General features: G+C 61.1%; 53 protein-coding genes (2 of these 53 only partly in view). 25 read left to right on the top strand and 28 right to left on the bottom strand.

The features are described from left to right. The 3 genes from CXQ82_RS25170 to CXQ82_RS25160 all read right to left on the bottom strand — a co-directional run. Positions 1 to 1,134 carry the 5' portion of a proline--tRNA ligase gene (locus CXQ82_RS25170; protein ID WP_101272792.1) on the bottom strand. 582 nt of this gene lie to the left of the window's left edge, so only the first 1,134 of its 1,716 coding nucleotides appear in the window; the start codon lies at positions 1,132 to 1,134; the stop codon falls past the left edge of the window. Positions 1,135 to 1,339: 205 nt separating this feature from the next. Next, positions 1,340 to 2,872, bottom strand: a complete 1,533-nt coding sequence (locus tag CXQ82_RS25165) for an AmpG family muropeptide MFS transporter (RefSeq protein WP_101272791.1) — start codon at positions 2,870 to 2,872, stop codon at positions 1,340 to 1,342. Positions 2,873 to 2,915: 43 nt separating this feature from the next. Next, positions 2,916 to 3,278 carry an MGMT family protein gene (locus CXQ82_RS25160; protein ID WP_101272790.1) on the bottom strand — a complete coding sequence of 121 codons (363 nt, stop codon included), beginning with the start codon at positions 3,276 to 3,278 and terminating at the stop codon, positions 2,916 to 2,918. 126 nt (positions 3,279 to 3,404) lie between these two features. Between CXQ82_RS25160 and CXQ82_RS25155 the strand changes: the two genes are divergently transcribed. The 10 genes from CXQ82_RS25155 (at position 3,405) to CXQ82_RS25110 (ending at position 12,068) form a co-directional block, all read left to right on the top strand. Continuing rightward, positions 3,405 to 4,412: a DUF481 domain-containing protein gene (locus CXQ82_RS25155; RefSeq protein WP_101272789.1), complete on the top strand. Its 1,008-nt coding sequence runs from the start codon at positions 3,405 to 3,407 to the stop codon at positions 4,410 to 4,412. A 105-nt stretch (positions 4,413 to 4,517) separates the two neighbouring features. Further along, complete coding sequence (locus CXQ82_RS25150) at positions 4,518 to 5,249, top strand: HugZ family protein (RefSeq protein WP_101272788.1); 732 nt, start codon at positions 4,518 to 4,520, stop codon at positions 5,247 to 5,249. Positions 5,250 to 5,315: 66 nt separating this feature from the next. Further along, positions 5,316 to 5,792: an FxsA family protein gene (locus CXQ82_RS25145; protein ID WP_101272787.1), complete on the top strand. Its 477-nt coding sequence runs from the start codon at positions 5,316 to 5,318 to the stop codon at positions 5,790 to 5,792. Between the two features lie 246 nt (positions 5,793 to 6,038). Then, a complete protein-coding gene (gene groES / locus CXQ82_RS25140) occupies positions 6,039 to 6,335 on the top strand; it encodes a co-chaperone GroES (protein ID WP_017846112.1) in 297 nt (98 codons plus the stop codon). 50 nt (positions 6,336 to 6,385) lie between these two features. Next, entirely contained in the window at positions 6,386 to 8,032 is a 1,647-nt protein-coding gene (groL, locus tag CXQ82_RS25135; RefSeq protein WP_101272786.1) for a chaperonin GroEL, read from the top strand. Between the two features lie 267 nt (positions 8,033 to 8,299). Beyond that, positions 8,300 to 8,983 carry a two-component system response regulator ColR gene (gene colR / locus CXQ82_RS25130; RefSeq protein ID WP_003175870.1) on the top strand — a complete coding sequence of 228 codons (684 nt, stop codon included), beginning with the start codon at positions 8,300 to 8,302 and terminating at the stop codon, positions 8,981 to 8,983. Further along, positions 8,973 to 10,253: a HAMP domain-containing sensor histidine kinase gene (locus CXQ82_RS25125; RefSeq protein ID WP_101272785.1), complete on the top strand. Its 1,281-nt coding sequence runs from the start codon at positions 8,973 to 8,975 to the stop codon at positions 10,251 to 10,253. Before colR ends, CXQ82_RS25125 begins: the two co-directional genes overlap by 11 nt. Positions 10,254 to 10,439: 186 nt before the next feature. Next, positions 10,440 to 11,120, top strand: a complete 681-nt coding sequence (locus CXQ82_RS25120) for a class I SAM-dependent methyltransferase (protein WP_101272784.1) — start codon at positions 10,440 to 10,442, stop codon at positions 11,118 to 11,120. 4 nt (positions 11,121 to 11,124) lie between these two features. Next, a complete protein-coding gene (locus CXQ82_RS25115; protein WP_101272783.1) occupies positions 11,125 to 11,844 on the top strand; it encodes a lipopolysaccharide kinase InaA family protein in 720 nt (239 codons plus the stop codon). Beyond that, positions 11,841 to 12,068 (top strand): hypothetical protein, encoded by a 228-nt coding sequence (locus CXQ82_RS25110; protein WP_101272782.1) that lies wholly within the window; start codon positions 11,841 to 11,843, stop codon positions 12,066 to 12,068. Before CXQ82_RS25115 ends, CXQ82_RS25110 begins: the two co-directional genes overlap by 4 nt. 54 nt (positions 12,069 to 12,122) lie before the next feature. Here the strand turns inward: CXQ82_RS25110 and CXQ82_RS25105 are convergent, their stop codons facing one another. Genes CXQ82_RS25105 through CXQ82_RS25095 form a run of 3 tightly spaced genes read right to left on the bottom strand, consistent with a single transcriptional unit; the run spans position 12,123 to position 15,746 of the window. After that, positions 12,123 to 13,220, bottom strand: a complete 1,098-nt coding sequence (locus tag CXQ82_RS25105) for a DUF1513 domain-containing protein (RefSeq protein WP_101272781.1) — start codon at positions 13,218 to 13,220, stop codon at positions 12,123 to 12,125. A 2-nt stretch (positions 13,221 to 13,222) separates the two neighbouring features. Further along, entirely contained in the window at positions 13,223 to 14,287 is a 1,065-nt protein-coding gene (locus tag CXQ82_RS25100; protein ID WP_101272780.1) for an imelysin family protein, read from the bottom strand. A 31-nt stretch (positions 14,288 to 14,318) separates the two neighbouring features. After that, positions 14,319 to 15,746 (bottom strand): di-heme oxidoredictase family protein, encoded by a 1,428-nt coding sequence (locus tag CXQ82_RS25095; protein ID WP_101272779.1) that lies wholly within the window; start codon positions 15,744 to 15,746, stop codon positions 14,319 to 14,321. A gap of 140 nt (positions 15,747 to 15,886) precedes the next feature. Here CXQ82_RS25095 and CXQ82_RS25090 point away from each other — a divergent pair, with 140 nt between their 5' ends. After that, complete coding sequence (locus CXQ82_RS25090; RefSeq protein ID WP_101272778.1) at positions 15,887 to 16,450, top strand: NAD(P)H nitroreductase; 564 nt, start codon at positions 15,887 to 15,889, stop codon at positions 16,448 to 16,450. 138 nt (positions 16,451 to 16,588) lie between these two features. Here the strand turns inward: CXQ82_RS25090 and CXQ82_RS25085 are convergent, their stop codons facing one another. The 7 genes from CXQ82_RS25085 to gap all read right to left on the bottom strand — a co-directional run bounded on the left by CXQ82_RS25085 (position 16,589) and on the right by gap (position 25,555). Then, complete coding sequence (locus tag CXQ82_RS25085) at positions 16,589 to 18,727, bottom strand: methyl-accepting chemotaxis protein (RefSeq protein ID WP_101272777.1); 2,139 nt, start codon at positions 18,725 to 18,727, stop codon at positions 16,589 to 16,591. Positions 18,728 to 18,867: 140 nt separating this feature from the next. Continuing rightward, positions 18,868 to 19,269 carry a YbaN family protein gene (locus CXQ82_RS25080; RefSeq protein ID WP_101272776.1) on the bottom strand — a complete coding sequence of 134 codons (402 nt, stop codon included), beginning with the start codon at positions 19,267 to 19,269 and terminating at the stop codon, positions 18,868 to 18,870. Between the two features lie 91 nt (positions 19,270 to 19,360). Then, entirely contained in the window at positions 19,361 to 19,969 is a 609-nt protein-coding gene (locus CXQ82_RS25075) for a biliverdin-producing heme oxygenase (protein ID WP_101272775.1), read from the bottom strand. 134 nt (positions 19,970 to 20,103) lie between these two features. Beyond that, positions 20,104 to 22,674 (bottom strand): TonB-dependent receptor, encoded by a 2,571-nt coding sequence (locus tag CXQ82_RS25070; protein WP_101272774.1) that lies wholly within the window; start codon positions 22,672 to 22,674, stop codon positions 20,104 to 20,106. 115 nt (positions 22,675 to 22,789) lie between these two features. Then, a complete protein-coding gene (locus CXQ82_RS25065) occupies positions 22,790 to 23,758 on the bottom strand; it encodes a FecR domain-containing protein (RefSeq protein ID WP_101272773.1) in 969 nt (322 codons plus the stop codon). 74 nt (positions 23,759 to 23,832) lie between these two features. Then, positions 23,833 to 24,351, bottom strand: a complete 519-nt coding sequence (locus CXQ82_RS25060) for an RNA polymerase sigma factor (protein WP_101272772.1) — start codon at positions 24,349 to 24,351, stop codon at positions 23,833 to 23,835. A 202-nt stretch (positions 24,352 to 24,553) separates the two neighbouring features. Continuing rightward, a complete protein-coding gene (gene gap, locus CXQ82_RS25055; protein ID WP_101272771.1) occupies positions 24,554 to 25,555 on the bottom strand; it encodes a type I glyceraldehyde-3-phosphate dehydrogenase in 1,002 nt (333 codons plus the stop codon). A gap of 221 nt (positions 25,556 to 25,776) precedes the next feature. On the opposite strand from gap, the gene edd reads away from it, so the two are divergent. The 4 genes from edd to CXQ82_RS25035 all read left to right on the top strand — a co-directional run bounded on the left by edd (position 25,777) and on the right by CXQ82_RS25035 (position 30,884). After that, on the top strand, positions 25,777 to 27,603 hold the full coding sequence (gene edd, locus CXQ82_RS25050; RefSeq protein WP_101272770.1) for a phosphogluconate dehydratase: 1,827 nt from the start codon (positions 25,777 to 25,779) through the stop codon (positions 27,601 to 27,603). Beyond that, positions 27,600 to 28,556 carry a glucokinase gene (locus CXQ82_RS25045; RefSeq protein ID WP_101272769.1) on the top strand — a complete coding sequence of 319 codons (957 nt, stop codon included), beginning with the start codon at positions 27,600 to 27,602 and terminating at the stop codon, positions 28,554 to 28,556. Before edd ends, CXQ82_RS25045 begins: the two co-directional genes overlap by 4 nt. A 134-nt stretch (positions 28,557 to 28,690) precedes the next feature. Further along, positions 28,691 to 29,425: a response regulator gene (locus CXQ82_RS25040; protein WP_101272768.1), complete on the top strand. Its 735-nt coding sequence runs from the start codon at positions 28,691 to 28,693 to the stop codon at positions 29,423 to 29,425. Then, entirely contained in the window at positions 29,415 to 30,884 is a 1,470-nt protein-coding gene (locus CXQ82_RS25035; RefSeq protein ID WP_101272767.1) for an ATP-binding protein, read from the top strand. Before CXQ82_RS25040 ends, CXQ82_RS25035 begins: the two co-directional genes overlap by 11 nt. A gap of 123 nt (positions 30,885 to 31,007) precedes the next feature. Here the strand turns inward: CXQ82_RS25035 and CXQ82_RS25030 are convergent, their stop codons facing one another. After that, positions 31,008 to 31,937 (bottom strand): AraC family transcriptional regulator, encoded by a 930-nt coding sequence (locus tag CXQ82_RS25030; RefSeq protein ID WP_101272766.1) that lies wholly within the window; start codon positions 31,935 to 31,937, stop codon positions 31,008 to 31,010. A gap of 328 nt (positions 31,938 to 32,265) precedes the next feature. Between CXQ82_RS25030 and CXQ82_RS25025 the strand changes: the two genes are divergently transcribed. Next, positions 32,266 to 32,607 carry an antibiotic biosynthesis monooxygenase family protein gene (locus CXQ82_RS25025; RefSeq protein WP_016975490.1) on the top strand — a complete coding sequence of 114 codons (342 nt, stop codon included), beginning with the start codon at positions 32,266 to 32,268 and terminating at the stop codon, positions 32,605 to 32,607. Positions 32,608 to 32,649: 42 nt separating this feature from the next. After that, on the top strand, positions 32,650 to 32,895 hold the full coding sequence (locus CXQ82_RS25020) for a hypothetical protein (RefSeq protein ID WP_101272765.1): 246 nt from the start codon (positions 32,650 to 32,652) through the stop codon (positions 32,893 to 32,895). A gap of 41 nt (positions 32,896 to 32,936) precedes the next feature. Here CXQ82_RS25020 and CXQ82_RS25015 read toward each other — a convergent pair whose 3' ends face one another. Beyond that, positions 32,937 to 33,569: a flavin reductase family protein gene (locus tag CXQ82_RS25015; protein ID WP_101272764.1), complete on the bottom strand. Its 633-nt coding sequence runs from the start codon at positions 33,567 to 33,569 to the stop codon at positions 32,937 to 32,939. A 188-nt stretch (positions 33,570 to 33,757) separates the two neighbouring features. Between CXQ82_RS25015 and CXQ82_RS25010 the strand changes: the two genes are divergently transcribed. Further along, the gene (locus CXQ82_RS25010; RefSeq protein ID WP_101272763.1) at positions 33,758 to 34,510 is read left to right on the top strand and encodes a hypothetical protein; all 753 of its coding nucleotides are present in this window, start codon (positions 33,758 to 33,760) and stop codon (positions 34,508 to 34,510) included. 139 nt (positions 34,511 to 34,649) lie between these two features. Here the strand turns inward: CXQ82_RS25010 and CXQ82_RS25005 are convergent, their stop codons facing one another. From CXQ82_RS25005 to CXQ82_RS24990, 4 genes are all read right to left on the bottom strand, one after another. Further along, a complete protein-coding gene (locus tag CXQ82_RS25005) occupies positions 34,650 to 35,969 on the bottom strand; it encodes an MFS transporter (protein WP_101272762.1) in 1,320 nt (439 codons plus the stop codon). 271 nt (positions 35,970 to 36,240) lie between these two features. Further along, positions 36,241 to 37,572, bottom strand: a complete 1,332-nt coding sequence (locus CXQ82_RS25000; protein WP_101272761.1) for a sigma-54 dependent transcriptional regulator — start codon at positions 37,570 to 37,572, stop codon at positions 36,241 to 36,243. Next, positions 37,566 to 39,332: an ATP-binding protein gene (locus CXQ82_RS24995; protein ID WP_101272760.1), complete on the bottom strand. Its 1,767-nt coding sequence runs from the start codon at positions 39,330 to 39,332 to the stop codon at positions 37,566 to 37,568. Before CXQ82_RS24995 ends, CXQ82_RS25000 begins: the two co-directional genes overlap by 7 nt. Before the next feature lie 238 nt (positions 39,333 to 39,570). After that, the gene (locus tag CXQ82_RS24990) at positions 39,571 to 41,094 is read right to left on the bottom strand and encodes a fumarate hydratase (protein WP_010208051.1); all 1,524 of its coding nucleotides are present in this window, start codon (positions 41,092 to 41,094) and stop codon (positions 39,571 to 39,573) included. A gap of 348 nt (positions 41,095 to 41,442) precedes the next feature. On the opposite strand from CXQ82_RS24990, the gene CXQ82_RS24985 reads away from it, so the two are divergent. Together CXQ82_RS24985 and CXQ82_RS24980 are read left to right on the top strand one after the other, a co-directional pair. Next, positions 41,443 to 42,375, top strand: a complete 933-nt coding sequence (locus CXQ82_RS24985) for an iron-sulfur-binding ferredoxin reductase (protein ID WP_101272759.1) — start codon at positions 41,443 to 41,445, stop codon at positions 42,373 to 42,375. 30 nt (positions 42,376 to 42,405) lie between these two features. Continuing rightward, positions 42,406 to 43,152, top strand: a complete 747-nt coding sequence (locus tag CXQ82_RS24980; RefSeq protein WP_101272758.1) for an enoyl-CoA hydratase-related protein — start codon at positions 42,406 to 42,408, stop codon at positions 43,150 to 43,152. 200 nt (positions 43,153 to 43,352) lie between these two features. Here the strand turns inward: CXQ82_RS24980 and pyk are convergent, their stop codons facing one another. Next, positions 43,353 to 44,804 carry a pyruvate kinase gene (pyk, locus tag CXQ82_RS24975; RefSeq protein WP_101272757.1) on the bottom strand — a complete coding sequence of 484 codons (1,452 nt, stop codon included), beginning with the start codon at positions 44,802 to 44,804 and terminating at the stop codon, positions 43,353 to 43,355. A 175-nt stretch (positions 44,805 to 44,979) separates the two neighbouring features. On the opposite strand from pyk, the gene CXQ82_RS24970 reads away from it, so the two are divergent. Further along, on the top strand, positions 44,980 to 45,354 hold the full coding sequence (locus CXQ82_RS24970; RefSeq protein WP_025854787.1) for a hypothetical protein: 375 nt from the start codon (positions 44,980 to 44,982) through the stop codon (positions 45,352 to 45,354). Positions 45,355 to 45,580: 226 nt separating this feature from the next. Further along, positions 45,581 to 45,940: a PilZ domain-containing protein gene (locus tag CXQ82_RS24965; RefSeq protein WP_101272756.1), complete on the top strand. Its 360-nt coding sequence runs from the start codon at positions 45,581 to 45,583 to the stop codon at positions 45,938 to 45,940. A 78-nt stretch (positions 45,941 to 46,018) separates the two neighbouring features. On the opposite strand, the gene CXQ82_RS24960 is transcribed toward CXQ82_RS24965, so the two are convergent. The 6 genes from CXQ82_RS24960 to CXQ82_RS24935 are packed head-to-tail and all read right to left on the bottom strand — an operon-like array spanning position 46,019 to position 52,701. Further along, positions 46,019 to 47,350: a DUF58 domain-containing protein gene (locus tag CXQ82_RS24960; protein ID WP_101272755.1), complete on the bottom strand. Its 1,332-nt coding sequence runs from the start codon at positions 47,348 to 47,350 to the stop codon at positions 46,019 to 46,021. 7 nt (positions 47,351 to 47,357) lie between these two features. Next, positions 47,358 to 48,353, bottom strand: coding sequence for a MoxR family ATPase (locus CXQ82_RS24955; protein WP_101272754.1), 996 nt, complete (start codon positions 48,351 to 48,353; stop codon positions 47,358 to 47,360). After that, positions 48,350 to 49,519, bottom strand: coding sequence for a DUF4350 domain-containing protein (locus tag CXQ82_RS24950; RefSeq protein ID WP_101272753.1), 1,170 nt, complete (start codon positions 49,517 to 49,519; stop codon positions 48,350 to 48,352). The genes CXQ82_RS24955 and CXQ82_RS24950 overlap by 4 nt, the downstream gene beginning before the upstream one ends. After that, positions 49,516 to 51,045 carry a DUF4129 domain-containing protein gene (locus tag CXQ82_RS24945; protein WP_101272752.1) on the bottom strand — a complete coding sequence of 510 codons (1,530 nt, stop codon included), beginning with the start codon at positions 51,043 to 51,045 and terminating at the stop codon, positions 49,516 to 49,518. The genes CXQ82_RS24950 and CXQ82_RS24945 overlap by 4 nt, the downstream gene beginning before the upstream one ends. Continuing rightward, on the bottom strand, positions 51,032 to 52,012 hold the full coding sequence (locus CXQ82_RS24940) for a stage II sporulation protein M (RefSeq protein WP_101273866.1): 981 nt from the start codon (positions 52,010 to 52,012) through the stop codon (positions 51,032 to 51,034). The genes CXQ82_RS24945 and CXQ82_RS24940 overlap by 14 nt, the downstream gene beginning before the upstream one ends. Beyond that, the gene (locus CXQ82_RS24935) at positions 52,009 to 52,701 is read right to left on the bottom strand and encodes an RDD family protein (RefSeq protein WP_101272751.1); all 693 of its coding nucleotides are present in this window, start codon (positions 52,699 to 52,701) and stop codon (positions 52,009 to 52,011) included. The genes CXQ82_RS24940 and CXQ82_RS24935 overlap by 4 nt, the downstream gene beginning before the upstream one ends. Before the next feature lie 167 nt (positions 52,702 to 52,868). Here CXQ82_RS24935 and sbcB point away from each other — a divergent pair, with 167 nt between their 5' ends. Continuing rightward, positions 52,869 to 54,296 carry an exodeoxyribonuclease I gene (sbcB, locus tag CXQ82_RS24930; RefSeq protein WP_101272750.1) on the top strand — a complete coding sequence of 476 codons (1,428 nt, stop codon included), beginning with the start codon at positions 52,869 to 52,871 and terminating at the stop codon, positions 54,294 to 54,296. A 90-nt stretch (positions 54,297 to 54,386) separates the two neighbouring features. On the opposite strand, the gene mvaT is transcribed toward sbcB, so the two are convergent. After that, positions 54,387 to 54,761, bottom strand: a complete 375-nt coding sequence (mvaT, locus tag CXQ82_RS24925; protein WP_005790963.1) for a histone-like nucleoid-structuring protein MvaT — start codon at positions 54,759 to 54,761, stop codon at positions 54,387 to 54,389. 350 nt (positions 54,762 to 55,111) lie between these two features. Here mvaT and purU point away from each other — a divergent pair, with 350 nt between their 5' ends. Both purU and CXQ82_RS31510 read left to right on the top strand, forming a co-directional pair. Next, the gene (gene purU, locus CXQ82_RS24920; protein ID WP_015885632.1) at positions 55,112 to 55,960 is read left to right on the top strand and encodes a formyltetrahydrofolate deformylase; all 849 of its coding nucleotides are present in this window, start codon (positions 55,112 to 55,114) and stop codon (positions 55,958 to 55,960) included. Positions 55,961 to 56,042: 82 nt separating this feature from the next. After that, positions 56,043 to 56,213, top strand: a complete 171-nt coding sequence (locus tag CXQ82_RS31510) for a hypothetical protein (RefSeq protein WP_164444952.1) — start codon at positions 56,043 to 56,045, stop codon at positions 56,211 to 56,213. On the opposite strand, the gene CXQ82_RS32065 is transcribed toward CXQ82_RS31510, so the two are convergent. After that, positions 56,214 to 56,513, bottom strand: the 3' portion of a protein-coding gene (locus CXQ82_RS32065) for a methyl-accepting chemotaxis protein (RefSeq protein ID WP_371917373.1). Its footprint extends 465 nt past the window's final position; only the last 300 of its 765 coding nucleotides appear in the window; the start codon falls outside the window, past its right edge — the gene reads right to left on this strand; it ends in the stop codon at positions 56,214 to 56,216.

Below are 56,513 nucleotides of genomic sequence, written 5' to 3'. Positions count from 1 at the left end.
CGGCAGGTCACGTTCCCAGTTCACGCCGAAGTAGTGCTTGTCGTCGATGTTTGCGCCGATACCGAAGTCGCTCATCAGCTCGACTGAACGGTCGATGATGATCGGCAGAGGCAGGTTCAGCGGGCCGAGCGAACCGGCACCCGCGCCAATGGCGTCGCGCAGTTCTGCATCGGTGGCCATGACCAGCGGGCTGGCGACGCCAGGTTGCTGAGCGGCCTTGATTTCGTTGAGCTCGTGGTCGCCACGGATGACCAGGGCGATCAGCTTGCCTTCTTCCTCGGCGCGCACGATCAGGGTCTTGATGGTCTTTTCAATCGGCAGATTGAATTTTTCCACCAGGGCCGCGATGGTCTTGGTCTCTGGGGTGTCTACCAGGCGCAGCTCTTCAGCCGGGGCTGGGCGCGAGGTTTCCCGTGGTACGGCTTCGGCTTTCTCGATGTTCGCCGCGTAGTCGGAACCGTTGCTGAACACGATATCGTCTTCGCCGGATTCGGCCAGCACGTGGAATTCGTGGGAGCCGGCGCCGCCGATGGAGCCGTTGTCCGCTTCAACCGGGCGGAATTTCAGGCCCAGGCGCGTGAACACGTTGCAGTAGGCCTGGTGCATGCGGTCGTAGGTGACCTGCAGCGATGCCTGGTCGGCGTGGAACGAATACGCGTCCTTCATGATGAATTCGCGGCCGCGCATCAAACCGAAGCGCGGGCGGATTTCATCACGGAATTTGGTCTGGATCTGATACAGGTTCAGCGGCAGCTGCTTGTAGCTGCTCAGCTCGTTGCGCATCAGGTCGGTGATCACTTCTTCGTGGGTCGGGCCGGCGCAGAAGTCGCGACCGTGGCGATCCTTGAAGCGCAGCAACTCAGGGCCGTACTCTTCCCAGCGCCCGGATTCCTGCCACAACTCAGCCGGTTGGGTGCTCGGCATCAACACTTCCAGAGAGCCGGCGGCGTTCATTTCTTCACGAACGATGGCTTCGACCTTGCGCATCACCTTCAAGCCCATGGGCAGCCAGGTGTACAGGCCGGAGGCCAGTTTGCGGATCATGCCGGCGCGCAGCATCAGCTGATGGCTGATCACGACCGCGTCGGAAGGCGTTTCTTTCTGTGTGGCGAGCAAATATTGACTGGTACGCATGGTAGGCCGTTGTCGGTTGCTTGAACTTGAAATGACTTGGGATTGTACGGGCGCAAACTGCTGGAGTACAGGCATCAGAATGCACAGAGGTGTGTGGGCTAATGTGGGAGGGGGCTTGCCCCCGATAGCGGTGTGTCAGCCATCGATAAGTTGACTGACACCCTGCTATCGGGGGCAAGCCCCCTCCCACATTGACCCAGTGGTGTCAGTCTTCGGCGGGTGGATTCAAGCGAATCCGCCGGTTTTCCTGATACCAATGCAGCGCAATCAGCAGCAACGTCGGCACACCCAGCATGCAGGTGATCAGGAAGAAGTTGTGATAGCCGAACTTCTCCACCATCACCCCCGAGTACCCGCCGATCAAGCGTGGCAGCAACAGCATGATCGAGCTGAGCAGCGCATATTGGGTGGCGGAGAACTTGAGGTTGGTCAGGCTCGACAGGTAAGCCACGAACGCTGACGTGGCCAGGCCCGAGCTGAAGTTGTCCAGGGAGATGGTGAAGATCAGCATCTGCAGGTCCGGGCCCATGTCGGCGAGCATCACGAACAGCAGGTTGGTGCCGGCCGACGCCACGCCGCCGATAAACAGGATCGGCAAGATGCCGAACCGCACAATCAGCAGGCCGCCCATGCCGGCGCCGAGCAGGGTCATGATCAGGCCGAAAATCTTGCTGACTCCGGCGATCTGGTCCTTGGTAAAACCCTGGTCGATGTAGAACACGTTGGCCATTACGCCCATCACCGTGTCGGACATCCGATAGGTCGCGATCAGCCCCAGCAGCAGCAGCGCCTGCCAGCGGTAGCGCAGGATAAAGTCATTGACCGGCGTCAGCACCGGCGCCAGGCCCCGGCGGCCCATGGCCGAGAGGCACAGGGCGGTGAGGGTGATATAGAGGATGGCGCGCAGGAAAGCGCGGTCGTCCATCAACAGGTCCCACAGGCTCACGCCGTGGAATACCACGCTGGCGAAATCGGTGTTGTACAGCTGGGTGAACATCGCCGGTACCGACACCAGCAGCACGATCAGCACAAATACCGACACGAGCTGATGCACAAAGCTGTAGCGCCCGGCCTGCAGTTGGGTGCGCAGCGGTACATTCGGTTCGCGCATGAACAGCGTGGTCAGCAGCGCCGGGATCATCAGCACGCCGAACAGCACGTAGGTGCCGGTCCAGGCCGAGTGTTTATAGTTGAACCCGGTGGAGCCGAAGCCTTCGGCAAAAAACAGCGCGCCTGCGGTCGCCAGCAATGCCGCGATGCGGTAACCGGACATATAGCTGGCGGCCAGGGCAGCCTGGCGGCTGTCGTCGGCGATTTCCAGGCGATAGGCATCTACCGCAATGTCCTGGGTAGCGGAGGCGAATGCGACGATGACGGCAATGGCGATCAGCCAGGACAGGTGTTTCTGAGGGTCGCAGAACCCCATGCCGATCAATCCGAGGATCACCAGCGACTGGGCAAGTACCAGCCAGGAACGACGTCGTCCAAGTTTGCCGAGCAACGGCAGGCGCCATTGGTCGAGCAGCGGCGACCAGACCCACTTGAAGGCGTAAGCCAAGCCGATCAGGCTCGCATAGCCAATGGTCTCGCGGGCCACACCGGCCTCACGCAACCACACCGACAGCGTCGAGAACACCAACATGTAAGGCAGGCCGGCGGCAAAGCCGAGCAACAACAGGACTAACGTCGAGGGGCTGGCATAGGCGGCGAGCGCGGCGCGCCAGGTTTTACGGGGCATGGGCTGGAGTCTGCCTCAGATTCACGGAAACAAAGCGCGCACTCTAACCGCTGTGCTCTACCGGGCGCCAGCCATGGCGCTGAATATCCACGCGATTGTTGCGGACAGTCACCCCCTCATCGCGCAGACGCGCCCGCTGTTCATCGCCCGAGGCACTGCCCACCGGCAGACTTATCCGACCACCGGCACCCAGCACGCGGTGCCAGGGCAATTTGGAGCCTTCGGGAAGTTGGCTCAAGGTGCGCCCCACCCAGCGTGCCGCACGCCCCAGGCCTGCCAACTGCGCCAATTCACCGTAACTCACCACGCAACCGGCGGGCACCTGCGCCAATGTCAGGTACAGCGCGGTGCGACGCATCTCTGCGGGGCTTTGCGGCGTTTCAGCAGGTGGGTCAGATATAGGCATCTTTTTGTAAGAAAAGTCTGTAAGTGTGCTGTTGAGAATTGAACTCAATATAAATCCTTGAGTCAGTCCTAGCTATCTAACACGATAATCGCCCTTTTTCGCCAACCCTGAGCTCACTATCCGCTTATGTTGTCCAGAACCCTGCTGTGCCTCGCTGTTTTCAGTGCCTCCACGCCCTTGCTGGCCGACACCGTCTGGTTAAAGAACGGTGATCGCCTGACCGGCAAGATCAAGGTCTTCGACGGTGGCAAGTTGCTGATCCAGACCGACTACGCAGGCGCCATCCCCGTGGACTGGAAACAGGTCAAAACCCTGGAAAGCGACCAGGAGCTGCTGGTCAAGCAGGATGCCTACACTGGTGAAAAGGCCAAGTCCCTCAAGGCGGCGGACGATGGCAAAGTGGTGCTGGCCAATGGCGAGGCGCCCAAGACCGTCGAACTGGCGAGCATTCAACAGATCATCAAGCCCAAGCCTGTGATCGAAGACCTGGTGTGGAAGGGTAACGTCGACATGGCGCTGGACTACAAGCGCGCCGAAAACGACACCAACGACTACGACATCGACTTCAAGACCACCGCGCGTCACGGTCAATGGCGTCACACCGGGCAGGGCGAGTACAACCGCGAGTTCCAGGACGACGTCACCACCACCGACAACTGGTCGCTGGAATATGACTTGGACCGCTTCCTCACTGAACACTGGTTCTGGCAGGGTCGCCTGACCTACAAGCGCGACAAGGTGGAAGACCTGGCGCGCCAACGCACCGTGGGCACCGGCCCGGGCTACCAGTTCTGGGATGATGAGCTGGGCGCGTTCTCCCTCGGCTCGCTGGTCAACCGTACCGACTACGAATATGCCGAGGGCGGCAAAGACAATTTCTACTCGGTGGCCATGAAGTGGAACTACAACCGCTACCTGGTGGGCAAGACGGTCGAGTTCTTCACCAACGGCGAACTGGGCCGCCCGATTGACGGGCCGGTGGATTACTCCCTGGATGCGGAGATGGGCCTGCGCTACAAAGTCACCGAATGGGCCTCCCTCAACCTGAAGGCCGAGCGCGACGTTATCAGTGGCGACTCGGACAGCAGCCTGAGCAAGACCCGTTACACCGCAGGCTTCGGTGTCGCCTGGTAATCAGGCCTCACAAACCCGCTTGGCAACCTTCGCCGATATTGATTACCTTGTGTTGAGATCCATTCCCATAAGCTATGGGCGGCCGAATTCCCGAGGAGTCATACGTTGAGCGCACACGTTGCCAAGAACGCCCGAGAGCTGTTGCTCAAGGAATACCGTGGGGCTCTCTCCACACAGTCCAAAGCCATGCCCGGCTTTCCTTTCGGTTCGGTCGTGCCGTACTGCCTGGACGAGCAGGGCCGCCCGCTGATCCTCATCAGCCGTATTGCCCAGCACACCCACAACCTGCAAAAAGACCCCAAGTGCTCACTGTTGGTGGGTGAGCGTGAGGCGGACGATGTGCAGGCAGTGGGGCGCCTGACCTACCTGGGCGAAGCCGAAAAACTTCAAGACGCTGACGCCATCGAGGCGGCCGCCGAGCGTTACTACCGCTATTTCCCCGATTCGGCCAACTACCACAAGGCCCACGATTTTGATTTCTGGGTGCTCAAGCCGGTACGCCACCGTTACATCGGCGGGTTTGGCGCGATTCACTGGGTCGACCAATTGACCCTGGCCAACCCATTCTTCGGCAAGGCCGAGCGCAGCATGGTCGAGCACATGAACAGCGACCACACCAAGGCCATCGCCCATTACGTCGACCTCAGCGGTTTGCCGACCTCCGAACCTGCGCAACTGGCCGGTATCGACAGCGAAGGCATGCACCTGCGCATTGGCCAATCGCTGCATTGGTTGCCCTTTGCGGAGTCTTGCAACACGCCGACACAAGTACGCGAGGCCCTGGTTTCATTGGCCCACGCCGAAGTGTGGCCGAAAAAATCAGCCGCTGAAGCTTGAATTCACGAAACGGCGACGTCATCTAAGGTGAACTGGCAAGGCATTCTTGCGTTGAGGAACCATTTGATGCGCCCTTTTTTATTGCTCTTTCTGCTATTCCCGGTGTTGGAGCTGTTCGTATTCGTTCAAGTCAGCAGCGCCATCGGGTTTTTCCCGGCCCTGTTGCTGATCATTCTCGGCTCGATGCTCGGCGTTCTGGTGCTGCGTGTCGCCGGCCTGGCCACGGCGCTGCGTGCGCGTGAAAGCTTGAACCGCGGCGAACTGCCGGCCCAGACCATGCTTGAAGGCCTGATGATGGCTTTGGCCGGTGGCCTGTTGATCCTGCCGGGCTTTATCAGCGATGTGGTTGGTTTGGTGATGTTGCTGCCGGTCACCCGCAAGCTGCTGGCCGGCAAGATGCGCCAGCGCGCCGAAGACGCGGCAATGCGCCAACGCGCGTTTGCCGATGACCTGCAACCCCGTGGCGGCCCGGCTCCGCGCCAACCGCTGGGGCGTGAAGGTGATGTGATTGAAGGCGAGTTCGAGCACCGCGACAGCAAATAACCGCTCCGCCCTCACGGCACCTTCGGGTGCCGTGTTGCTTTTAAGGGCCGCCAGTTGCAAAAAAATTCATCCCCGGCCCCTTGTAATAAGCTTATGCGCCCTTATGTAACGGTCACCGCAAGGTTTCTGGTGGCGACACCAGACAGACTTCCGCGGTTTGCTCAGCGAACCGCGACCGGCACCGCCGGATTAAACCTGCCGGTACAGACACCGGCCGATGAAAAACACAATTAGGAGAGATCGACAATGAGCAAGCTTCGTCCTCTGCACGACCGCGTCGTTATCCGTCGCAGCGAAGAAGAAAAGAAAACCGCTGGCGGTATCGTTCTGCCAGGTTCGGCTGCTGAAAAAGCCAACCACGGTGTGATCGTCGCTGCAGGCCCAGGCAAGACTCTGGAAAACGGTGAAGTGCGTGCGCTGGCCGTTAAAGTCGGTGACAAGGTTGTATTCGGTCCTTACTCCGGCAGCAACACTGTGAAAGTCGACGGCGAAGACCTGCTGGTCATGGCTGAGAACGAGATTCTCGCTGTACTGGAAGGCTGATTTCCCCGCTCATTTTCCCGTTACTACAAAGTATTTAAGGAATATCGATCATGGCTGCTAAAGAAGTTAAATTCGGCGATTCCGCCCGCAAGAAAATGCTCACCGGTGTCAACGTCCTGGCTGACGCAGTAAAAGCGACCCTGGGCCCGAAAGGCCGTAACGTGATCATCGAGAAGAGCTTCGGCGCTCCGACCATCACCAAGGACGGCGTTTCCGTAGCAAAAGAAATCGAACTGGAAGACCGTTTCGAGAACATGGGCGCGCAGCTGGTCAAAGACGTTGCCTCCCGTGCCAACGATGACGCAGGCGACGGCACCACCACCGCTACCGTTCTGGCTCAATCGATCGTCAACGAAGGCCTGAAAGCCGTCGCTGCCGGCATGAACCCGATGGACCTGAAGCGCGGCATCGACAAGGCGACCATCGCCATTGTCAAAGAGCTGAAAAACCTGTCCAAGCCATGCGCTGACACCAAGGCTATCGCTCAGGTAGGTACTATCTCTGCCAACTCCGACAACTCCATCGGCGACATCATTGCCGAAGCCATGGAAAAAGTCGGTAAAGAAGGCGTGATCACCGTTGAAGAAGGCACTGGCCTGGAAAACGAACTGTCGGTTGTAGAAGGCATGCAGTTCGACCGTGGCTACCTGTCCCCGTACTTCGTCAACAAGCCTGAGACCATGGTTGCCGAGCTGGACAGCCCGCTGATCCTGCTGGTCGACAAAAAGATCTCGAACATCCGCGAAATGCTGCCAGTGCTGGAAGCCGTTGCCAAAGCCGGCCGCCCACTGCTGATCGTTTCCGAAGACGTTGAAGGCGAAGCCCTGGCGACTCTGGTTGTGAACAACATGCGTGGCATCGTTAAAGTCGCAGCCGTCAAGGCTCCAGGCTTCGGCGACCGTCGCAAGGCCATGCTGCAGGACATCGCCGTTCTGACCGGCGGTACCGTTATCTCCGAAGAGATCGGCCTGAGCCTGGAAAGCGCCACCCTGGAAAACCTGGGTAGCGCCAAGCGCGTGACCATCTCCAAAGAAAACACCATCATCGTTGACGGTGCTGGCGTAGAGCAGGACATCCAGGCGCGCATCGCTCAGATCCGTGCCCAGGTTGCCGAGACTTCGTCCGACTACGACCGTGAAAAACTGCAAGAGCGTCTGGCCAAGCTGTCCGGCGGCGTTGCAGTGATCAAGGTTGGCGCTGGTTCCGAAGTAGAAATGAAAGAGAAGAAAGCCCGCGTTGAAGACGCCCTGCACGCAACCCGTGCAGCCGTTGAAGAAGGCGTGGTACCTGGCGGTGGCGTAGCGCTGATCCGCGCTCTGGAAGCCATCACCGGCCTGAAAGGCGACAACGCCGATCAAGACGTTGGTATCGCTGTGCTGCGTCGCGCTGTTGAAGCGCCGCTGCGTCAGATCGCTGCCAACTCCGGCGACGAGCCAAGCGTTGTGGTCAACGAAGTCAAGAACGGCAAAGGTAACTTCGGTTACAACGCCGCGACTGGCGAGTACGGCGACATGATCGAAATGGGCATCCTGGACCCTACCAAGGTGACTCGTTCGGCGCTGCAAGCAGCATCCTCCATCGGCGGCCTGATCCTGACCACCGAAGCGGCGATCGCTGATGCACCGAAGAAAGATGGCGGCGCTGGCGGCGGTATGCCAGACATGGGCGGCATGGGTGGCATGGGCGGCATGATGTAAGCCAGCCTTACCCGGCTCCTGAAAAAACCCCGCCTGCAGTGATGCAGGCGGGGTTTTTTAATGCCTGGGTGTTTTACCGGGCGTGACGCTGCATCAGTGTGGCAGCCTTTCTGTAGCGAGCGGGTGAAGCGATAGTGAAAAACTCGTGAAGCGCATCAATAGGTTGAAAATACCTATAGAGTCACTCCGCCGCCCTAGTCGTGGGCCACACTTGGCCTTAAGCTGCGCGAGCCAACACGGCCGTTACCGCGTACGGAGACACTGCCCATGCGAATTTTATTGGTTGAAGACAACCGCGATATTCTGGCCAACCTGGCCGATTACCTGGGGCTCAAAGGCTACACAGTGGACTGTGCGCAGGATGGTCTGTCGGGCCTGCACCTGGCCGCCACCGAACATTACGACTTGATCGTGCTCGACATCATGCTGCCCGGCATCGATGGCTACACCCTGTGCAAACGCCTGCGCGAAGACGCGCGCCGCGATACGCCAGTGATCATGCTCACCGCCCGCGACCAATTGGACGATCGGCTGCAGGGCTTCAAGTCCGGCGCCGATGATTACCTGCTCAAACCCTTTGCCCTGTCGGAATTGGCTGCACGTATCGAAGCCGTGCTGCGCCGCGCCCAGGGTGGGGGCCGCCGTGCGCTGCAAGTGGGCGACCTGAGCTACGACCTCGATACCCTCGAAGTGACCCGCGAAGGGCGCCTGCTCAAGCTCAACCCGGTCGGCCTGAAGCTGCTGGCGGTGCTGATGCAGAAGAGCCCCCACGTGCTGCGTCGGGAAATCCTCGAAGAGGCCCTGTGGGGCGACGACTGCCCCGACAGCGACAGCCTGCGCAGCCACGTGCACCAGCTGCGCCAAGTGATCGATAAACCCTTCGCCAAGCCGCTGCTGCAAACGGTGCACGGCGTCGGTTATCGCTTGGCCGAGGGCCGAGATGGAGTTTAAGCAAAGCCTTGCCCAACGGATCATCATCGCCTTTGCCTTGATGAGTGCGCTGGTGGCGGGCGCCTTCGCCATGGGCATCGTCGCGACCGTGCACCTGGTGGAAGAGAAGTTGATCTCGGCAGGCCTGGGCGGTGACTTGCAACGCCTGCTGCTGATGGACACGGTCGAAGACTGGCGGCACCGCCCCGAGCCGGACCAACTGTTTTATTTCAGCGGTGGCCCCGGCGACTTCGAGTTGCCCAAGGACCTGCGGCACCTGGAACCGGGTTTCCACGAAGTGTTTCGCGAGGCCTTGTCGTACCACGCCATGGTCGAAGTGGTCGACGGTCGGCGCTATGTGCTGCTGCAGGATCAAAGCGATTTCGAAGAGCGCGAGCGCGTGCTGTTTGCCGTGGTGCTGGTGGGCTTTGTGCTCAGCCTGGCGCTGGCGGTATTCCTTGGCTGGGTACTGGCCCGCAAAGTGATGGCGCCGGTGGTGCGCCTGGCGCGCCAGGTGCGTCACCGCGACCAGTTGCTGGGCCTGGCCCCGCCTCTGGCGCCGGACTACGCGGCCGATGAAGTGGGTGAGCTGGCCGTGGCGTTCGACGCCACGTTGGGGCGTTTGCGCCAAGCCTTATCCCGCGAGCAATTGTTTACAAGCGATGTGAGCCATGAATTGCGCACACCCTTGATGGTGCTGGCCAGCTCCTGCGAACTGCTGCTGGAAAACCCGGCCATCGATCAGCGTGGGCGTAACCAGGTGCAGCGCATTGCCCGGGCCTGTGAAGAGATGCGCGAGCTGGTGCAGACCTTCCTGATGCTGGCCCGTGCCCAACACGACGAAGCGGCCATGTCGCCCCAGGTGACCCTTACCCAGGTGGCTGACGATTTACTCGGCATCTGGCGCGAGCCTATCGAGCATAAGGGCCTGCAACTGATCTACGACCCGGGCAACCCCCTGGACACGCGCTACAACACCACCTTCCTGCATGCCGTGATGGGTAACCTGTTGCGCAACGCCCTGCATTACACCGAGCACGGCTTTATCCGCTTGAGCTTGCAGCCGAGCGGCTTTGTGGTGGAGGACTCGGGGGTGGGTATTCCCGAAGACAAGCGCGAAGCGATGTTCGAGCCGTTCGTACGCGGTAGCGAGAAGCGCGGTGAAGGCCTGGGGTTGGGCTTGTCGCTGGTCCAGCGCATCTGCGAGAACCAGGGCTGGAGCGTCAGCCTCAGTACCATGGAGCCCAATGGCTGCCGCTTTCATGTCGAGTTGAACCCGCTCAACACTTGACCCTTCGCCTGCCGCTATCCTGCCGAAGTACCCCGTACTTCGGCGAAGATGGCCCCATGCTATTGCTTGTGTCTGTAAAGTCTTGAAATGTATGGGATTGGACAGGACAAGTTTTTCACAACGGGTTGACCTGTTGATCACAGTTCGGTGCTTAGAGTTGTAGGCATCAGTTACTGGAGATCAGTCATGTCTGGCCCTATCAAGCTCGAATTTTCCGAAAAGTACGACGATCAGCACGCCCACGAATATTTGCTCAAGCATCAGGACAATCTGGCTCGCCGGCTGTCCCACAAACGCGACGAGCAATTGGCCCGAGGTGCGCTGGCGATGGCCGGTGAGCCCGGCCTGGTGCTGGACCTGCCGTGTGGTGCCGGGCGTTTCTGGCCGCTGTTGGCTGAAAAACCCAACCGCGTGATCATCGGTGCCGACAATTCTGCGTCGATGTTGAAGGTGGCGACCGCTGCCCAGCCCGCCGATGTGGTGAAACGGGTACGGCCCTTGCAGACATCTGCTTTTGATATCGACCTGCCGGATAACTCGGTGGACAGCATTTTCTGTATGCGTCTGTTGCACCACATCGGTGATCCGGCGCACCGGATGACGATACTGCGGGAATTTCAGCGTGTTACACGCGACAGCGTGATTCTTTCGCTTTGGGTTGATGGCAACTTCAAGGCGTGGAAGCGCAAGCGCCTGGAAGGCCAGCGTCGCAAAAAAGGTGAGCAGGAAGGTTACCAAAATAGATTTGTGTTACCAGCTGCTACTGTTGAAGCAGAATTTGAGGAGGCCGGTTTCCGCGTTCAGGAATCGCTGGACTTCATCCCGCTCTATGCCATGTGGCGAGTGTATGTATTGCGCAAGAGGTAACAGGATGGCAGTTGAGTGCGTAGCAGGCAGTCACGTAGCTCCCGAAGAACGATTTGATTACTTCTGGCGCCAGCAAGGCGAATGGGTCGAAGAGCCCAATCGTCGGCGTGGCGGTGAAAGTGGTGTGCAGCGGGTAATGAGCGACAATGGCCGCTTGCTCTACAGCAAGCGCCAGACCGGGCATATCTACCGCAGCTGGCTTCACCCGTTTGGGCGCCCCACCGTGTTGCGTGAGCGTGACGCCCTCAAGGGCCTGCGCTTGCTGGATGTACGGGTGCCGGAAATGGTGTTTTGTGAGGCGCGCCGTGACCCTGAGCACCAATGGAAGGCATTGCTGGTTACCGCTGCCCTCGATGGCTTCGATGAAATTGAAAACTGGTACGCCGCCGGTGGGCGTGAACGCTATGGCGAGTTGGTACACGAGCGCGTGCTCAAGGAATTGGCCGGTACCCTGGCGCGCATGCACAGGGGCCGCTGGCAGCATGGTTGCCTGTACATCAAGCATATTTTCGTGCGGGTGACGGGCGAGGGTGACTCGGCCAATGTTGAAGTGGCGCTGCTGGATTTCGAGAAATGCCGCCAGCGCCTGACCGCTTATCGGGCGGCGTCCCATGACATGCTGCAACTGCGCCGCCATTCGTCGTGGAACAGCACTGACTGGGAAAAACTCAGCTACTTTTACGAGACGGCGTTTGGCAGCGCTATCAAGGGTTTAACCAAATGAAGCTAGAAATAGCACGAGGTGTGTTCCTGGTGGGGGCGCTGGGCATTGCAGCCCTGGCCCTGGCCGCATGGGAACAGCCTCGCACACAGGTACTCAGTGCGACGCAGGGCGGTGCGCAATGCCCCTTGCCGCGCGTCGCCAAGGCGAGCGTGGCAGCCAAGCCCGATCATGAGTTACTGCTGTTCATGTTTGGGATGTCTCAAGGGATGAGGCCGCAGAGTTGAAATGATCAAATCACCCTGAAAGGGCCTTGCGATGCGAGGCCCTTTTTTTTGCGGTTAAATCAAATGCAGATGGTTATCCCAGAAGCCGGAAGGCAATTCCAACGGTTTGGCCACCAACTGTTTCTGGCGGCAATCGTAGAAACGGCAACGGCCCTGGCCTGAGGTCACGACAAACCCGTCCGCCACCGCACCGACACCGGCGCAGTCGGGCAGCGGGCCATCCAGGCGCAGCTCGCCGCTGTCCATGTCCCAGATAAAAAAGCGGTTGCCGCGCGGTGCCGTCAACGCCACCAGGCGCAATTCGCTGTGCACCGCGACGCTGGCGGTGTAGTGCCCCATCGCCTGCAACTGCTCGTCCGCCACCGCAAAGGCCACGAACGGCTGCCCTGGGCGCTTGATCGCCAACAGTTCGGAACGCTCCTGGGATGCGCCCATAAACTGCTGCCCGGTGAGGATCGTGCCATCGCTGGCGATCCCCATATGGCGCACGCTGTTCATCTGCTGGCCCAGGGTTTCCTTGCTGATCAGCGTGCCGTCACGGTGCATCAGCACCAGGCTCGGCTCCATGGCGTTGAGGTTCATCTCCACGCGGCTTTCGGCTTCGGTGCGAATACCGCCGTTGGCCACTACCAGGGTTTCGCCATCGGGCATCCAGGACACTTGGTGCGGGCCAATGCCATGGGTGGAAATCTCGCCACTGTGCACCAGCCGCTCGCCTTCGAATTTGTACACGCCGAGCAGGCCACGGCCGGGGTCGGACGTGTCGTTCTCGGTGGCGTACAGCCAGTCGCCGCTCTTATGGATCACGGCGTGACCATAGAAGTGGCGATTGGCATTGGAGGTGATGGTTTGCAGCAGCGCGCCATCACGCAGGTCGATCAGGTAACTCTCGGTGCCCGGGCGACGGGCGACAAACAGTGCAATTGGCAGCGTCGGGTGGTTGATGATGTCGTGGCAGCGGTGGCCGACCTGAGTGGCAAACACCTGCTTGCCGTCCAGGCGGAAGCCCACGGCGTAGTGCTTGCCGTCGGCATCATCGCGTGCCGACAGCAGCAGCGGGCCTTTATCTTTCCCTTTGAACAGCGTCCAGCCACCCAGTGTGAGTGCACTGAGCAGCACGCTCCCCACCGCCAAAGCCTGTCGCCTGAGCATCATCAGTCACCGTCGTTGGCGTTGAAGCCGAGTTGGATGCCCAGCGCCTTGGCCAGCTCACCTTCGTGCAGGCGGTGGACGACGTTGAGGCTGTCGTAGATATCGTTGAGTTGCTGGCGCCCAGCGTCATCGTTCAACAGTTCGTTGAGGGTACGCTGGTTGCTGGCGAACAGTTTCAGCGACGCGGCATAGGCGGCATCGATTTTGTCGGCCAGCGGCTTCTGGTCAGATGGCAGCAGGCCACGCAGGCCTTTGTTGTCGACGCCAACCCACACGGTCTGCGCCGCCGCCAGGCTGGCTTCGAGGCTTTGCAGAGACGACTGGCTACGCCATGCATCGGCCTGGAACGGCTGCGGGATGCCCTTGGTCTGGCGACCCATTGGCGTACCGAGCTTTTTCTTCAAGGTGTCCAGTGCGGTGACTTGCACGCGCAGCAGGTCGGCGATGGCTTCGTGGGAATCGGCGTAGCGCTGATTCGGAAACTTGGTCATCTGCGCGAGCATGCCGTCGGTGCTGTTCCAGCTGGCCAGGATCTCCTCGGCCAGGGCTTTCTGACGGTCGCCGATGGCCACCAGCAGTGGGCAGTAACGGGCTTTCTGGGCCTCGTCGGCGATGTCGGTCTTGGCGTCGTAGAGGATGTATTCGTAAGCCGACAGGCCCTGCACCACGACGCTGGACTTGGCCAGTGCGGCGCCGTCGATCTGCGGCTGGCTGGCGACAAGTTGCTCGACTTGGCGGCCCACCAGGTTTTTCTTGTCCGGCCAGAACTGCACCTGCCACGAACGGTTGCCCTCGGCCAGCGGGCCGATCAGCAGCGGTTGCAACTCGGCCCAAGCCTTTTGTGCGTGGAGGAAGTCGGCACGGGCGGTGTCCAGGCTTTCCTTGCCCTGGCAGTAGGCCAGGGCGCTCACGGCCAGTTGGCGGTCGGCTTCGACCCAGCGGCTGTAGGTTGGCAGGATCACCTGTTTGGCGATCGCGGCCGAGGTCACGGCTTGTGGGTCTTGCGGTGAGCAGGCGCCGAGGGCGAGGGCGGCCAGGCTGGTGAACAACAACTTGGGACGGAACATGTTTAGCTCCCTTCTGTAATTGGGGCGAAGCTTATAAAGAATTCAGGAACGCCAGCAACGCCGCGCGTTGTTCGGCATTAAAGGACAACACATGCTGCTGCGCCGCTTGTGCTTCACCGCCGTGCCATAACACGGCTTCCAGCAGGTTGCGGGCGCGGCCGTCATGCAAAAACTGGGTGTGGCCACTTACGGTTTGTGTCAGGCCGATGCCCCACAACGGCGCGGTACGCCAGTCGCGGCCACCGGCCTTGAATTCGCTGCGGTTGTCGGCCAGGCCTGGGCCCATGTCGTGCAACAGCAGGTCGCTGTAGGGGCGGATCACTTGGTTGGCCAGCTCAGGCTCGGCGGCAGAGGCGGCCGTCGTGAATGTCGGCTTGTGACAACCCTGGCAACCGGCCTGATAGAACAGGTTTTTCCCGGCCAGCACCTGCGGCGTGTCGACGCCACGGCGTGCCGGCACGGCGAGGTTACGCGTGTAGAACAGCACCAGGCGCAGGATGTTGTCGCTGACTTCCGGCTCGCCATCCGGGCCATCGCCGTTAGGTGCCTGTTTGCAGGCGACTTGCGCATCGGTGCAGTCATCAAAGGGTCTCAGGGACGTGGTGAGGCCCATATCACCAGAGAACGCGTGAACATTTTGTTGATTGAGGTTGGGTTGCCCGGCTTTCCAGCCAAACCGCCCGAGTACGCTTTTGTGTTGGGCATCATCCCAGACCCAATTGGCCCGGCCTACGATGGCTTCCGGGTCAGCGGTTTGCGCAGCGGTGTTGCGCAGGATATCGCCATCGCTGATGGCTTCGAGCAAGCCCAGGCCAATCATGGGCGGGGCGACACGCGCTGAAAAAAGTGTGTCTGGATGCATCGGGCCGTAGCCGAGTTGGGTGATCTGCAGGTCCGGCTTGCGTAATTCGACCACGGTGCCGTCCTTGAACGTCACGTTGACCGGCGTGTAGTCGACCCGCACTTTGCCTTCCGGCGCTACGCCCGGCACGGCCATGTCTTGCAGTTGGCCGCCGTAGACCGGTTCGGGCACTACGCCAATTTGCTCGATGAGCCTGGCGTAGGCCGGTGTGCCCGGAATCGACAGCCGCACCAGCATCGACACCGCATTGGGCGCGTCGGGCAGCGGCGGGTGGCCACGGCCGTCCTTGATATGGCAGTTCTGGCAGGCGTTGGTGTTGAACAGCGGGCCCAGGCCATCACGGGCGGTGGTGGTCGACGGCGCGATCACCCAGGGGCTGCGAAAAAAGCTGTTGCCGACGCTGAAGTCCAGGCGGCGCGTGGGCGACAAGTTGGCCGAGGGTAGGGAAAATGCGTTCTGGTCGCGCTTGTTCACCGTCGTCGCGCCACCGGCCCGTGATTCACCCGGCTCTGCCTTGGTGAAACGGGGGGCGTCGTCGCAGGCAGTCAGGCTCAAGGCCAGCACGGCTGCGCACAGGCGAACAAACGGACGAAACATCGAGTTTCCTGAACGAAGGCGGAAAATTAGGCCGCAAAGTCTAACAGGGCCGGGGGGAATGAATAAGAGCAATTATCGTTTGGTGGCTTCCCGATTCATTCCCGCTAGAATGACCGCACATTTTTTTCTGGAGGTGGCCAATGCAGGCTCTCGACGCTTTGCTCAACCGTGTTTCCGTGCCGCGTCTGCTGGAGCCGGCACCGACCCAGGAGCAGCGCGACGTGCTGTTCGCCGCTGCCATGCGCGCGCCCGACCACGGCCAACTGCGCCCTTGGCGTTTCCTCACCGTGGAAGGCGCCGCCCGTGAGCAGATGGGCACGCTGCTGGCCGAAGCCGCCCGCCTGCAAGATGCCGACGCCCCGCAAGCTGCCATCGACAAGGCCCAGAACGGCCCCCTGCGTGCGCCGTTGGTGGTCGTGGTGATTGCGCGCCTGCAGGAGCATTTCAAGGTGCCCAAGTCCGAGCAGTTGCTGGCAGCCGCCTGCGCCGCCCACGGCATTCTGCTGGCGGCCTACGCCCAGGGGATCGGTGCAGTGTGGCGCACCGGCGAATTGTCCTACTCGGCCCACGTGGCTAAAGGCCTGGGGCTGACGGCGGATGAGGAAGTGATTGGCTTCCTCTACCTGGGCACCCCGCAGAACCCTCCGCGGACTGCGGCGAAAGAAGATGTGGCGGCGTTTGTGCAGGCCTGGCCTGGCGTCTAAGCCAGTACGATTCTGCTTTATGTGGGAGCGGGCTTGCTCGCGAATGCGGTTTAACAGTCACTGGATGTGGTGACTGACCCACCCCATTCGCGAGCAAGCCCGCTCCCACATTGGGTCCTCATTGTTCTCAAGGTTTGTTTACACCCTGAACTGATCCATCAACTTCATCTGCTGGCTGGCCAATGCATTGAGTTGGCTGCTGATGGCCGCCGACTCGGTGGCCTGGCCGGTGAGGGTTTCGGTCACGGTGCGGATCGCCGAGACGTTGCGGTTGACCTCTTCGGCCACCGCGCTTTGCTGCTCGGCGGCGCTGGCGATTTGCAGGTTCATGTCGCTGATCACCGTCACCGCATCGCTGATCTTGCCCAGGGCCTGCACCGCCTGATGGATCTGCCCGGCATTGCTCTGGGCCTGGCTCTGGCTCGAATGCATGGTGGCGACCACGCCGCGTGTACCGCTCTGGATGCGCTCGATCACCAGGCGGATTTCCTCCACAGAATCCTGGGTGCGTTTGGCCAGGTTGCGCACTTCGTCGGCCACCACCGCAAAACCGCGCCCGCTTTCCCCGGCGCGTGCCGCTTCGATCGCGGCATTGAGTGCCAGCAGGTTGGTCTGCTCGGCAATGCTGCGAATCACTTCCAGGACTGAGCCGATCTGCTCGCTATTCACCGCCAGGGCTTCGACTTCGCCGACGGCCTTGCTGACTTCTTCGGCCAGGGTGGTGATGTCGCGGGTGCTCTGCTCGATGATCGACATGCCTTCGCGCGCCGACTGGTCGGCCCCGCGTGCCGCGTTGGCGGCGTTTGAGGCGCTATTGGCGACATCGTGGGCGGTGGCGCTCATTTCGTTGGAGGCGGTGGCCACCTGGTCGATCTCGCGGAACTGCACCTGCATGCCTTCGCTGGTCTGGCGCGCGATGGCCGACGACTGATCCGCCGTGCCCCGCGCCTCGGTGATGCTTTGCTTGATCTGCGCGATGGTCGGTTGCAGCTTGTCGAGGAAGCGGTTGAACCAGTTCACCAACTCGCCCAGTTCGTCTTTCTTGGTGTAGGCCAGGCGTTGGGTCAGGTCGCCGTCGCCGCTGGCGATGTCCTTGAGCATGGCGGCCACGCTGTTGATCGGCCGGGTCACGCCGGTGGCGGTCAGCCAGATCAGCAGCAGGCCGAGCAGCCCGGCGGCAGCGCCGACCAGCAGGGCCTTGAGCGTGCCGCTGGCCTGGGCAGTGTCGAGCACGCCTTGAAGCTTCGTGGCATCGGCCAGCATCACGGTTTTGGGCAGTTTGATCACCACGCCCCAGGGTTTTGCATCAGCGATGGGCTTGACCGCGTAGACCGCTCGGATGATATCGCCCTGTTCGCGGTTGACGTGGCTGTCGCTGGCCAGCAGTTGCACGATTTCCTTGCCTTCGGCGCCGAGGGTGTCGATCAGGTTTTTACCTACCTTTGCCGGCTCGCCGCTGTAGGCGGCAATCAGGCCGGTGCTGGAAATGACTTCCAGGTGTGCGGCGCCCTCGAACAATTCCTTTTGCGCTGCATCGGTGAGGGCTTGCAGGCTGTTGAGGGCGATATCGACACCGGCCACGCCGATCACTTTACCGTCCACGATCAGCGGCAGTGAAATGGTGGTCATCAGTACGGGCTTGCCGCCCACGGTGTCTTCATACGGGTCCAACAGACACGTATTGCGGGTGTCCCGTGGGCAGGTGTACCAGATGTTGTAGGGCGTACCGCTGAGGTTGAGGCTGGTCTTGGTCAGGTCTTCTTCGACCATGATGGTGTTCAAGCCTTCGCCGCCGGCACGGCTCCAGTAGCTGGAGAAACGCCCCTTTTCATTGGACACGCGGGCTTTGTCATCGACGAATTCGCTGTCCTTGCCATCCAGGCCGTTGGGCTCGAACGACAGCCAGATACCCAGCACCTTGTTGTTGCGTTCGAACGTGGTTTTCAGGCTCCTGTTGAGTTCTTCACGCAGGGCGCCGGGTTCCAGTGAGCGTTTAGCGGCCAGGTTGCGCAGGTCTTTGACCTGATCGGCGAGGGCGGTCACCACCAGCAGGTTTTCGCCCAGGCTTTTCTGCAGTTGCACCGCCTGTTCGGCAGCTTTGGCCTGCAGCAGGTTCTGTACGCTGTTGGTGAGCATTCGCGAGCTTGAATCGCTGATCAGATGGTCATTCTGGTCTGTCTCGTACAGGTTGATGCTGATGATCAGCGCAATCACCCCCAGCAGGCACAGCCCGGACAACAGCACAATTTTCAAGCGTATGGAGAGGGTGTCGAACATAGGTTCACTCGCGAATGGACGTGTGGAAATGCATGTCATGCAGAGCCAAGTCCATTCGACGCTATGCCTGAAACATCGGCGTCATAAATCAATTCATGAGAGGGAGGTGATGAGCGGTAGGAGAATGCCTACAGGCTTTGTTACGCGGGCTTTGCAAGCCGCTCAGGGCGCGACCAGATCCACAGGTTGCCCAGGCTCATTCCGACAATCGCCAGGTAGATCGGCCAACCGTGGTCGAGCATCACCAGCATCAGGGTGGCGCACAGCAGCATGCTCACAGTGGCGCTGACCTTGGCGCGGCGGGCGATGATCTTGCCATTGCGCCAGTTGAACAGGATCGGCCCGAACAGCCGGTGGTTTTCCAGCCAGGCACTGAGGCGCGGCGAGCTTTTGGTGGCGGCCCAGGCGGCCAGCAGGATGAACTCGGTGGTGGGCAAACCCGGTATGACAATCGCCACCAGCCCGATACCCAGGCTGACATAGGCCAGCAGGCCGAACAGGATCCGCGCGATTTTCGAGGTGGATGGGGTTTTGCCGGTCATAGATTGGGTATCGCAGAAAATCAGTTGGAAATGAGATCTTGTGGGAGGGGCACCGCCCCTCCCACATGTTTATCGCATTCCAATTTGGGGATCAGGCCAGTTCAGGGGCGCTAGCGTACGCCTGTTCCAGCAACACGGTGAAGCGTACAAACGCGTCAACCGCGCCTTTTTCCACGGCGGCCTCTTCTTCGGCGCTGAATGTCAGGCCGTCGAGGGTGCGGGTGAAGCTCTTCCAGCCTTCGGCGCGACCACCGGCCGGCTCGCCGAGGTGGCGGGCGCCGAAGGTTTCGCTCAGGCCCAGGCCCACGGCGCGCTTGATCAGGAATGCGGCGCCGAGCTTGGAGCCTTCGGACACGAACAGCCAGCCCAGCGCTTCGGCTTTGCTCGGATTCTTCACGGCGCCGGCCACCGGTGCCGGTACTTCGGTGTCCAGGTCGGCCAGGTCGAGCTTGGCGGCGTCGGCGCGGCAGCGCGCGGCCAGGTCAGGCACGATCTTGATCAGCTCGGCGTCGGTGTACAGGGCCACCAGTTCCGACTGGAACAGGTACTGGGCCACCACGAAGCGCGCAAAATTGGCTTGAGTCTCAAACGGCGCATGGGCTTTGACCAACGCATCGAGCTTGGTGTGGGGTTCGTTGGTGATCTGGTTCAGGCGCTGGGAGCGCAGGCTTGGGCGTTCTGCGGTAGGGGAAGCGGTCATGAAAAAAGTCCTTGAGAAGGGGAGCGCCTTGTTGCTCTGAAAGAGAGCCGTTATCAAATAGACGAACAAGAAGACGCGGCACAGTAAAAAAACCTCACCCCATCGCTGAAATTTCGACGAGGTGAGGCGCGCGGTCAGATATCCCAGATCACATTGATCGCGAAGTTGCGGCCGGGCTGGGTCAGGCGGTCGATGTTGGCAGGCGCGGTCACGCCGGCTTCGCCGATGCTGTCGAAGCTGCGCACGTCGTCCCAGTTCCAGTATTTCTTGTCGGTGAGGTTGTACACGCCGCCGTTGATGGTCACGTCGTTGGTGACCTTGTAGAAACCGGTCAGGTCGAGGATGCCGAAGCCTGGGGTCTTGAACGGGGCCTTGGTGGTGTCACCGTCGGGCGAGAAGAAGGTATTTTTGTCGACACGGTCCTGCTTCTTGACCAGGGTCCAGCTGACCAGCGCGCCGTAGTTGTCCTGGTCGTAACCCAGGCCGAACACGCCCTTGAGCGGGTTGACGCTGTTGATCGGCTCGCCGGTGTCTTCGTTGCGGCCGTAGGCATAGGCTACCGAACCCTGGGTGTACAGGCCTTGCGGGGCACCGAAGGCGTCCAGGTTGAGGCGGCCTTTGGCTTCCACGCCCTTGATGGTGGCGTGCTTGATGTTGCTGGCCTTGAACGCGGTGCCGGTGGGCGACAGCAAGGCGGCGTCTTCGTTGATGAAGTCGCGGTACTTGTTATAGAACACCGCCACGTCGAAGTTGCCCGCGTCGAAGTTGCCGCGCAGGCCGGTTTCATAGCTCTTGCTGGTTTCCGGCTTGAGGTCCGAGTTGGGCTCTACCACATAGCCTTGCTGGATGTTTTCGAAGCGGCCGTACAGGGCCTTGGCCGACGGCGTGCGGAAGCCTTCGGCGTACTGGCCGAACAGGGTGTAGTTGTCGGTCAGGGCGTAGGTCAGGCCGAATTTCGGCGAGACGCGATGCCAGGTCTTGTCGCTGTCGTCGTGCGCGTAGATACGGTTCGGGTCGGTGGCGTTGAGGAAGTCCTCGGTCAGCTTGGGCTTGAGCTGGGTGTAGTCATAACGCACGCTGGGCAGGAAGGTCCATTTGCCCCAGCTGATCTGGTCCTGGGCGAACAGGGCGTAGGTGTTGATCGTCGGATCGGGGAAGTCGCTGGCCGGTACGACACGGTCCGACGCCAGGATGCTGGGGCCGCCAATGGTCGGGCAGTTGGCGCTGACGGTCAGGCACGTTGCGCTGCCGGTGCGGGAACCGGTGACTTTCGCCTGTTTGAGCGTAGTGCCGTAGGTTACCGCGTGGTCGGTGTCACCGATGGCAAACGCCTTGTCCAGCTGGGCGTCGAACACCCACTGTTTTTCCTGGTAGAGCGTCTGGCGATCGCGCTGCAAATTGCGGGCACCCGACACATAGTGTTCGGTGGTGGTCTGGTCGGTCTTGGCGATCTGGTAGTTGAGGCTGGTCTTGATCCGGTCGGCAATCGGCGATTCCAGGGCGAAGCTGTTTTCAACCGCGAAACGCTCGCGGGTGATGGTGTCGTTACCCGCGCGCGCGCGGTAGAGGTTGCTGTTGAAGCCGGTGTTGTAGGGGCCGCCCACGGCGCTTTTCTGGTTAGTGTCGCGGTCGTCCTTGTACTTCTCGTAGGTCAGGCCCAGGCGGTTGTCGTCGCCATAGTTCCAGCCCAGCTTGGCCAGTACGTTGGTGGTGCGCGCGTCTTCCGGGTTGGCGCCGGTGCGATTCAGGCCGGTGACGTTGTTGCCATCGTAGGATTCGGTCTCGTGGCCGTTGCGCTGGCTCAGGTGCAGCAAGCCATCGAAGTCCTGCACGCGACCGGCGACGGTGCCGGAGGTCAGCCAGCTTTCGTCGGCGGAGCTGTAGCCGGTTTTCAGGCGCGCGCCGACGTCTTTGCCGGGCTTGATGATGTCGTCCGGGTCGAGGGTGAAATAACTCACCGCGCCGCCGATAGCGCTGCTGCCGTAAAGCGCCGAGGCCGGGCCGCGCAGGATCTCGACGCGCTTGACGATTTCCGGGTCGACATAGTTGCGCCGGGTTTGCGCGTAAGGGCCGTTGGAGAAGTGGTCGGGCACTTCAACGCCGTCGACCTGGGTGAGGATGCGGTCGCCATCGATACCACGGATATTGAAACCGGAACTGCCGGCACGGGTACCGGCGCCACCCACGGATACGCCTGGCTCGTAACGCACCAGGTCACGCATGTTGTTGACGTTGTTGCGGTCCAGCTCATCGCGGTCATGCACGCTGACGGTGCTCGGTACGGCGCTCACGTCCTGTTCGTTGCGGGTGGCGCTGATGGTCACCTGTTGCAGGTTGAGGGTGCCGCCCGTTGCGCGTTTTTCCAGCACGATGTTGTTATTGCCCAGTTTGCGATAGCTCAAGTTGGTCCCCACCAACAGCCGGTCCAGGGCTTTTTCCGGCGACAACGGGCCGCGCACGCCAGGCGACGACACACCCTGGCCGAGCTCCGCCGGCAGGCCGACCTGCCAGCCGGTCACGGCGGTAAAGGCGTTAAGTGCCGACACCAGTGGCTGCTGCTCGATCTGGAAGTTGTAGTTGCCGTGGCTGCGCGGTGCAGGCTCGGCTGCGGTGGCGGTCATCACTGGTGCGCCGGCCAGCAGGATGGCGGCGGTCAGCAAGGACAGGACGGGCGAAGAAGACCGGCGGTTGAAACAAGAGGACATCGAGAGCGCTCCGGGGTACGAATCTTATAGTTGCGAACCGAACCGAATAGGAATCAGTTGCATTGGCTAAGACGAGACGTACCGCCGAAGGCTATCGAGTAAAAATAATTCTCATTTAGTTCAAAATCACCAGCGCGGGGTATTCCGACAGCTTGGCCGAGGTGATGTGCGCCAGCGAGCGCACTACGTCCAGGGGCTGGTCGAGGCGGTAGTTGCCGGTGACGGCGACACTGGCGAGTTGCTCGTTGGTGTTGACGATCCAGCCGGGGTAGTAGCGACGCAGCTCGGCGAGCACTTCGCTCATCGGGCAGTTTTCGAAAATCAGCCGACCCTGCACCCAGGCCAGGTCTTTGTTGGCATTGAGCTTGGCCGGTTGGCCAAAGCCCTTGGGCCCGATGCGGATACTTTCACCGGCGCTCAGGCGTACGCGGGCATCGTCGAAGGTGTTGCTCAGGTCGACATCGCCGCGTTGTACCTGCACCTGGGCTTCGCCATTGAGGTAGCGCACGGCGAAGGCGGTGTCGCGCACGCTGGCGCGCACGGGGCCGGCATCGATTTCCAGGGGCAGGCCGTGGCTGGGGGCAATTTCGAAAAACGCCTCGCCCTGGTACAGGCGGGCGATGCGCTGGTGGTCCTTGATGCTGCTGGAAAACGCCGAGTTGGTGTTGAGCAGCACCTTGGAGCCATCGTCCAATTGCAGGCGCTGGCGTTCGCCGACGACGGTGAGGTGGTCGGCTTGCAGGCGCACCGGCAGGTTGCTGAAGCTGAACAGGCCGATCAACAACACGGCGGCGGTGGCCAGCGGTTTCCAATGCGGCTTGATCCGCCGCCAGGCGCTGGGCTTGCGCGGCGCGGCCAAGGCGACGGCGGCGCTGTGCACCGGCGCGCCACCCCAGGCAGCCTGGGCCTTGGCGAAGGCATGCACATGGGTGGGGTCGCTGGCCAGCCAGGCTTCAAACTCGGCCTGCTGCCCAGGCTGCGGGCACTGCAAGGCGATCAGCCAGTCGAGGGCTTGGTCCATAGCCATGTCTTGCAACACCTCATGAGCCAGCTCATGGGGGCGCAGTTTATTCGGGTCCGTCACGGTGTGCCTCGGGTCTTGGCCACGTTCTGTTCATCTTTCCTACAGCTTGATTCGACATATCTGTCGGGTGGAGCTTAAGGCCGATCCAGCCTTTCGGCCACACCTACGCAGATGGCCATGATCAATTTGAGTTCCTTTTGCACGGTGCTCAAGGACACTTCCAGCTGATCGGCAATCTCCTGGTAGCTGCAACCGTGCAGGCGGCTGAGGATGAAAATCTGCTGCTGGCGGGCGCTCAACTGCCCTAGGCTGACACTCAGGTGCTCAAGCAATTGCTCGGCCTGGGTGGCGTCTTCGGGGGTGCTGATGGGGGCGGCGACGCTTTGCAGGATGTCCAGCGGAACATCTTCCTGCAGCGTACGGGCCTGGATCCTGCGCGAACGCAGGTGGTCCAGCGCCAGGTTGCGCGCGGTTTGATAGACGAAGGGCTCGAGGTGGTCGATTGGCCGCTCGCTGAGGGCACGGGTGACGCGCAGGTAGGTTTCCTGCAACAGGTCCTCGGCGGTGCTGTGGTTGTTCACCATCCGCTGCAAGGTACGAAGCAGAATCACCCGTTGGGTGAGAAAGACTTGGTTGAAACGAGATTGGCTCACAGTGCTACCAGACCGATTTGCAGTTAATGATAATGCTTATCATCAACACAAATGGCAAGGAACTATTTCTGCAGGCCTTGCACGGGTCAAATGTGGGAGGGGGCTTGCCCCCGATAGCGATGGGTCAGTTATGAATGTAGTGACTGACACACTGCAATCGGGGGCAAGCCCCCTCCCACATAAAGCTCATCACAAAACGGATTTACTCGGCGTTACACAAAGCCAGGCAGTTATCCAGCATACGGTTGGAGAAGCCCCACTCGTTGTCATACCAAGCCAGCACTTTAAGCAACTTGCCGCTGACCTTGGTGTGATTGGCATCGAAAATCGACGACAGCGGGTTATGGTTGAAGTCACTGGAAACCAGCGGCAGGGTGTTGTAGCCGAGGATCTTCGAGTGCTGGCTGGCTTCCTTGAGCAGCGCGTTGACTTCCTCTGCCGTGGCGTCTTTTTTCAGCTGCACGGTGAGGTCCACCAACGACACGTTGATCACCGGCACGCGCACCGCCATGCCGGTCAGCTTGCCTGCCAGCTCCGGCAGCACCAGGCCGACCGCTTCTGCGGCGCCGGTCTTGCTCGGGATCATGTTCTGGGTGGCCGAACGCGCGCGGTACGGGTCGGTGTGGTAAACGTCGGTCAGGTTCTGGTCGTTGGTGTAGGCATGAATGGTGGTCATCAGGCCGCTTTCGATACCCAGTTCACGGTGCAGCACCTGAGCCACAGGCGCCAGGCAGTTGGTGGTGCACGACGCGTTGGAGATGATCTGGTGGGATTGACGCAGAATGTCATGGTTCACGCCATACACCACGGTGGCGTCTGCGCCTTTGGCCGGTGCCGAGATGATCACCTTGCGCGCGCCGGCGGTAATATGGGCGGCAGCCTTGTCACGGTCGGTGAACAGACCGGTGCATTCGAACACCACGTCGATCTTATGCGCCGCCCACGGCAGGTCGGCGGGGTTGCGAATGGCACTCACGGCAATCCGGTCACCATTAACGGTCAGGCTTTCCTGATCGTGGGCGACCTCTGCGTCGAAAGTGCCATGTACGGTGTCGTATTTGAGCAGGTGGGCGTTGATCGAACTGTCGCCCAGATCGTTGATGGCGACGATCTGCAAATCCTGGCGGTAGCCTTGGGTATACAGTGCGCGCAGGACATTACGGCCAATACGGCCAAAACCATTGATTGCGATACGAAGAGTCATTGGAAAGTGCCTGTCGTCGATTTGTTGTAAGAATTACAAGATTATTCGCATAAAAATAGAAAACAAGCCTTTTTAGTGGCAATATTTTGTTCAATCTACAACGAGTGACCTGAATCAACTGGTCCGATGATTCAAACGACACCCTGCCATCCCATGAGCTGCGGGCGTTTGAACGGCATAGGAACGAGGGTCGCCACATCCGTTAGCCTGGAGTTCTACACATGCATCCCCGCGTTCTTGAGGTCACCGAACGGCTTATCGCCCGCAGCCGCGCCACCCGCGAGGCTTACCTTGCGCTCATTCGCGGCGCAGCCAGCGACGGCCCGATGCGCGGTAAGCTGCAATGCGCCAACTTCGCCCACGGCGTGGCCGGTTGCGGCACTGAAGATAAAAATAGCCTGCGTATGATGAATGCCGCCAACGTGGCAATTGTTTCGTCATATAACGACATGCTCTCGGCGCACCAGCCCTACGAGCACTTCCCGGAACAAATCAAGAAAGCCCTGCGTGAAGTCGGCTCGGTCGGCCAGTTCGCCGGCGGCACCCCGGCCATGTGCGATGGCGTGACCCAAGGCGAGCCGGGCATGGAGCTGAGCCTGCTCAGCCGTGAAGTGATTGCCATGTCGACGGCGGTAGCGCTGTCCCACAATATGTTCGATGCCGCGCTGATGCTGGGTATCTGCGACAAGATCGTGCCGGGCCTGATGATGGGCGCGCTGCGCTACGGCCACCTGCCGATGATCTTCGTACCGGGTGGGCCGATGCCGTCGGGCATCTCCAACAAGCAGAAAGCCGATGTGCGCCAGCGCTACGCCGAAGGCAAGGCCACCCGCGAAGAGCTGCTGGAATCGGAGATGAAGTCCTACCACAGCCCCGGCACCTGCACCTTCTACGGTACCGCCAACACCAACCAGTTGTTGATGGAAGTGATGGGCCTGCACTTGCCGGGCGCCTCGTTCGTCAACCCGTACACCCCGCTGCGGGATGCGCTGACCCGCGAAGCCGCGCACCAGGTCACCCGCCTGACCAAGGCCAATGGCAACTTCACGCCGATCGGCGAGATCGTCGACGAGAAGTCCATCGTCAACTCCATCATCGCCCTCAACGCCACCGGCGGCTCCACCAACCACACCCTGCACATGCCGGCTATTGCCATGTCGGCGGGCATCATCCTGACCTGGGATGACATGGCCGACCTCTCCGAGGTGGTGCCGACCCTGTCTCATGTGTATCCAAACGGCAAGGCGGACATCAACCACTTCCAGGCGGCGGGCGGCATGTCGTTCCTGATCCGCGAACTGCTCGAAGCCGGCCTGCTCCACGAAGACGTCAACACCGTGGCCGGCAAGGGCCTGAGCCGTTACACCCAGGAACCGTTCCTGGTCGACGGCGAGCTGATCTGGCGCGACGGGCCCATCGAGAGCCTCGACGAAACCATCCTGCGCCCGGTGGCCCGTGCGTTCTCCCCGGAAGGCGGCTTGCGCGTAATGGAAGGCAACCTCGGCCGTGGGGTGATGAAAGTCTCGGCGGTAGCCCTTGAACACCAAGTGGTCGAAGCACCGGCGGTGGTGTTCCAGGACCAACAGGACCTGGCCGACGCCTTCAAGGCCGGCCAGCTGGAAAAAGACTTTGTCGCGGTGATGCGCTTCCAGGGCCCGCGCTCCAATGGCATGCCCGAACTGCACAAGATGACGCCGTTCCTCGGTGTGTTGCAGGACCGTGGCTTCAAAGTGGCACTGGTAACGGACGGGCGTATGTCCGGCGCGTCGGGTAAGATCCCCGCCGCGATCCACGTGAACCCCGAAGCCCAGAGCGGCGGGCCGCTGGCGCGCGTGCGCGATGGCGACATCATTCGCGTGGATGGCGTCACGGGCACCTTGGAGCTTAAAGTGGACGCCGAAGAATTTGCAGCGCGCACGCCTGCCACGGGCCTGTTGGGCAATAACGTGGGGGCCGGTCGCGAGCTGTTTGCATTTATGCGCTTGGCCGCAAGCTCCGCAGAGCAGGGCGCCAGCGCCTTTACCTGTGCCTTGGAGACGCTTAAGTGAAACTTGCGCTGGTCGGTGATATCGGGGGTACCAACGCCCGTTTTGCGTTGTGGCAGGATTCGGCACTGCAGTCGATTCGGGTGCATGCCACGGCGGATCACAAAAGCCCGGAGGATGCGATCAAGGTCTATCTCCAGGAAGAAGGGCTTAAAATCGGCGATATCGGCGCGGTGTGCCTGTCAGTTGCCGGGCCGGTGAGTGGCGATGAATTTAAATTCACCAACAACCACTGGCGCCTGAGCAAGACCGCCTTTTGCCAGACCTTGCAGGTGGATGAGCTGCTGCTGGTCAATGACTTCTCAGCCATGGCCCTGGGCATGACCCGCCTGCAACCCGACGAATTTCGTGTGGTCTGCGCAGGCACCCCGGAGCCGTTGCGCCCCGCGGTGGTGATCGGCCCTGGCACTGGCCTGGGCGTCGGTACCTTGCTGGACCTCGGCGCCGGCCGTTATGCGGCGTTGCCGGGGGAGGGCGGGCATGTCGACCTGCCCCTGAGCAGCCCGCGTGAAACCCAGCTGTGGCAGCACATCTACACTGAAATCGGCCACGTCAGCGCCGAAACCGCCTTGAGCGGTGGCGGCTTGCCGCGTCTGTACCGGGCGATCTGTGCCGTGGACGGGCATGTGCCGGTGTTGGACACGCCCGAAGCCATTACGGCGGCAGGCCTGGCCGGTGACCCGATCGCCATGGAAGTATTGGACCAGTTCAGCATCTGGCTGGGCCGGGTAGCCGGCAATAACGTGCTGACCACCGGTGGACGCGGTGGTGTGTATATCGTGGGCGGGGTGATTCCGAGGTTTGCCGACTTCTTTATCAACAGCGGCTTTGCCAAGAGCTTCAGTGACAAGGGCTGCATGAGCGACTACTTCAAGGGTATTCCGGTGTGGTTGGTGACCGCGCCGTATTCCGGGCTGACCGGGGCTGGCGTTGCGCTCGAGCAGGCTTTTGCGTAAGGGCTGAGGGCCCCTTCGCGAGCAAGCCCGCTCCCACATTGGAATGCATTTCAAATTGTGGGAGGGGCGGTGCGACGATTCGACTTGCCCCGATAGGGCCCTCAAGAACCCCCCATAACAACAAGGAGGACCCCGTGAGCGTAATCAGTAAATCGATTCTCCTCGTCGATGACGACCAGGAAATCCGCGAATTGCTGCAAACCTACCTCAGTCGCGCCGGTTTCCAGGTGCGTGGCGTGCCGGATGGCGCGGGGTTCCGCCAGGCGATGAACGAGGCGCCGTGCGACCTGGTTATCCTGGATGTGATGTTGCCGGACGAAGACGGTTTCAGCCTTTGCCGCTGGATCCGCCAGCACCCGCGCCAGGCGCAGGTGCCGATCATCATGCTCACCGCCAGTTCCGACGAGGCCGACCGTGTGATCGGCCTGGAGCTGGGGGCCGACGACTATATCGGCAAGCCGTTCAGCCCGCGCGAGCTGCAGGCGCGGATCAAGGCCCTGTTGCGTCGCTGCCAGTTTGGCCAGGAGCGCAGCGGCGGTGGCGACGTGTTGGTGTTCGGTGAATGGCGCCTGGACATGATCAGCCACCGGCTGTTTCACGTGGACGGTGAAGAGGTGATCCTTTCCGGTGCCGACTTTGCGCTGCTCAAGTTGTTTCTCGACCACCCCCAACAGATTCTCGACCGCGACACTATCGGCAACGCCACCCGTGGCCGTGACCTGATGCCGCTGGACCGTATCGTCGACATGGCCGTGAGCCGCCTGCGGCAACGCCTGCGCGATACCGAAAAACCCCCGAAGCTGATCCGCACCGTACGCGGCAGTGGTTATCAGCTGGCAGCCAGCGTGGTTGCCGGCAATGCCCACTGAACACCTGATCGAGCGCCGCCGCCGCTTCCCGGTGCCGCGCTCGCTGCTGGGGCGCATGCTGCTGCTGACCCTGCTGGCGGTGCTGTTCGCCCAAGCGCTGTCCAGCGTGATCTGGGTCTCGCAATTGCGCGCCACCCAGCTCGAAGGCCTGGTCACCAGTGCCCGCAGCCTGGCGCATTCGATGACCGCCAGTGTGAGTTATTTCCGTTCGTTGCCGGTGGCCTATCGGCCGTTGGTTCTCGACCAGTTGCGCAGTATGGGCGGCACGCGGTTTGTGGTGACCCTCAATGACCGCCCCCTGGACATGGAGATACTGCCGCAGACCCCGCGCAAACAGGCGGTGCTGGTGGCCGTGGATGAAGTGTTGCGCCAGACCCTCGGCGCCGATGTGCATATCTCGGTGGAGTTCGTCAGCGCCGAAGACCTGCGCATCTTCAATGCCGGTCTCAAGCTCGATGAACTGCCACGCTCCTGGGCGCACTACGCGCTGACCCTGGAGCCGGTGAACCCGCCGGTGCTGGTGACCCAGATCCAGCTTGCACCGGGGGAATGGCTGTACATCGCCTCGCTGCTGCCCGAGCCCTACACCAGCCTGGAAGAACAAGGCCTGCCGTCCCAGCAGGTGTGGTTTATCGTGCTGACCAGCGGCTTTCTGCTGCTGTTCATCGGCCTGCTGGTGCACTGGCAAAGCCGGCCGCTCAAGCGCCTGGCGCGGGCGGCGCGGGACATGTCCTTGGGCGCGGATGTGGAGCCGGTGGCCGAAGGCGGCGGCAGCGAAGTGGTGGAAGTAGGCCGCGCGTTCAATGCCATGCGCGAACGCATCAGCCGCTACCTGACCGAGCGTAGCCAGTTGTTCAGCGCAATTTCCCACGACTTGCGCACCCCCATCACCCGCCTGCGCCTGCGCGTGGAATTGCTCGAAGACGAGAACCTGCAAACCAAATTCGGCCGTGACTTGGATGAGCTGGAGCTGCTGGTGAAAGGCGCGCTGCAATGCGTGAAAGACACCGACATCCACGAAAACATCCAGCCGGTCGACCTCAACCATGTGCTCGAATGCCTGGTGGAGCCGTATGTGGCGCCTAACGGCAACGGCCGCGTGACCCTGAATGGCGCGGCATTGGCGGCCTACCCGGGCAAGCCGCTGGCGCTTAAGCGTTGCATCGGCAACCTGATCGACAACGCCTTGAAGTACGGGCAGAACGCGCATTTGCACATCGAAGACGATGGTGCGGAATTCGTCCTGCATGTGGATGACGAAGGGCCTGGCGTGCCGGAACAGCGTTTGGAGCAGGTGTTCGAGCCGCACTTTCGCCTGGCCGGGCAGCAGCAGGGTTATGGGCTGGGGTTGGGGATTGCGCGCAACATCGCCCACAGCCATGGCGGCGAAGTGAGTTTGCAGAACCTGCGCGAGGGTGGGTTGCGGGTCACCTTGCAGCTACCACGCGGATTAGACTGAATGCATGCGGGCCCAATGTGGGAGCGGGCTTGCTCGCGAATGCAAAGTGTCAGTCACCAAACTCGGTAGCTGAAATACCGCATTCGCGAGCAAGCCCGCTCCCACCTTAGCCCTGCGCTTGGATCAGACGCTTTGGCGCAACCTGGCCAAATCCCTCAGCGGCGGCGCCCCAAACAACCGGCTGTACTCGCGGCTGAACTGCGACGGGCTTTCATACCCCACCCGATACCCCGCCGCCGAGGCTTCCAGCCCTTCGGCAATCATCAGGCGCCGAGCCTCCTGCAGGCGCAGCTGCTTCTGGTACTGCAGCGGACTCATCGCGGTGATTGCCTTGAAGCGGTGGTGCAAGGTCGAAACGCTGAGGTTCACTTCCTTGGCCAGGTCATCGATACGCAAGGGTTGTTCGTAGTTGCCGTTCAACCACTTGATCGCCTGGCTGACCCGATGGCTCTGGCTGTTGGCCACAGCAATTTCATACAGGCGATAACCCTGCGGCCCACGCAACAAGCGATAGAGAATTTCCCGGTTGATCAACGGCGCCAGCATGGCGATGTCTTTCGGCGAATCCAGCAGGCGCGCCAGGCGCAGCACGGCGTCGAGCAACTGGGTGTCGATGCGGTCGACGTACATCCCACGGGAAGTTGGCCGTGACGGCACGCCCATTGGGCCGGCTTCTGCGATCAAGGCCGTCAGCTGCGCCGGGTCGATATTGATCCGCACCGACAGGTTGGGGTCATCCGGGGTGGCTTCGATGATCCGGCCTGCCACCGGCATCGCCACCGAAAACACCAGGTAGTTGAGCGGGTCGTAGGCAAACACCTCATCCGCCAGGCGCACTTCCTTGCGGCCATGGGCCAGGATGCACAGCGCGGGCTCCACCAGCACCGGCATGAAGTCGCGCGGCGCGTTGTGGCGATTCAGGAACAGTGAGGTGATCGCTGTGCCGTAGGAACCGTCTTCCCAGGTGTGCCGGCAGACAATGCAGGCGAGCTCTTCGCGCTGTCGTTCCATATCAGCATCAAGGGGCATGGCGTGATGTTCGGGCGACGACATGGGGCGTCCTCTGCGTGCTTTTACGATGGGCGTAGCTTAGCGGCGGCTGTTCAAATAGTGTTACGTCGATTCTGCACAATCCTTGCCTGATCCTGCGACACATCGTGAATCAGGCAAGCTAAAGGCCTGTCATCTCACTGAAATAAGGCGTTTGCTCGTGGAATAAAACCGGCTCGCCAAACGTCCTCTCTACGCTTCTCGCAGGATTGTGCAATAAGCCGGCAGGAATTGACTAACTGCGCCCACGGTCGCGCCGTTATCTTTGATCCTGTGGCAACACACCCTCACAGTGCTTGCCGAGCATCACTTCTCAACGGGAGAGTCGAACATGTCCACCCCCATTCCCGCGAGCCATATGGCCTTTATCCGCGCCCGCACCGGGTGCAGCACCGAACTGGGTGCACGCTTGAGCAGTTTGATTGAACCGGGCCGTCAGGCTCAGGGTTGCCTGCAATTTTCGTTGCAGCATTCCCAGGTCGACCCCGATGTATGGCTGGTCTCGGGTTTCTGGAGCAGCGAGCAGGCGATGAGCGCTTACTTCAACTCGCCGGCCCTGATGATCTTCACCGAGCTGTTGAATGACATGGTGGTCCGCAGCATGGACTTCCAGACCTTCACCGACGCATCCGCCGCCCATGCCTACGGCGAGTACCTGCAACTGGCCGGTTGAGGGGTAGAATGGCCGCCTTTCTCATTGGCCAGGACCTGCAACATGGCACGTAAACAATTTGCCCACCACGAAGCCGTTTCCGCCGTAGTACCGGGTGAGGGGGGCTACAGCGCCGCCGTCGCCGTCAAGGCTCTGGATGGCATGGGCGCCCCGCAGTTTCACAAGATACTGGATGGACAAACCTTCAAGACCGCCTCCGACGCCGACGATGCCGCGACGCTGCAGCTTGAGTGCCTGGTGGGTGTGGACGAGGAAGGTCAGCTGACTTGGGCAACTGCCTCGAACTAAAAATGTGGGAGGGGGCTTGCCCCCTCCCACATTACATTCAGTCAGGGTTTTGTGGCACCTGGGCGATACATCTTGAACAGCGCCTCAGGCCCCAACTGGAAGTAATCCGCCGGCCCACCACCCCGCAGGATCGGCTCGGCGGCCGCGGTATCGTAGACGCCATCCTTGAGCAACCACTTGGCAATATGCACCGCGACCACCTCGCCCAGCACCAGCCAACTCGGCACCAACTGCTGGTCGGCGCGCTGCAACTGGATGATCTGCGTCACCTTGCACTCGAACGACACCGGGCTTTCGCCCACCCGCGGTACGCCGACGATTTTCGATGCCACCGGCGTCAGGCCTGACAGCTCGAATTCGTTGACCTCGGGGGATACCGCCGCGCAACTCTGGTTCATCTGCTCGGCCAACGGCCGGGTGGCCAGGTTCCACACGAACTCGCCGGTCTGTTCGATATTGTTCAGGCTGTCTTTACGCCCGACGCTGGAAAACCCAATGATCGGCGGAATGTAGTTGAACGCATTGAAGAAGCTGTAGGGCGCCAGGTTCAGGCGGCCCTCGCTGTCGTGTGACGAAATCCAGCCGATCGGGCGCGGCCCGACGATGGCATTGAACGGGTCATGGGGCAGGCCGTGGCCGTTGGCGGGTTCGTAGAAGTGGATATCGTCAGGCATGCCGGGGTTCCTGCTGCGGTGTCGGGAAGGCAGTCATAGTGCAAGCCATGGCGGTGAATTTCCATCGGCGGCATGGAATTTTCATTCATCGGCCACCTAATTTTCACAGCTTCCCGTTCAGTCTGCGCCCAAGGTCGGCACCCCAGCAGTCGGCCATTGAAAGACTGAGCTTCGGAGCCTTCTCACGCATGAACAAACTTCCTCAGATCACCCTGGCGTTCTGGGTCATGAAAATTTGCGCAACCACCCTGGGCGAAACCGCCGGGGACTTGCTCTCGATGACCCTGGATGTCGGCTATGCCATCAGTTCGATGATCCTGATCAGCGTGTTTCTGCTGACCTTGCTGACGCAACTGCGCTCGAAAACCTACAACCCGGTGCTGTACTGGATCGTGATCCTGTCCACCAGCACCGCCGGCACGACGATGTCGGACTTTATGGACCGCACGCTGGGCCTGGGTTACGCCGAGGGGTCGATGATCCTGATCGTGATCCTGATGATCATCTTTGCGTTGTGGCACCTGAGCGGTGATTCGCTGAACGTGAGCAACGTGCAGACGCCGCGAGGCGAGCTGTTTTACTGGGGCGCGATCCTGTTCTCCAACACCCTGGGTACGGCCTTGGGTGACTTCCTGGCGGACGACTCGGGGTTGGGTTTTGCCGGCGGGGCGCTGCTGATCGGTTGCACCATTGCACTGGTGGTGGCGCTTAAGTACTTCACGCAAATCTCGGGCGTGCTGTTGTTCTGGCTGGCGTTTGTACTCACCAGGCCTTTCGGCGCGACCCTGGGCGATTTCCTGACCAAGCCCCATGAAAAGGGTGGGTTGGATTTTGGCACCATCGGTTCATCGGCAGTGTTGGCGGGGGTGTTGGTGGTGATGATTGCGGGGGCGAGTTATGCGCAGCGGCGGTATGGGCGTCAGGACGCCGAGCTGAGCTGACCTCATTCAGACAGACGATAAACAACTAAATGTGGGAGCGGGCTTGCTCGCGAATGCGCAGTCTCAGTCACCGGATAGGGTGACTGATCCACCGCTTTCGCGAGCAAGCCCGCTCCCACATTTTTACTGCATCAAGCTGTTAGTCCGTGGTAATCCGTGAGTGCTTGCGGGTGTCTTTCATGGTCACGTAGACCACCAGCGACACCGCGATGCATGCGGTCACGTACCAGTAGTAGCCGGTTTCCATGCCGATGCTCTTGAACCACAGCGCGATGTATTCAGCGGTGCCGCCGAAAATCGATACGGTCAGTGCATACGGCAGGCCTACGCCCAGGGCGCGGATTTCGGTTGGGAACAGTTCGGCCTTCACCACCGCGTTGATCGAGGTGTAGCCGCTCACGATGATCAGCGCTGCCATGATCAGGAAGAACGCGCCCCACCAGGTCTGGATGGTGTGCAGGGTGGTGAGGATCGGTACGGTGCAGAGCGTGCCGAGGATACCGAAGGCGATCAGGATCGGCCGACGACCGACCTTGTCCGACAGTGCACCGACCAGGGGCTGTATGCACATGAACAGAAACAGCGTCGCCGCCGAAATGGTGGTGGAGTCGGAGATGCTCATGCCGACGGTGTTCACCAGGTATTTCTGCATGTAGGTGGTGTAGGTATAGAAGGCCAGGGTACCGCCCATGGTCAGGCCGACCACGGTGAGGACTTCCTTGGGGTGACGCAGCAAGGTGCGCATCGCGCTTTCCTTGGCTTTTTCCTTCTTGGTGAACGACTCGGTTTCTTCCATGCCGCGACGCAGGTACAGCGCGACGACTGCGCACAGGGCGCCGATGGCGAACGGGATACGCCAGCCCCAGGCATACAGCTGCTCGGTGGTCAGCACTTGTTGCAGCACGATCAATACCGCCAGGGCGATGAGCTGGCCGGAGATCAGGGTCACGTACTGGAAGCTGGAGAAGAAACCACGACGTTCCTTGGTCGCCATTTCACTCAAGTAGGTGGCCGAGGTGCCGTACTCACCGCCGACCGACAGGCCTTGCAGCAAGCGTGCGAGCACCAGCAGGATCGGTGCGCCGATGCCGATGGTGTCGTAGCCCGGGGTCAGGGCAATCAGCAATGAGCCGAAGCACATCAGCAGCACCGAGGCCATCAACGCGGCCTTGCGGCCTTTGTAGTCGGCGTACATACCCATCAACCAGCCACCGATCGGGCGCATGATGAAACCCACGGCAAAGATCGCGGCGGTGTTCATCAACTGGGCGGTGGAGGAGCCTGCAGGAAAGAAGGCCTTGGCGAAGTACAGCGAGAAGGCGGCGTAGACGTACCAGTCGTACCATTCGACCATGTTGCCGACGGAGCCGCTGAAAATCGATTTGATCCGGCTGGAGGTGGTGCGTTCTTTCGCCGGCGCAGCCGCCGACCCCAGAGGCAAGGTGTTGGAGTTATCCATTGAAGGATCCTTCATCTAGTTGTTTTTATGGAGCGGCGCGTGCGCAGCCTGACTGGGGCTATAGCAGGAGCTGTGCCAGGTAGGTGAAGGCCCGGTCTAGAAGGGTTTACGGATTTTTCTGAGCGGAAAGTCGCTGATGGTTTGAGGGTGGTGAGCGGAAATCCGCTTATGGCTGCTGCCGCCATCGCGGGCAAGCCCGCTCCCACATTTGACTGTGTTCACCCATCGAAATGTGGGAGGGGGCTTGCCCCCGATGGCGGCCTGAAGGTCGCTAGAGAAACATCTCCCGCACCAACCCATGCCGCTGCATCTTTTCATTGAAGGTACGCCGCGGCAGTTGCAGCTCGGCCAGCACTGCCTTGATGTCGCCTTTGTGCCGGGTCAGCGCGGCTTTCAGGCAATGCGCCTCGAAGGCTTCCTGCTGTGCGGCCAGGGATTGCCCGGCCTCGATGCCCTCCGGCTCCGTCTCCGGCTCGCTAAGGCCCAGCACCTGGCGTTCGGCGACGTTGGCCAGTTCACGCACATTGCCGGGCCAGTCGTGGCTGAGCAGGCGTCCCAGTTGCGCGCCGCTCAGCGGCTCAACGCTGCGGCCCAGGCGTTCGGCGGCGCTTTGTGCGAAGTGGTCGAACAGCAGCGGGATATCTTCACGGCGTTCGCGCAGGGGCGGCAGGCGTAGCTGCGCGACATTCAATCGATACGCCAGGTCCTCGCGAAAACGCCCGGCGCGGGCTTCTTCCAGCAAGTCCGGTTTGGTGGCGGCGATGATGCGCAAATCCACCTGAATACTTTGATTGGACCCCAGCCGCTCCAGCTTCTGTTCCTGAAGCACCCGCAACAGCTTTACCTGCTGAGCCAGGGGCATGCTTTCAATTTCATCGAGGAACAGCGTGCCGCCATGCGCGTATTCCAGCTTGCCGATGCGCTTGCCCTGGGCGCCGGTGAACGCGCCGCTTTCGTGGCCGAACAGCTCGGCTTCAAACAGCTGCTCGGGGATGGCCGCGCAGTTGAGCGCTACAAAGGGTTTTTTCGCCCGCGGGCCAAAATCATGCAGGCAGCGCGCGACCAATTCCTTGCCGCTGCCGGTTTCACCACGGATCAGCACGTTGACCGGCAAGCTCGCCAGGTCCAGCACCTGGCGGCGCAGGTTCTGTAAGCCACGAGAGACGCCCAGCAGGCTGTTTTCCAATTGCGCACGATGGTCGGCCTGTTGGTGCAGGCGACGGTTTTCGAGGATCAGCCCGCGTTTGTCCAAGGCGCGGCGCAGGCTGTTGAGCAGGGCGTCGGGGCTGAAGGGTTTTTCCAGGAAATCGTAGGCGCCGTCGCGCATGGCTTCGACGGCCATCGGCACGTCGCCGTGACCGGTCAGCAGGATCACCGGCACGTCGGCGTCACGCCGTTGCACTTCGGCCAGCAGCTCCAGGCCACTGAGCCCGGGCATGCGCACGTCGCTGAGGATCACGCCCGGAAAGTCCTTGGGCAGTTTCGCCAGGCATTCCTCGGCGCGGCTGAACAGCTGCACATCAAACCCGGACAGGCTCAACCATTGCTCGACGGCCGTGCGAATGCTGGCTTCGTCATCGACCACAATCACCGCGTTCAACATAGGTCGGGCGTCTCCAGCGCGATAGGCAAGGTCAGGGTAAACACCGCGCCGTCGCCACGGTTGCCGGCGCTCAGGCGGCCACCCAGTTCATGCACGATAGCGTAGGACACCGCCAGTCCCAGGCCGAGCCCGTCACCCACCGGCTTGGTGGTGAAGAACGGGTCGAACACGCTGTTCAGGTGTTCGTCGGCAATCCCGCCGCCGCTGTCGCTGACGGTCAGTTGCCACAGTTGTTGGTCGGCGTGCAGGCGGATTTCCAGGCGTTTGCGCGGCTTGTCGGCCATTGCGTCGAGCGCGTTGCGCAACAGGTTGATCAACACCTGTTCGAGGCGGATCGCATCGCCCCGCACCCAGGCCGGGCGGGCCAGGTCGAGGACCACGCCGATGGCTTCATCGCGCAGGCGCGCATCCAGCAGGTGCAGGGACTGGTCGACCACGGTGGCCAGGTCGAGCCTTTCGCGCAGGCCGCTCGGGCTCTTGCGCGCGAAGGTCTTGAGATGGCCGGTGAGCGCGGCCATGCGCGTGAGCATATCGTCCAGCGGCGTGAGCGCCTGGTAGGCGTCGTCCACACGACCGTGGTCCAGCAGCAGGCGCAGGGTCGCCAGCTGCATGCGCTGGGCCGTCAGCGGCTGGTTGATTTCATGGGCGAGGGCGGCGGACATCTGCCCCAACGCCGCCAGCTTGGCTGACTGCACCAGGCCGTCCTGAGCGGTGCGCAGGGCCTGGGTGCGTTCCTCGACCAACTGCTCAAGCTCCTCGCGGCTGCGCTGGCGCAAACGGGCCAGGCGCCAGCGTTGGGTGAGGAACAGCAGCAAAAACACCAGCGCCAGCCAGGAACCGGCGGCGGCCAGGCCGGCGTTGCGTTGGTCTTCAAAGGCGAACTGCGGTTTGCGCAGCAGGTGCAGGGTCCAACCTTCGGCCTTGAGTGGCAGGGATTCCCAGATGTAATTGGCATTGCCATCGGGGCCGTTGACGCGCATCAGGTGGCTGTTTTCGTCGAAGCGTTGCAGCTGTTGAGTCTCGAGCGGCTGCAATTGTTTCTTGTCGTATTGGCGGGTGGCCCTGACCTCGGCCAGGTCGGTCTCCGACAGCGGCCGCAGGTTGCGGTAGCGCCAGCCGGGCTGGTTGGCGATAAACACAATGCCGCGCGCGTCGCTGACCAGCAGCAGGTCATTGCCTTGCGCCCATTCGCGCTCAAGTTCGGGGAACTCCAGCTTTACCACCATGGCGCCGAGGAACTGCTCGTGTTCATCCACCACTGCGCTGGAGAGGAAGTAACCCGGAATGCCGGTGGTCACCCCCACGGCGTAGAACCGGCCGGTGCCCTGGCTCTTGGTTTGGATGAAGTACGGTCGGAACGCGTAGTTGTGCCCGACATAGCTGCTCGGCAAGGCCCAGTTGCTGGCGGCCACGGCCAGGCCGGTGCGGTCCATCAATTCCAGGGTGGAAGACTGTGCGGCGCCATTGATGCGCTCCAGCTTGCGGTTGAGCAGATCCTGGGTGGTGGCATCCAGCGGGCCCTTCAAGGCGCTGATCATTTCCGAGTCCAGCGCCAGTACGGCGGGCAGGGCACGGTAGCGTTCGATCAGGGTATGCAGCGAGTTGGCGTACAGCGCAAGCTGCTGGTTGGCGCGGGCGGCGTCGTCCACCAGGGCCTGGCGCTCGGCATGGCGGGTGGCCAAGGCGGCGGCCAGCACGGCACCGGCGATGATCAGCAGGGAATAGAAGGTCAGGCGCAGGGGGCGAGGGATCGCGATCATACGGATATGAACAGCTGCAATTAGGGGGGAGCACCATACCATGTGCTGCCTGGGTCTTGTGGCGAGTGAGCTTGTGTGGGAGGGGGCTTGCCCCCGATGACGGAGTGCCAGTGAATGCATGGGTAACTGGCCCACTGCAATCGGGGGCAAGCCCCCTCCCACATGAGAGCGTTGTCGGGCCATAAAAAAGGCGACTGGGCCGTGGGCCGCAGTCGCCTTTCTCCTTGCGGGAGGGTGCTTACTGCACTTCTACCGCCAGGCTTTCACTGATCTTTTTCTGCCAGATGGCAGGACCGGTGATGTGTACGGATTCGCCCTTGCTGTCCACCGCGACGGTGACCGGCATGTCTTTCACGTCGAACTCGTAGATTGCTTCCATGCCCAGCTCGGCGAAGGCCACCACGCGCGACTTCTTGATGGCTTGCGCCACCAGGTAGGCAGCGCCGCCCACGGCCATCAGGTACACGGCTTTGTGGTCCTTGATCGCTTCGATGGCGGTAGGGCCGCGCTCGGATTTGCCGATCATGCCCAGCAGGCCGGTTTGCTCGAGGATCTGGCGGGTGAACTTGTCCATCCGCGTGGCGGTGGTCGGGCCAGCCGGGCCAACCACTTCTTCGCGCACCGGATCAACCGGGCCGACGTAGTAGATAAAGCGACCCTTGAGGTCCACCGGCAGGGTTTCGCCCTTGTTCAGCATCTCGACCATGCGCTTATGCGCGGCGTCGCGACCGGTGAGCATCTTGCCGTTGAGCAACACGGTTTCGCCCGGCTTCCAGCTCTGCACTTCTTCCGGGGTCAGGGTGTCGAGGTTGACGCGACGGGCCGACGGGCCGGCTTCCCAGACGATTTCCGGGTAGGCGTCCAGCGGTGGCGCTTCCAGCGACGCCGGGCCCGAGCCGTCGAGCACGAAGTGCGCGTGACGGGTGGCGGCGCAGTTCGGGATCATGCACACCGGCAGGGAGGCGGCGTGGGTCGGGTAGTCCATGATCTTCACGTCGAGCACGGTGGTCAGGCCACCCAGGCCCTGGGCGCCGATGCCCAGTTGGTTGACCTTCTCGAACAGCTCCAGGCGCATCTCTTCGATACGGTTCTGCGGGCCGCGTTTTTTCAGCTCATGGATGTCGATGGATTCCATCAACACTTCCTTGGCCATCACCGCCGCTTTCTCGGCAGTGCCGCCGATGCCGATGCCGAGCATGCCCGGTGGGCACCAGCCGGCGCCCATGGTCGGAACGGTCTTGAGCACCCAGTCGACGATCGAGTCGGACGGGTTGAGCATGGCCATTTTCGACTTGTTCTCGGAACCGCCGCCCTTGGCCGCCACGTCCACTTCCACGGTGTTACCCGGGACGATGGAGTAGTGGATCACGGCCGGGGTGTTGTCCTTGGTGTTTTTACGCGCGCCGGCCGGGTCGGCCAGGATGGATGCGCGCAGGACGTTTTCCGGAAGGTTGTAGGCGCGACGCACGCCTTCGTTGATCATGTCGTCCAGGCCCATGGTGGCGCCATCCCAACGTACGTCCATGCCCACGCGCACGAACACGGTAACGATACCGGTGTCCTGGCAGATCGGGCGATGGCCGGTGGCGCACATGCGCGAGTTGATCAGGATCTGGGCGATGGAGTCACGGGCTGCCGGCGATTCTTCGCGCAGGTAGGCTTCGTGCATGGCCTGGATGAAGTCAACGGGGTGGTAGTAGGAAATGAATTGCAGGGCGTCGGCAACGCTCTGAATCAGGTCGTCTTGCTTGATCACGGTCATGAGTCGCGCTCCTCTATAAGGGAACATTCAATAAAGGTGGCTTCAGTGAAGTGCATCGGTCGGCTGAAGCCACCTTTCCAAGGCGCGTCGCCAAGAAGAGCAAGTATTGTTGGCGCGACGCTAAAAAGGCGCGGCAGTATAACCCGACGCGGTGGCCGATACACCCGACTATGGTCAAACTCTGATGGGTGTGAATGCAGGCCAAAGGTGGGAGCGGGCTTGCTCGCGAAGGCGGAGTATCAGCCACCCTGTAGGTCGGCGGACACACCGCCTTCGCGAGCAAGCCCGCTCCCACAAAAAGGCCGGTCGCGGTATGGTTAGCGATCTTCACACTGCTTGAGCCTTTATATGCCTGAACTGCACGTCGGCGAACGCCACTGGTCGGTCGCCACCGGCAGCAACCTGCTGGATGCCTTGAACCAGGCGGGTGTGGCCGTGCCCTACAGTTGCCGCGCCGGCAGCTGCCATGCCTGCCTGGTACGTTGCCAGGGCGACGTCGAGGACCAACAACCCGATGCCCTGAGCCCGGCGCAACGCCAGCAGGGCTGGCGCCTGGCTTGCCAGTGCCAGGTGAGTGGTGATCTGCACGTCGAGGCGTTTGACCCGTTGCGTGACGGCTTGCCGGCTCGGGTAGTCGGTGCCGACTGGCTGAACTCGACGGTGCTGCGTCTGCGCCTGCAACCGGAGCGTGGCCTGCGCTATCGGGCCGGACAGCACCTGGTGGTGTGGGCGGGGCAGGTGGCGCGCCCGTACTCCCTGGCCAGCTTGCCGCAGGAAGAGCCGTTTCTGGAGTTTCATATCGATTGCCGTCAGCCGGGTGAATTCAGCGACATCGCCCGCCAACTGCAGGTCGGGGATCCATTGCGGCTGGGCGAATTGCGCGGCGGCGCGCTGCAATACGATCCCGATTGGCAATCCCGGCCACTCTGGCTGCTGGCTTCCGGCACCGGGCTGGGCCCGTTGTGGGGGGTATTGCGCGAAGCGCTGCGCCAGGATCACCAAGCCGCCATCCGCGTGATTCACCTGGCCCATGATGCCAGCGGCCATTACCTGGCCGAGCCCCTGGCGGCGCTGGCTGCGCAGCATCCCAACCTGTCGGTGGAGCTGTGGACCGAGGCGCAGTTGGCCCAGGCATTGGCGCAACTGCGGCTTGTTTCACGGCAAACTCTGGCTTTACTCTGCGGGCACCCCGTCAGCGTTGAGGCGTTCGCCAAGCGCCTGTTCCTGGCAGGACTGCCGCGTAATCAACTGCTGGCCGATGTGTTTGTGCCCCGTGGTTGAGCGCTGAATTCCACCACCGCGAGACTCGCCATGACCGACGCCATCCTGCAGCAACGCGAACGCGGGGTGCTGACCCTGCAGCTTAATCGCCCCGACAAGAAAAACGCCCTGACCCGCGCCATGTACACGCAACTGGCCGAGGCCCTGGAGCAGGCCGATGCGGATGCAGGCGTGCGCTCGGTGCTGATCCAGGGCAGCAGCGACTGCTTTACCGCCGGCAACGACATCGGCGACTTCCTTGAACAGCCCCCCACCGACCTCGACAGCCCACCGTTTCACTTCATGCAAAGCCTGCTTAATTGCCGCAAGCCGGTGATCGCTGCCGTCGCAGGAGCGGCGGTGGGCATCGGCACGACGCTGCTGCTGCATTGCGACCTGGTCTATATCAGCCGCGATGCGCGCCTGCGCATGCCGTTCGTCAACCTGGGGCTGTGCCCGGAGTTTGGTTCGAGCCTGATCCTGCCGCGCCTGCTGGGGCACGCGAAAGCGGCTGAACTGTTACTGCTGGGCGAGGGTTTCAGCGGTGAGCAGGCGGCGGCGTGGGGGATTGCCACAGAGGCGTTGGGCAGCGGCGAAGCGGCGCTGGCCAGGGCGCGGGAAGTGGCCGAGCGCTTTGAGCACCTGGCGCCAGCGGCGGTGCAGGTCACCAAGCAATTGATGAAAAGTGTTGATCGCGAGCAACTGCGCAAGGTGATCGAAGAGGAGGGCGCTCTGTTTACTCAGCGCTTGAAATCACCGGAAGCGATTGCGGCGTTGTCGGCTTTTATCACTCGGTGATGAATGAGCGTTGGCTGGTCGGACGTCTTCGCGAGCAAGCCCGCTCCCACATTTAACTGCGTACATCCTGAAGAAACGCGGTCGAATGGGGGGAGCGGGCTTGCTCGCGAAGAGGCCAGTGAAGCCAGTACCAAAGCCAATCTGCAATACAAAAAGCCCCGCCATTCACATGGCGGGGCTTTTGTTTTTCAGCGAATCAATCAGACCATTGGGTCGCCAACGTGCAGGATCTTCATGCCGTTGGTACCGCCGATGGTGTGGTAGCTGTCGCCCTTGGTCAGGATGACCCAGTCGCCTTTCTCCACAACGCCACGCTTGACCAGTTCGTCGATGGCCGCCTGGCTGACTTCGTGCGGCGGCAACGAGGCCGGATCGAACGGTACGGTGTACACGCCACGGAACATGGCCGCGCGGGCCTGGGTTTCGCGGTGCGGGGAGAACGCGTAGATCGGCACCGAGGAACGGATACGCGACATGATCAACGGCGTGTAACCACTTTCAGTCAAGGCGATGATCGCTTTCACACCCGGGAAGTGGTTAGCGGTATACATGGCCGCCAGGGCGATGCTCTGGTCGCAGCTTTCGAACTCTTTGCCGATGCGGTGGCTGGAGGTTTTGCTGGTCGGGTGCTTTTCGGCGCCGATGCAAATACGTGCCATGGCTTGCACTGCTTCCAGCGGGTAAGGGCCTGCAGCACTTTCAGCCGAGAGCATCACGGCGTCGGTGTAGTCGAGCACGGCGTTGGCCACGTCGGACACTTCGGCACGGGTCGGCATCGGGTTCTGGATCATCGACTCCATCATCTGGGTCGCCACGATGACGGCCTTGTTGTGGCGGCGTGCGTGCAGGATGATTTTTTTCTGGATACCGATCAGCTCGGCGTCGCCGATTTCCACGCCCAGGTCGCCACGGGCAACCATCACGGCGTCGGAAGCCTTGATCAGGCCGTCGAGGGTTTCGTCATCGGCCACGGCTTCGGCGCGTTCGATCTTAGCCACCAGCCAGGCGGTGCCGCCGGCTTCGTCGCGCAGTTTACGGGCATATTCCATGTCGGCGGCGTCGCGCGGGAAGGACACGGCGAGGTAGTCCACTTCCATTTCGGCGGCGAGCTTGATGTCGGCCTTGTCTTTTTCAGTCAGGGCCGGCGCCGTCAGGCCACCGCCGCGACGGTTGATGCCTTTGTGGTCGGACAGCGGGCCGCCGATGATCACGGTGCAATGCAGCTCGGTCGGGGTCGCGGTGTCGACGCGCATGACCACGCGGCCGTCGTCCAGCAGCAGTTCGTCACCGACGCCGCAATCCTTGACCAGGTCCGGGTAGTCGATACCCACTACTTGTTGGTTGCCTTCGGTCAGCGGGTGGCTGGTGGAGAACGTGAACGTGTCACCGATCTTCAGCTCGATTCGCTTGTTGGCAAATTTGGCGATACGGATTTTCGGGCCTTGCAGGTCACCCAGCAATGCCACGAAGCGGCCATGCTTGGCGGCCAGGTCACGCACCAGCTTGGCGCGAGCCTTGTGCTCGTCCGGGGTGCCGTGGGAGAAGTTCAGACGGGCAACGTCCAAACCAGCCAGAATCAGCTGTTCGAGGACTTCCGGCGAGTTGCTGGCCGGGCCAAGGGTGGCGACGATTTTGGTACGACGGACGGACATGCACAGACTCCTGAGTTCAAGCGCTGAGGAAGGCTACTATGCTCTTTCGTTGTAGTCATTGTTCGTTTGCACTACTTATCGACGATCGGCTTGTTTTCTCAGATGCTGAATAGACCAACAACCTTGAAGATTTTCGACGCGGGGTCGATACACTGCACAAGACAGGAGAACCCTCATGCGAATTTTGCTCATTGCTGCCCTGGCCGTCAGTGTTGTCGGCTGCACCCGTTGGTCTATGGACCACCATTTGAACAACGCCTATCGCGCGTACAAGGTCGGCGATTGCGAGCGTGTCACCCTGGAATTGTCCCAGGTAGATCGCGAAAGCCGTACCCGCCGATACGTACAGCCAGAGGTCTCGATGTTGCGCGGGCAGTGCCTGGAACGCCAGAAGCTGTTCGTCGACGCAGTGCAGACCTATCAATTCATTATCAATCAGTACCCGTCGAGTGAGTATGCCTATCGTGCTCGCGCAAGGCTGGACACGCTGCAACAACTGGGGCATTACCCTGGCGCCAGCGTCGCCCAGCCGCGTCCTGCATCTTTATAATGACATTCGTCATTTGATAACTGGCCCGTCGCCAGTCTTGGGCTATCCTTTGAATATTCATTTGTACAAGTTTCCACTTGAATGAATGCGGGGCCTGGACTCGGCGGCTGTCTGGTGACAAAGGCGTGCCTGTTGTCATACCGAGGTCCGGGGAGGGCGAGCGGTTTTTGTTCGTTCCGAATCACTGGCAAGGCCAGAGTCATGGCCACAGGATGGCGATCTCACCATGTTTACCGACCGACGGATCGAGCGGCATCAGTTACCTTATTTCTTGCAGGTGTTTAACCGTCTCACCGATAAACCCATTGGGTTTCTGGGGAATGTCTCGGAAGACGGGCTGATGTTAATCAGCCAGTTGCCCATGATGGTGGACGTGGACTTCGAGCTGCGTTTAAAAATTCCTGCGGCGGACGGCACCTTCCATGCCATCGACCTCACGGCCACCTGTCTGTGGAGCCACGAGGATATCAACCCGCAACATTACGATTCCGGGTTCAGCGTGCTTCAGGCGTCCGAGGCGTATGGGCAACTGATTAACGTGTTGTTGAATTACTTCAGTTTCGATCCCTTACAGGCTTCGGCCTAGGTTCAGCGCGCTGTCGACCCGGCTCGGGCGTTATTGCCCCGGCTGTGGTCGCGCGCGCTTTTTTTCAGCGCGCCTTGTTTAGAGTACACCGGCCTTCTTCCACCCCAGGTAACGCGTGACCAAAGCTGCGCCCAAGTCAGCTGGCGAAGTGTCCAGCACCGACAGGCCGTGGGCGTTCAAGCGGTCATGCAGTTCGTCTCGGGTATTGAGGTAATCGACGGTGCCGCTATAGGCCAGAGCTTCCGATAGCGTTTGTACGGGGTGTTGGCGTAATTGGTCGAGCACGTCCTCGCGCAAACTGGCCACCAGTACCCGGTGCTGGCGACTGATGCGCTTGACGGCAGCCAGCAACGCTTCATCGTCCTCATCTCTCAGGTTGGTGACCACAATCACCAATGCCCGACGTTTTTGCCGGGCCAGCAGCTGGCTTGCCGCCGCCTCGTAATCGGCCGTTCGCCGGGTGCTGTCCAGGTCGTATACCGAATTGAGCAACAGGTTCAGTTGGCTGCTGCCCTTTACGGGGGCCAGGTAGCGTGGCTGGTCCGCAGCAAAGGTACACAACCCCACTGCATCACCCTGGCGCAAGGCGACATAGCTGAGCAGCAGGCACGCGTTAAGGGCGTGGTCAAAATGCGACAGCTCGCCATCCTGGCTGCGCATGCGTCGGCCGCAATCAAGCATGAACACGATCTGTTGGTCGCGCTCATCCTGGTATTCGCGGGCAATCGGTGTACGTTGCCGTGCGGTAGCCTTCCAGTCTATCTGCCGCAGGCTGTCACCCTCACGAAACTCGCGTAGTTGATGAAACTCCAGCCCCAGCCCCCGTCGTTGGTGTTGCCGCACCCCCAACTGGCTCAGCCAGTTATCCACGCCCAGCAGCTGAGCGCCATACAGCCGGGCGAAATCCGGGTAAACGCGGGTCGCATCGCTGACTTCGATAAACCGCCGTGCCGACCATAAGCCCATGGGGCTGGGCAGGTGGATTTCGCAACGGGTGAAACTGAAGTGCCCGCGCCGCAGCGGGCGAAGGCGATACCCCAGCTCACTTCGCTCACCAGGGCGCAGCTCGATGGACTGGGGCATGTTCTCTACCGTCAGCCCGTCTGGAACGTGATCGAAAACCTGCACTGCCAGTGGCTGTGGGTAGTCATGTTCCAGGACCAGGCGTACTTCACCCCAGCGGCCCAGGGCCAGACTGCCGGGCATCTGCCGTTGTACGCGCGGGGACGGGCGGCGCTGCAGGCGCAGGGCGTCCAGCAAGGCCAGCAGTAACAGCGCCAGGAGCAAACCCCACGCCACGGAATGCAAGGTGTCGGGCACCTTGAACTGCAACGCTGCCACGGCGCCGAGCAGAATGCTTAAGCCCAGTAGCACGCCCAGCCAGGTCAACAGCAGACGGGTCGGTTTCATGGGCGCGTCATTGCCGGGGGGCTGGAATCTGGTCCAGCAGTTGCTGGAGCACCTGGTCGACCTCCAATCCGTCGATATCCAGCTCTGGCGCAATCCGCACCCGATGGCGCAGTACCGCAAGGGCGCAGCCCTTGATGTCATCCGGGGTGACGAACTCACCGCCGCGCAAGAGTGCCCGGGCGCGGGCGCCACGGACCAGTGCAATGGAGGCCCGTGGGCCGGCGCCGATGGTCAGCCCGGGCCAGCTGCGGGTGGCTCGGGCCAGGCGTACGGCGTAGTCGAGTACGTGTTCATCCAGGGCAAGTTCACTGGCGATCTGTTGCAATTGCAGTACGTCCTCGGCCAGCAGCACCCTTTGCAGCGGATGCACATCGAGCATGTCGGCCCGGGACGAGCGCGTCACTTCGCGCACCATCTCAAGTTCCTGCTGCGCGTCCGGATAGCCCATGCGTACTTTCAGCATGAAGCGGTCCAGCTCAGCTTCGGGCAGAGGGTAAGTGCCTTCCTGTTCGATGGGGTTCTGGGTCGCCAGCACCATGAACGGCTGGCCGATGGGCAATGCCTCGCCTTCGAGGGTGACTTGCCGTTCCTGCATGGCTTCAAGCAGGGCTGCCTGGGTCTTGGCCGGGGCACGATTGATTTCATCGGCGAGCAACAGGTGGGTGAACACCGGCCCTTTGCGCAACTTGAACTGTTCGGTGTGCAGGTCGTACACGGCGTGTCCGGTTACATCGCTGGGCATCAGGTCGGGTGTGAATTGGATGCGCGCGAAATCGCCATCGAAACAACGCGCCAACGCACGTACCAGCAGCGTTTTGCCCAGGCCCGGCACGCCTTCGAGCAAGACATGGCCGCCAGCAATCAATGCGGTAAGGACATCGTCGATCACCTGGTCCTGGCCAATCACCGCCTTGCGCAATTCGACGCGCAGGGCCTGCGCTTGCTGGCTGGCACGCTGCAGGCTTTCGCTGGTCAGGGCAGTGGCACTTGGAGTTTCGCTCATAGGGCATTCCTGAGTGTTTGCAGGCATGCCACCCGGCGGCTGAAATCGGCGTTTGAAAGCCGTTTTGCCGAGAGTGGGCCGAGGGCCTGGCTGATGACGTGAGAGGGTTGGCGCGTCAGGTGTTCAAGCACCTGCCACTGTCTGTCGTTGTCGAGGTGTTCAAAGCCCGGGTGACGCCGCCGGGCGGTGCGCAGGATGTCGCGCTGCAAGGCGTGCAACAGCGTGCCTTGGCCGCTGCGGCGCAGCAGGAAATCGGCGCTGGCCTTCAGGTGTTCCTGCAACTGTCGACGTGCCTTGGAGGCGGGCGCCTGGATCGGCCCCTGACGCATGCCGACGTGCCAGAGTGCCAGGACGACCGCGGCCAGGAGTGCCACCAGCGCCTGGGGAAAATACCGCACCAGCAGGGTGAACAGATCGTCGACGTCGCTGTTGAACAGCAAGGTCACGGCAGTGCCCTGGTTCAGGTACCACAGCAGCCAGGCATTGTCGTGTTTGCCGATGTCCGGGGTTTTCCACAGGTCACTGTCGGTAATCACCGTGACACTGCCGTCGCCGAGGTCGAGTTGCATCAGGTGGCTCGACCTGGCGCTATTGGCCGAAAATTGCGCCTGGTGCTTGGGGTCGGCGAGGTTGAAGTCGGTGTCGAAGCTGAAATAGGCCGGAGCGGTTTCATTATCGACATACAGCTTGGTCAGATCCGGCGCTTTATTTTTGCGGGCCTTGTCAGGTGCGCTCTCGAGTTCTTCTGGCTCGTCACTCAAGGCCTGGTGGATCGCCAGGCGGTCGAGTAACAGGTCGCCGCTTTTACCCGTTTCTTCATCCCATAGCGCCTCGGCCACCAACAGCAAATGACCGCCGGATTTAGCCCAGCCCAGCAGTTGCTCTACCTGGCGTGGTGACATGTTGCTGCGTTCGCCGAGTATCAACAGGCTGTTGCCCTTTGGCGGCAAGGTAGCCAGCCGCTCCAGGCTATTGGCATGTTCCACGGCTATGCCTTGTTGGCGCAGAAAGTGTTCGGCCGCCAAGTAGGGGTTGGCCAGGGCCTCAGGGGAGGGGCCGCGATCCACCGTTACAGCGTAGGGAATGGCTTTGCTCCAGGCGTAATAGCCGCCGGCACCCAGCAGGCACGCCAGCAACAGCCCTACCCACAATAATGGCCGGTTCATCGGGCGCCTCCCGAATTGAACAGAATGCGCCAGTCATTGCACAACTTTTGCTGGGCTGAGGGCGGGGGAGCGTGATGGCCGTAAGCGAGGTTTTGCCAATGCCGGGTCAACTCCTCGCTGAAGGCTTGCAACTGCGGTTGCTGCAACTGGTGAACACGTTCCAGCACCTGGCTTTCGGTGTCGGCGCTTTTCAGCGGCAGGTTGAAGTCATGCAGCAACCGGCTGAGCAGGCCGCGATACAGAAGGCCCAGGGCTTCCCTTGGCTGGCTGACCCATAATTGTTCGGCAGTGCCGGCGATATCTTCGGGCAAGGTTTCGGTGCCCAGTTCCAGGCCAAACAATTGTGTGGGCGCAGGCTTAGGGGCTTTGGGCTTAGATGGCCCGCGTCGACTGACAAAGGCGTGCAACCAGTCGCGATAACGCCACACCAGCAAGGCCAGGCCACCGAGCAGAAGGCTCCATAACAGCACTTCCAGTCCCAGAGCGATGTGCTTGAAGGTGTTGCTGTTGAAGTTGTCCAGCAGGGCTTGTAGCCAGGCCGGAAGTTTGCCGTCGCTGTGTGCCTTGTTTTTAACCGCAGGTTTATCTTCGCCAAAGCGATAGCGGGTGACGGTTTCCGGGTTTTTGAACGGGGGCTTGTCCAGCAGGGACTTGATTGACTGGTTTGCGCCTTGCGTGCTCAGTGGCTTGGCTGGAATGGACGTGTCGGCCATGGGCGGCGGGCTCAACGGTAACAGCGTCAGCCCGATCACCAGCAATAGCAGGGGCGTCACGCTGCTCAGGCGTTGGCGAAGGCGCCGGAACACCAGCTCCAGGTCCCAGGCTTCCAGTACTGTGCGGCGGTTGAGGTAAAGGCTGAACCCACAGGCGACGTAAATAGGCTCCCAAAACACCAGGATCAGGGCGTAGAAAGCATTACCCAAGTGTTCCAGCCACAGCCCCTCCGAGCCTGTTGCCAATGCGAGGCGCTGCCAATCCCAATCCATTTCGAGCTGCTGGGGAATAAACAGATAGAACAGTGCCATGCAACCGAACCACAGGCCAATCTCCAGATGCACTCCGATGGTGGTCAGCCAGCGCGCGGCACCGGCATTGCGTTGTTGCAACACGCCCAGGCGTTTTTGGCGTGGCTGGCCGTCCAGGCCCTCAAGTTGGCTCACCGGCATGACAAAGCTGCGGCTGAGACTGAAGCGCCGCCAGGTCAGGCTGGCCAGCAACTGGCCCTTGAGCAGGCGCGGCCATTGGCGCACGGCCTGTTTGAGGCTGGGCGTTTCGCCAAATAAGGCCTTGGAAAGAATGTACAGCGGCAGGCGGTCGAAGGCTGGCTTGAACCACCAGAACAGGAACATGGCGGTGGACGGGTATTTCCACAGCAGCGCGGTGAGCAAGGCGAACACCGGTAGACTTACCAGCGCCCAACTGCCCATCAAGAGCAAGCGATGCTCCCGGGCCATTAATACGCCAAGGTCCATGGCTTCCCAGGCGGTACGCGGGCGAATCACCACACTGGCATCACTCAGGCGCATGGCGGTTCCTTCCAGCAAGGCTCAGATAGGCGGCCACCAGCAGCCACAGGGCAGCACCCACCCCGTATTTGACCCAGGGTCGGATCCCGGTGGTGGAGGACCAGTAAGCCTCGATAAACGCGGCGATCAGCAGGAATACCATGACACCACACAGCATCTGCACGCTTTTATGTGCGGCCAGCCGCAACGACTCGCCGCGGGTTAGATGCCCGGGGGCGATCAGCGCCCAGCCCAGTTGCAAGCCGGCAGCACCGGCCAGGGCGATGGCACTCAGTTCGAACGCTCCATGGCCGATGACGAAGGACCAGAAGGTCTGCCCATAACCTATTTCGGTCAGGTGCCCGGAGACCGCTCCGATGATGAGGCCGTTGAAGATCAGGAAGAACACACTGCCCAGGCCGAACAGCAACCCGGCGGCAAACGTCTGGAATGCGATGCCGATGTTGTGCATCACGTAGTAGCCGAACATCATCCAGTCTTCGCTGGAGGCGCGTTCCGCGGCACGGCCCAGGCGGCTTGCATCGGGGTCGTACATGCCCTGCATCTCGGCCACCTGCTGGGGGCTGACGATGCTGTAGATCAGGTCGGGAAACAGGTACACCAGCAGGGCAATGCCCGCCAGGCTGCCAAAGAACATCAGGCTGGCGATCAGCACGAAACGCCACTGTTCGCGCACCAGCCGAGGAAAGCCTGCCAGCACAAAACCCAGGATGTTTGCCGCCAATTGGCTGCGATGCCGGTACAGCTGCTGGTGGCCGCGCAGGGCCAGTTGTTGTAGCGGGTCCACCAGGTAGCTGCTGTAGCCACGCTCCTGGGCCAAGGCCAGGTGTTGGCACAGGCGTCGGTACTGATGAGGGAAGTCGGCCATGTCACTGGCTTTGGCCTTGCCTTGTTCCAACTGCTTCAGTTGTTCGGCAAAGGCGTGCCATTGGGGTTGGTGACGGTTTTCGAAGAGGCTCTGTTTCATGTTGGCCCCAACAGGCCACGGGCCACGCCATTGAGTTGCTCCACGGCGCGGGCCGGGGATACCTGCAGGGGTGTGGCCAGGATCGATGCCAATTCGTGGACCCGTTCGGCGGAGAGCTCAGCCTGACGCTCCGCAAAACCAAGGATGGCCCGCTGCTCGTTCAGGTCCAGGGCAAAGGGCAAGCGCAGTGCCGGCGCCGCAGGCACTTTGGGGCGTACAAGGGGTTGTTCACGGTAGATCACCAGTGTGCCGGCGGCCAGGTCGCCCAGGCGCTTGAAGTGCGGATGCTGCAGGCAACTGATGGCGCCGAGGAAGTAGCCGAAAGGCAGCATGTCGACAAACCGCAGCAGGTTGCGGATGAGTGACGCAGACCAGCCGATCGGGGTGCCGTCGTCCTGGACGACGCGCAGGCCCATCACCTGCTTGCCCGGTGAGCGGCCCTGGTTGAGCACCTCAAAGAGCACCATGTACCACCAACTGATCAGGAACAGCAGCAGCGAGCCCAGGCCGATACCTATATTGCCAAGCAAGGCCAGTGGCACCAGAAGTACACCCATGACCACCCCGCGCAGGCCCAGGTCGAAGGCAAAGGCCAGCACGCGTGGCACCAGGCCGGCCGGGCGCAGGGGCAGGTCGATGCCCTCTGGGGTCTCGATCTGGTAGCGGGTGTCCAATGGGGCTGATGGCATCGCAATCCTTGGCAGTGCAAAGCGGCTGGGAGACACGGATGCTAGCAGTGTCGGCGACGGAAGCAACCACCCAAGGTTTTGCTGGATATTTGTACAGGTTAATCGGTGCTGGCCTCGAAGGTTGTTCAGCGCCTAGACTTCGTTGATCTTCAGTACAGGAATAGCCCGTGACCTCCATTTTCTGGTACGACTATGAAACCACCGGCATCAACCCACGCAGCGATCGCCCGCTTCAGGTAGCCGGTATTCGTACGGACCTCCAACTCAACGAGATCGGCGCCCCGGTCAACCTTTATTGCCAGCCCAGCGAGGATATCCTGCCCCATCCTGCGGCGTGCGCGATTACTGGCATCACCCCTGCAATACTCGCGGAAAAAGGCTTGGCCGAGGCCGACTTCATGACCCGGGTGCATGCCGAACTGGCCGCCCCGGGTACCTGCGGCGCGGGCTACAACACCTTGCGCTTTGACGATGAAATGACGCGCTACAGCCTGTATCGCAACTTTTTCGACCCCTACGCACGGGAGTGGCAGGGCGGTAACAGCCGTTGGGACTTGATCGACGTGGTGCGCACCGCCTACGCCCTGCGCCCGGACGGCATTGAGTGGCCGCAGCAGGATGGGCGCGTTACGCTCAAGCTGGAGCGTTTGACCGCAGCCAACGGTATCGACCATGGCCAGGCCCACGATGCGTTGTCCGACGTGCGTGCCACCATTGCGCTGGCGCGACTGCTCCGCGAGAAGCAACCCAAGCTTTACGAATGGCTGTTCGAGCTACGCAGCAAGCAACGGGTGATGGATCAGGTACGCCTGCTCCAGCCGATGGTGCATATTTCCGGGCGGTTTTCTGCCGAGCGTCATTACCTGGGCGTTGTATTGCCGCTGGCCTGGCACCCGCGCAATCGCAATGCGCTGATCGTCTGCGACCTTGGGCTCGACCCCCAAGGGCTGCTGGACCTTGATGCGAATGCCTTGCGCCAACGTCTGTACACCCGCCGTGACGAGCTTGCCGAGGGCGAACTGCCGGTGCCGCTCAAGTTGGTGCATATCAACCGTTGCCCGGTGGTCGCGCCGTTGAATGTGCTGCGGGCCGAAGACCGTGAGCGTCTGAACTTGGATATGAATCTTTATCAGGAGCGTGCGCTGCGGCTAACTGACGCACAGGAACTTTGGCGCGATAAGTTGGCGGCCATTTACGCTGAGGAAGATTTTGTACCAAGTGCAGACCCGGAACAGCAGCTTTACGACGGTTTTATCGGCGATCGCGATCGGCGTTTATGTGAACAAGTCCGGGCTGCCGAGCCGGCGCAATTAGCACGCCAGCAGTGGCCTTTTGATGATCCGCGTTTGCCTGAATTATTGTTTCGCTATCGCGCACGCAACTTCCCCGATACGTTGAACAACGAGGAGCAACAACGCTGGAGTCTTTTCTGTCAGCAACGTTTGTCAGACCCTGAAATGGGCGCTCCGAATACCCTTGAGGTATTTAACCAGGCGCGGCAGGAGTTGGCCGTAAGTGCTACACCGTTTCAGCGTGGGGTGCTGGAGCAGTGGCAGGAATATGCCGATTCTTTAGCCGCACGGGTGAATGTGTAGGCGTTTTTTTACAGGACATTCAGGCATTAAAAAACGCCAGCAAGCTGGCGTTTTTTAATCTGTCGCGTATCTGGCGCAGGCCTTTTGAGCTTAGCCCAGCAGGGTAGCCCAGCCTTCAACCACGTCGCCGCCCCACTTGGCTTTCCATTCTTTCAGGGTCTTGTGGTTGCCGCCTTTGGTTTCAATCACTTCGCCGTTGTGCGGGTTTTTGTATTGTTTGACCTTGCGCGCACGCTTGGTGCCGGTAGTTTTCACAGCGCCACGTGGTGCTTTAACTTTCGACTCTGGATCCAGCAGCGCGATGATGTCACGCAGGGATTTGGAGTATTCACCCATCAGGGTGCGCAATTTGCCTTCGAATTCCAGCTCGGTTTGCAGTTTGTCGTCTTGGGACAGGTTTTTCAAACGGGCTTGCAGCTCTTTGATAGCTTCTTCGGTGGCACGGTATTCGTTGATCAGAGACATGGGGACTACCTTATGTAGAGCGCTGATTGACAGGGAGAGTGGCCCAATAATAGTCAGGCGGTTTGCCCAAGTAAACATTTAAGGTCGCATTTATGTGAATTACGTTGAATGTTTGTAGCAAAGCTATGCAAACGAGTTAATTAGTAGGTCGTAGAGCTAAAGATAATCTCCCTGATTAGTCGACGAACTGCCAAAGGGTGACGCAGTAGATTCATATTAAGGTGGTAAACCTCAGGTGAGTAAGGGACATGGCGTGGGCCGGCGATCAGAATAAGCGTTAACGAATACTGCAGTTTTCCTGCGTAATCGCTAGAATGGCGGCCTTTGCGAAGTTCTGGAGTTTTCCCCTAATGCGCACTTTTCGGCTGGTGATTGCTTGCCCGGACCGGGTCGGCATCGTTGCCAAAGTCAGTAACTTTCTGGCCTCCCACAACGGTTGGATCACCGAGGCGAGTCATCACTCGGACAATCTCAGCGGTTGGTTCTTCATGCGTCACGAAATTCGTGCCGATACGCTGCCCTTTGGCCTCGAGGCGTTCCGCGAGGCCTTTGCGCCGATCGCCGAAGAGTTTTCGATGACCTGGCACATCACCGACACCGAGCAGAAAAAACGCGTGGTGTTGATGGCCAGTCGCGAATCCCACTGCCTGGCCGACTTGCTGCACCGCTGGCACAGCGATGAACTGGACTGCGAGATCGCCTGTGTGATCTCCAACCATGACGACCTGCGCAGCATGGTCGAATGGCATGGCATCCCGTACTACCATGTGCCGGTCAACCCGCAGGACAAGGAGCCGGCTTTCGCTGAGGTGTCCCGACTGGTCAAGCAGCACGAAGCCGACGTGGTAGTGCTGGCGCGCTACATGCAGATCCTGCCGCCGGAACTGTGTCGCGAATACGCCGGCAAGGTGATCAACATTCATCACAGCTTCCTGCCATCGTTTGTGGGTGCCAAGCCGTACCATCAGGCTTCCTTGCGCGGAGTGAAGTTGATCGGCGCAACCTGCCACTACGTTACTGAAGAGCTGGATGCCGGTCCGATCATCGAGCAGGACGTGGTGCGTGTCAGCCACAGCGACAGCATTGAAGACATGGTGCGTTTCGGCCGTGACGTCGAGAAGATGGTCCTGGCCCGTGGCCTGCGTTATCACCTGGAAGACCGCGTGTTGGTGCACGGCAACAAGACTGTCGTGTTCTGATCAAGGCGATTGAAGAATCAAGGGCCGGGGCGTTAAATCGTCCCAGGCCCTTTTTCTTTGCCTGATGTTTGAGGACTGAGCGATGAATGACCCACTGGATAAAGCCACCTCGAAAGCCCCAGCGACACTGGGCGAGGGCTGTTTGAGTCGCTATGACCCGGATGAACTGGGCAGTGAGGACGGCACCGAATTTCCCGGTGCCGCCGAGTTGTGGGAACGAGAGAAGCGCAAGCCCGAGTCCGAGGACGAGTGATCAGATCCGGAAACTGCCCACCAACTGTTTCAGTCGCGCGGCCTGCTGTTCCAGGTCGGCGCAGGCGCGCAGGGTCGATTGCAGGTTTTCCACACCTTCCTGGTTGAGGGTGTTGATCTCGGTGATATCCATGTTGATCGACTCGACTACCGAGGTCTGCTCCTCGGTGGCAGTGGCCACCGACTGGTTCATGCCGTCGATCTCGCCAATGCGCAGGGTCACGCTGTTCAAGCGCTCGCCGGCCAGGTTGGCGATTTCCACGCTGTCATGGCTGTGGCGCTGGCTTTCGCCCATGGTGCT

The sequence above is a fragment of the Pseudomonas sp. S09G 359 genome (assembly GCF_002843605.1).
Classification (GTDB): Bacteria; Pseudomonadota; Gammaproteobacteria; order Pseudomonadales; family Pseudomonadaceae; genus Aquipseudomonas.
Note: the sequence above shows the minus strand (reverse complement) of the source record. Positions and strands in the feature narration are given on the sequence as shown.

Coding starts and splice junctions, on each gene's coding strand:
- CXQ82_RS25165 (WP_101272791.1), bottom strand. CDS start 2,872: ATGCCCCGTAAAACCTGGCGCGCCGCGCTCGCCGCCTATGCCAGCCCC.
- CXQ82_RS25160 (WP_101272790.1), bottom strand. CDS start 3,278: ATGCCTATATCTGACCCACCTGCTGAAACGCCGCAAAGCCCCGCAGAG.
- CXQ82_RS25155 (WP_101272789.1), top strand. CDS start 3,405: ATGTTGTCCAGAACCCTGCTGTGCCTCGCTGTTTTCAGTGCCTCCACG.
- CXQ82_RS25145 (WP_101272787.1), top strand. CDS start 5,316: ATGCGCCCTTTTTTATTGCTCTTTCTGCTATTCCCGGTGTTGGAGCTG.
- groES (WP_017846112.1), top strand. CDS start 6,039: ATGAGCAAGCTTCGTCCTCTGCACGACCGCGTCGTTATCCGTCGCAGC.
- groL (WP_101272786.1), top strand. CDS start 6,386: ATGGCTGCTAAAGAAGTTAAATTCGGCGATTCCGCCCGCAAGAAAATG.
- colR (WP_003175870.1), top strand. CDS start 8,300: ATGCGAATTTTATTGGTTGAAGACAACCGCGATATTCTGGCCAACCTG.
- CXQ82_RS25125 (WP_101272785.1), top strand. CDS start 8,973: ATGGAGTTTAAGCAAAGCCTTGCCCAACGGATCATCATCGCCTTTGCC.
- CXQ82_RS25120 (WP_101272784.1), top strand. CDS start 10,440: ATGTCTGGCCCTATCAAGCTCGAATTTTCCGAAAAGTACGACGATCAG.
- CXQ82_RS25115 (WP_101272783.1), top strand. CDS start 11,125: ATGGCAGTTGAGTGCGTAGCAGGCAGTCACGTAGCTCCCGAAGAACGA.
- CXQ82_RS25110 (WP_101272782.1), top strand. CDS start 11,841: ATGAAGCTAGAAATAGCACGAGGTGTGTTCCTGGTGGGGGCGCTGGGC.
- CXQ82_RS25105 (WP_101272781.1), bottom strand. CDS start 13,220: ATGCTCAGGCGACAGGCTTTGGCGGTGGGGAGCGTGCTGCTCAGTGCA.
- CXQ82_RS25100 (WP_101272780.1), bottom strand. CDS start 14,287: ATGTTCCGTCCCAAGTTGTTGTTCACCAGCCTGGCCGCCCTCGCCCTC.
- CXQ82_RS25095 (WP_101272779.1), bottom strand. CDS start 15,746: ATGTTTCGTCCGTTTGTTCGCCTGTGCGCAGCCGTGCTGGCCTTGAGC.
- CXQ82_RS25090 (WP_101272778.1), top strand. CDS start 15,887: ATGCAGGCTCTCGACGCTTTGCTCAACCGTGTTTCCGTGCCGCGTCTG.
- CXQ82_RS25085 (WP_101272777.1), bottom strand. CDS start 18,727: ATGTTCGACACCCTCTCCATACGCTTGAAAATTGTGCTGTTGTCCGGG.
- CXQ82_RS25080 (WP_101272776.1), bottom strand. CDS start 19,269: ATGACCGGCAAAACCCCATCCACCTCGAAAATCGCGCGGATCCTGTTC.
- CXQ82_RS25075 (WP_101272775.1), bottom strand. CDS start 19,969: ATGACCGCTTCCCCTACCGCAGAACGCCCAAGCCTGCGCTCCCAGCGC.
- CXQ82_RS25070 (WP_101272774.1), bottom strand. CDS start 22,674: ATGTCCTCTTGTTTCAACCGCCGGTCTTCTTCGCCCGTCCTGTCCTTG.
- gap (WP_101272771.1), bottom strand. CDS start 25,555: ATGACTCTTCGTATCGCAATCAATGGTTTTGGCCGTATTGGCCGTAAT.
- edd (WP_101272770.1), top strand. CDS start 25,777: ATGCATCCCCGCGTTCTTGAGGTCACCGAACGGCTTATCGCCCGCAGC.
- CXQ82_RS25035 (WP_101272767.1), top strand. CDS start 29,415: ATGCCCACTGAACACCTGATCGAGCGCCGCCGCCGCTTCCCGGTGCCG.
- CXQ82_RS25030 (WP_101272766.1), bottom strand. CDS start 31,937: ATGTCGTCGCCCGAACATCACGCCATGCCCCTTGATGCTGATATGGAA.
- CXQ82_RS25025 (WP_016975490.1), top strand. CDS start 32,266: ATGTCCACCCCCATTCCCGCGAGCCATATGGCCTTTATCCGCGCCCGC.
- CXQ82_RS25020 (WP_101272765.1), top strand. CDS start 32,650: ATGGCACGTAAACAATTTGCCCACCACGAAGCCGTTTCCGCCGTAGTA.
- CXQ82_RS25015 (WP_101272764.1), bottom strand. CDS start 33,569: ATGCCTGACGATATCCACTTCTACGAACCCGCCAACGGCCACGGCCTG.
- CXQ82_RS25010 (WP_101272763.1), top strand. CDS start 33,758: ATGAACAAACTTCCTCAGATCACCCTGGCGTTCTGGGTCATGAAAATT.
- CXQ82_RS25005 (WP_101272762.1), bottom strand. CDS start 35,969: ATGGATAACTCCAACACCTTGCCTCTGGGGTCGGCGGCTGCGCCGGCG.
- CXQ82_RS25000 (WP_101272761.1), bottom strand. CDS start 37,572: ATGTTGAACGCGGTGATTGTGGTCGATGACGAAGCCAGCATTCGCACG.
- CXQ82_RS24995 (WP_101272760.1), bottom strand. CDS start 39,332: ATGATCGCGATCCCTCGCCCCCTGCGCCTGACCTTCTATTCCCTGCTG.
- CXQ82_RS24990 (WP_010208051.1), bottom strand. CDS start 41,094: ATGACCGTGATCAAGCAAGACGACCTGATTCAGAGCGTTGCCGACGCC.
- CXQ82_RS24985 (WP_101272759.1), top strand. CDS start 41,443: ATGCCTGAACTGCACGTCGGCGAACGCCACTGGTCGGTCGCCACCGGC.
- CXQ82_RS24980 (WP_101272758.1), top strand. CDS start 42,406: ATGACCGACGCCATCCTGCAGCAACGCGAACGCGGGGTGCTGACCCTG.
- pyk (WP_101272757.1), bottom strand. CDS start 44,804: ATGTCCGTCCGTCGTACCAAAATCGTCGCCACCCTTGGCCCGGCCAGC.
- CXQ82_RS24970 (WP_025854787.1), top strand. CDS start 44,980: ATGCGAATTTTGCTCATTGCTGCCCTGGCCGTCAGTGTTGTCGGCTGC.
- CXQ82_RS24965 (WP_101272756.1), top strand. CDS start 45,581: ATGTTTACCGACCGACGGATCGAGCGGCATCAGTTACCTTATTTCTTG.
- CXQ82_RS24960 (WP_101272755.1), bottom strand. CDS start 47,350: ATGAAACCGACCCGTCTGCTGTTGACCTGGCTGGGCGTGCTACTGGGC.
- CXQ82_RS24955 (WP_101272754.1), bottom strand. CDS start 48,353: ATGAGCGAAACTCCAAGTGCCACTGCCCTGACCAGCGAAAGCCTGCAG.
- CXQ82_RS24950 (WP_101272753.1), bottom strand. CDS start 49,519: ATGAACCGGCCATTATTGTGGGTAGGGCTGTTGCTGGCGTGCCTGCTG.
- CXQ82_RS24945 (WP_101272752.1), bottom strand. CDS start 51,045: ATGCGCCTGAGTGATGCCAGTGTGGTGATTCGCCCGCGTACCGCCTGG.
- CXQ82_RS24940 (WP_101273866.1), bottom strand. CDS start 52,012: ATGAAACAGAGCCTCTTCGAAAACCGTCACCAACCCCAATGGCACGCC.
- CXQ82_RS24935 (WP_101272751.1), bottom strand. CDS start 52,701: ATGCCATCAGCCCCATTGGACACCCGCTACCAGATCGAGACCCCAGAG.
- mvaT (WP_005790963.1), bottom strand. CDS start 54,761: ATGTCTCTGATCAACGAATACCGTGCCACCGAAGAAGCTATCAAAGAG.
- purU (WP_015885632.1), top strand. CDS start 55,112: ATGCGCACTTTTCGGCTGGTGATTGCTTGCCCGGACCGGGTCGGCATC.
- CXQ82_RS31510 (WP_164444952.1), top strand. CDS start 56,043: ATGAATGACCCACTGGATAAAGCCACCTCGAAAGCCCCAGCGACACTG.